Source organism: Streptomyces sp. B15 (assembly GCF_018070605.1).
Taxonomy (GTDB): Bacteria; Actinomycetota; Actinomycetes; order Streptomycetales; family Streptomycetaceae; genus Streptomyces; species Streptomyces smyrnaeus.
This window is the reverse complement of sequence record NZ_JAGPXJ010000010.1, coordinates 1-55,111: the sequence shown is the minus strand read 5'-3', so window position 1 is coordinate 55,111 and position 55,111 is coordinate 1. Positions and strand designations below refer to the sequence as shown.

The 55,111-nt window shown below is 71.5% G+C and carries 54 protein-coding genes and 1 pseudogene (1 of these 55 cut by a window edge); 20 read left to right on the top strand and 35 right to left on the bottom strand.

All coding sequences use genetic code 11. From position 1 onward, the window contains the following. From KBY19_RS07345 to KBY19_RS07330, 4 genes are all read left to right on the top strand, one after another. Positions 1–50, top strand: partial view of a hypothetical protein gene (locus tag KBY19_RS07345; RefSeq protein WP_307842410.1) — the 3' portion only. Its footprint begins 235 nt before the window's first position; the window shows 50 of its 285 coding nt (coding positions 236–285); its start codon lies beyond the left edge, outside the window; the stop codon is at positions 48–50. A gap of 166 nt (positions 51–216) precedes the next feature. Then, the gene (locus tag KBY19_RS07340) at positions 217–966 is read left to right on the top strand and encodes a response regulator transcription factor (RefSeq protein WP_307843460.1); all 750 of its coding nucleotides are present in this window, start codon (positions 217–219) and stop codon (positions 964–966) included. Between the two features lie 23 nt (positions 967–989). Next, a complete protein-coding gene (locus tag KBY19_RS07335; protein WP_210965425.1) occupies positions 990–2,546 on the top strand; it encodes a cell wall metabolism sensor histidine kinase WalK in 1,557 nt (518 codons plus the stop codon). A gap of 26 nt (positions 2,547–2,572) precedes the next feature. Next, positions 2,573–3,838 (top strand): dolichyl-phosphate beta-glucosyltransferase, encoded by a 1,266-nt coding sequence (locus KBY19_RS07330; RefSeq protein WP_247690706.1) that lies wholly within the window; start codon positions 2,573–2,575, stop codon positions 3,836–3,838. A gap of 274 nt (positions 3,839–4,112) precedes the next feature. Here KBY19_RS07330 and KBY19_RS07325 read toward each other — a convergent pair whose 3' ends face one another. Together KBY19_RS07325 and KBY19_RS07320 are read right to left on the bottom strand one after the other, a co-directional pair. Next, positions 4,113–4,604, bottom strand: a complete 492-nt coding sequence (locus KBY19_RS07325; RefSeq protein WP_210965445.1) for a phospholipase — start codon at positions 4,602–4,604, stop codon at positions 4,113–4,115. Positions 4,605–4,711: 107 nt separating this feature from the next. After that, positions 4,712–5,941, bottom strand: coding sequence for an acyltransferase (locus KBY19_RS07320; RefSeq protein ID WP_282106992.1), 1,230 nt, complete (start codon positions 5,939–5,941; stop codon positions 4,712–4,714). A 660-nt stretch (positions 5,942–6,601) separates the two neighbouring features. On the opposite strand from KBY19_RS07320, the gene KBY19_RS07315 reads away from it, so the two are divergent. Then, positions 6,602–7,642, top strand: a complete 1,041-nt coding sequence (locus KBY19_RS07315) for a sulfotransferase domain-containing protein (protein ID WP_210965423.1) — start codon at positions 6,602–6,604, stop codon at positions 7,640–7,642. A 136-nt stretch (positions 7,643–7,778) separates the two neighbouring features. Here the strand turns inward: KBY19_RS07315 and KBY19_RS07310 are convergent, their stop codons facing one another. Then, positions 7,779–8,648, bottom strand: coding sequence for a maleylpyruvate isomerase family mycothiol-dependent enzyme (locus tag KBY19_RS07310; RefSeq protein ID WP_210965422.1), 870 nt, complete (start codon positions 8,646–8,648; stop codon positions 7,779–7,781). 144 nt (positions 8,649–8,792) lie between these two features. Beyond that, complete coding sequence (locus KBY19_RS07305) at positions 8,793–9,443, bottom strand: TetR/AcrR family transcriptional regulator (RefSeq protein ID WP_210965421.1); 651 nt, start codon at positions 9,441–9,443, stop codon at positions 8,793–8,795. A 121-nt stretch (positions 9,444–9,564) separates the two neighbouring features. On the opposite strand from KBY19_RS07305, the gene KBY19_RS07300 reads away from it, so the two are divergent. Beyond that, positions 9,565–10,590 (top strand): hypothetical protein, encoded by a 1,026-nt coding sequence (locus KBY19_RS07300; protein WP_210965420.1) that lies wholly within the window; start codon positions 9,565–9,567, stop codon positions 10,588–10,590. 202 nt (positions 10,591–10,792) lie between these two features. Continuing rightward, complete coding sequence (locus tag KBY19_RS07295) at positions 10,793–11,092, top strand: DUF6506 family protein (RefSeq protein ID WP_099884853.1); 300 nt, start codon at positions 10,793–10,795, stop codon at positions 11,090–11,092. A 100-nt stretch (positions 11,093–11,192) separates the two neighbouring features. Here the strand turns inward: KBY19_RS07295 and KBY19_RS07290 are convergent, their stop codons facing one another. Next, the gene (locus KBY19_RS07290; RefSeq protein ID WP_210965419.1) at positions 11,193–11,612 is read right to left on the bottom strand and encodes a hypothetical protein; all 420 of its coding nucleotides are present in this window, start codon (positions 11,610–11,612) and stop codon (positions 11,193–11,195) included. A 499-nt stretch (positions 11,613–12,111) separates the two neighbouring features. On the opposite strand from KBY19_RS07290, the gene KBY19_RS07285 reads away from it, so the two are divergent. Continuing rightward, positions 12,112–12,438 carry a VOC family protein gene (locus tag KBY19_RS07285; protein WP_099886840.1) on the top strand — a complete coding sequence of 109 codons (327 nt, stop codon included), beginning with the start codon at positions 12,112–12,114 and terminating at the stop codon, positions 12,436–12,438. Positions 12,439–12,855: 417 nt separating this feature from the next. On the opposite strand, the gene KBY19_RS07280 is transcribed toward KBY19_RS07285, so the two are convergent. From KBY19_RS07280 to KBY19_RS07265, 5 genes and pseudogenes are all read right to left on the bottom strand, one after another. Next, entirely contained in the window at positions 12,856–13,263 is a 408-nt protein-coding gene (locus KBY19_RS07280; protein WP_368860986.1) for a nuclear transport factor 2 family protein, read from the bottom strand. Continuing rightward, on the bottom strand, positions 13,145–13,606 hold the full coding sequence (locus KBY19_RS37745) for a hypothetical protein (protein WP_368860985.1): 462 nt from the start codon (positions 13,604–13,606) through the stop codon (positions 13,145–13,147). Before KBY19_RS37745 ends, KBY19_RS07280 begins: the two co-directional genes overlap by 119 nt. A 49-nt stretch (positions 13,607–13,655) precedes the next feature. Continuing rightward, positions 13,656–13,907, bottom strand: a complete 252-nt coding sequence (locus KBY19_RS07275; RefSeq protein ID WP_099884850.1) for a helix-turn-helix transcriptional regulator — start codon at positions 13,905–13,907, stop codon at positions 13,656–13,658. Then, a pseudogene (locus KBY19_RS07270) lies at positions 13,907–14,158 on the bottom strand (DUF2975 domain-containing protein); the annotation flags it as partial. The pseudogene KBY19_RS07270 and the gene KBY19_RS07275, both read right to left, overlap by 1 nt. A gap of 368 nt (positions 14,159–14,526) precedes the next feature. Next, positions 14,527–15,549 carry a GlxA family transcriptional regulator gene (locus KBY19_RS07265; RefSeq protein WP_099884849.1) on the bottom strand — a complete coding sequence of 341 codons (1,023 nt, stop codon included), beginning with the start codon at positions 15,547–15,549 and terminating at the stop codon, positions 14,527–14,529. Positions 15,550–15,705: 156 nt separating this feature from the next. Here KBY19_RS07265 and KBY19_RS07260 point away from each other — a divergent pair, with 156 nt between their 5' ends. From KBY19_RS07260 to KBY19_RS07250, 3 genes are all read left to right on the top strand, one after another. After that, a complete protein-coding gene (locus KBY19_RS07260; RefSeq protein WP_099884848.1) occupies positions 15,706–16,590 on the top strand; it encodes an NAD(P)-dependent oxidoreductase in 885 nt (294 codons plus the stop codon). Continuing rightward, positions 16,587–17,213, top strand: a complete 627-nt coding sequence (locus KBY19_RS07255; protein ID WP_307843459.1) for a maleylpyruvate isomerase N-terminal domain-containing protein — start codon at positions 16,587–16,589, stop codon at positions 17,211–17,213. The genes KBY19_RS07260 and KBY19_RS07255 overlap by 4 nt, the downstream gene beginning before the upstream one ends. A 730-nt stretch (positions 17,214–17,943) precedes the next feature. Continuing rightward, positions 17,944–18,306 (top strand): SH3 domain-containing protein, encoded by a 363-nt coding sequence (locus KBY19_RS07250; protein ID WP_099884847.1) that lies wholly within the window; start codon positions 17,944–17,946, stop codon positions 18,304–18,306. A gap of 153 nt (positions 18,307–18,459) precedes the next feature. On the opposite strand, the gene KBY19_RS07245 is transcribed toward KBY19_RS07250, so the two are convergent. The 3 genes from KBY19_RS07245 to KBY19_RS07235 form a co-directional block, all read right to left on the bottom strand. Next, positions 18,460–18,957, bottom strand: coding sequence for a GNAT family N-acetyltransferase (locus KBY19_RS07245; protein WP_247690712.1), 498 nt, complete (start codon positions 18,955–18,957; stop codon positions 18,460–18,462). A gap of 143 nt (positions 18,958–19,100) precedes the next feature. Next, a complete protein-coding gene (locus KBY19_RS07240) occupies positions 19,101–20,039 on the bottom strand; it encodes a MerR family transcriptional regulator (RefSeq protein ID WP_185018312.1) in 939 nt (312 codons plus the stop codon). A 159-nt stretch (positions 20,040–20,198) separates the two neighbouring features. Next, positions 20,199–21,035 (bottom strand): LysR family transcriptional regulator, encoded by an 837-nt coding sequence (locus KBY19_RS07235; RefSeq protein WP_307842430.1) that lies wholly within the window; start codon positions 21,033–21,035, stop codon positions 20,199–20,201. Between the two features lie 191 nt (positions 21,036–21,226). Between KBY19_RS07235 and KBY19_RS07230 the strand changes: the two genes are divergently transcribed. After that, positions 21,227–22,231 carry an NADP-dependent oxidoreductase gene (locus tag KBY19_RS07230; RefSeq protein ID WP_210965417.1) on the top strand — a complete coding sequence of 335 codons (1,005 nt, stop codon included), beginning with the start codon at positions 21,227–21,229 and terminating at the stop codon, positions 22,229–22,231. A 259-nt stretch (positions 22,232–22,490) separates the two neighbouring features. Here the strand turns inward: KBY19_RS07230 and KBY19_RS07225 are convergent, their stop codons facing one another. Beyond that, positions 22,491–23,858 (bottom strand): class I SAM-dependent RNA methyltransferase, encoded by a 1,368-nt coding sequence (locus KBY19_RS07225; protein WP_210965416.1) that lies wholly within the window; start codon positions 23,856–23,858, stop codon positions 22,491–22,493. Positions 23,859–24,087: 229 nt separating this feature from the next. Continuing rightward, entirely contained in the window at positions 24,088–26,232 is a 2,145-nt protein-coding gene (locus tag KBY19_RS07220) for an APC family permease (protein ID WP_307842415.1), read from the bottom strand. Positions 26,233–26,301: 69 nt separating this feature from the next. Here KBY19_RS07220 and KBY19_RS07215 point away from each other — a divergent pair, with 69 nt between their 5' ends. Beyond that, complete coding sequence (locus KBY19_RS07215; protein ID WP_099884840.1) at positions 26,302–26,961, top strand: TrkA family potassium uptake protein; 660 nt, start codon at positions 26,302–26,304, stop codon at positions 26,959–26,961. Positions 26,962–27,217: 256 nt separating this feature from the next. Further along, positions 27,218–27,880, top strand: coding sequence for a TrkA family potassium uptake protein (locus KBY19_RS07210; protein WP_099884839.1), 663 nt, complete (start codon positions 27,218–27,220; stop codon positions 27,878–27,880). Between the two features lie 67 nt (positions 27,881–27,947). Here the strand turns inward: KBY19_RS07210 and KBY19_RS07205 are convergent, their stop codons facing one another. From KBY19_RS07205 to KBY19_RS07170, 8 genes are all read right to left on the bottom strand, one after another. Then, a complete protein-coding gene (locus KBY19_RS07205) occupies positions 27,948–28,943 on the bottom strand; it encodes a DUF3048 domain-containing protein (protein ID WP_185018309.1) in 996 nt (331 codons plus the stop codon). Between the two features lie 23 nt (positions 28,944–28,966). Beyond that, a complete protein-coding gene (locus KBY19_RS07200) occupies positions 28,967–29,638 on the bottom strand; it encodes a DUF3159 domain-containing protein (RefSeq protein ID WP_307843462.1) in 672 nt (223 codons plus the stop codon). 78 nt (positions 29,639–29,716) lie between these two features. Then, entirely contained in the window at positions 29,717–30,121 is a 405-nt protein-coding gene (locus KBY19_RS07195; RefSeq protein ID WP_099886839.1) for an OB-fold nucleic acid binding domain-containing protein, read from the bottom strand. 83 nt (positions 30,122–30,204) lie between these two features. Next, complete coding sequence (locus KBY19_RS07190) at positions 30,205–30,891, bottom strand: response regulator (RefSeq protein ID WP_099884836.1); 687 nt, start codon at positions 30,889–30,891, stop codon at positions 30,205–30,207. Positions 30,892–30,922: 31 nt separating this feature from the next. Beyond that, on the bottom strand, positions 30,923–33,574 hold the full coding sequence (locus KBY19_RS07185; RefSeq protein ID WP_099884835.1) for a sensor histidine kinase KdpD: 2,652 nt from the start codon (positions 33,572–33,574) through the stop codon (positions 30,923–30,925). 198 nt (positions 33,575–33,772) lie between these two features. Next, a complete protein-coding gene (locus KBY19_RS07180) occupies positions 33,773–34,561 on the bottom strand; it encodes a DUF3710 domain-containing protein (protein ID WP_099884834.1) in 789 nt (262 codons plus the stop codon). Position 34,562: 1 nt separating this feature from the next. Beyond that, entirely contained in the window at positions 34,563–35,135 is a 573-nt protein-coding gene (gene dut / locus KBY19_RS07175) for a dUTP diphosphatase (RefSeq protein WP_185018306.1), read from the bottom strand. Continuing rightward, positions 35,132–35,734 carry a PaaI family thioesterase gene (locus KBY19_RS07170; RefSeq protein ID WP_210965415.1) on the bottom strand — a complete coding sequence of 201 codons (603 nt, stop codon included), beginning with the start codon at positions 35,732–35,734 and terminating at the stop codon, positions 35,132–35,134. Before KBY19_RS07170 ends, dut begins: the two co-directional genes overlap by 4 nt. Before the next feature lie 57 nt (positions 35,735–35,791). Between KBY19_RS07170 and KBY19_RS07165 the strand changes: the two genes are divergently transcribed. Then, complete coding sequence (locus tag KBY19_RS07165) at positions 35,792–36,259, top strand: DUF3093 domain-containing protein (RefSeq protein WP_099884831.1); 468 nt, start codon at positions 35,792–35,794, stop codon at positions 36,257–36,259. On the opposite strand, the gene KBY19_RS07160 is transcribed toward KBY19_RS07165, so the two are convergent. From KBY19_RS07160 to KBY19_RS07145, 4 genes are all read right to left on the bottom strand, one after another. Then, positions 36,256–37,050, bottom strand: coding sequence for a hypothetical protein (locus tag KBY19_RS07160; protein WP_210965414.1), 795 nt, complete (start codon positions 37,048–37,050; stop codon positions 36,256–36,258). The genes KBY19_RS07165 and KBY19_RS07160 overlap by 4 nt on opposite strands. Before the next feature lie 17 nt (positions 37,051–37,067). Next, positions 37,068–37,367, bottom strand: a complete 300-nt coding sequence (locus tag KBY19_RS07155) for a DUF4193 domain-containing protein (RefSeq protein WP_016470291.1) — start codon at positions 37,365–37,367, stop codon at positions 37,068–37,070. A 480-nt stretch (positions 37,368–37,847) separates the two neighbouring features. After that, the gene (locus KBY19_RS07150; RefSeq protein WP_245226179.1) at positions 37,848–39,137 is read right to left on the bottom strand and encodes a cell wall metabolism sensor histidine kinase WalK; all 1,290 of its coding nucleotides are present in this window, start codon (positions 39,135–39,137) and stop codon (positions 37,848–37,850) included. Between the two features lie 5 nt (positions 39,138–39,142). Further along, positions 39,143–39,796, bottom strand: a complete 654-nt coding sequence (locus KBY19_RS07145) for a response regulator transcription factor (protein ID WP_099884829.1) — start codon at positions 39,794–39,796, stop codon at positions 39,143–39,145. A 335-nt stretch (positions 39,797–40,131) separates the two neighbouring features. On the opposite strand from KBY19_RS07145, the gene KBY19_RS07140 reads away from it, so the two are divergent. Continuing rightward, on the top strand, positions 40,132–40,293 hold the full coding sequence (locus KBY19_RS07140; protein WP_019359798.1) for a hypothetical protein: 162 nt from the start codon (positions 40,132–40,134) through the stop codon (positions 40,291–40,293). A gap of 102 nt (positions 40,294–40,395) precedes the next feature. Here the strand turns inward: KBY19_RS07140 and KBY19_RS07135 are convergent, their stop codons facing one another. Beyond that, complete coding sequence (locus KBY19_RS07135; protein ID WP_099884828.1) at positions 40,396–41,229, bottom strand: inositol monophosphatase family protein; 834 nt, start codon at positions 41,227–41,229, stop codon at positions 40,396–40,398. 139 nt (positions 41,230–41,368) lie between these two features. After that, entirely contained in the window at positions 41,369–42,529 is a 1,161-nt protein-coding gene (locus tag KBY19_RS07130) for a ferrochelatase (protein ID WP_210965413.1), read from the bottom strand. A 205-nt stretch (positions 42,530–42,734) separates the two neighbouring features. Between KBY19_RS07130 and KBY19_RS07125 the strand changes: the two genes are divergently transcribed. Next, entirely contained in the window at positions 42,735–44,081 is a 1,347-nt protein-coding gene (locus KBY19_RS07125) for a D-arabinono-1,4-lactone oxidase (protein ID WP_210955795.1), read from the top strand. A 105-nt stretch (positions 44,082–44,186) separates the two neighbouring features. Here the strand turns inward: KBY19_RS07125 and KBY19_RS07120 are convergent, their stop codons facing one another. Next, entirely contained in the window at positions 44,187–45,524 is a 1,338-nt protein-coding gene (locus tag KBY19_RS07120) for a hypothetical protein (protein WP_210965412.1), read from the bottom strand. 460 nt (positions 45,525–45,984) lie between these two features. Here KBY19_RS07120 and sepH point away from each other — a divergent pair, with 460 nt between their 5' ends. Further along, a complete protein-coding gene (gene sepH / locus KBY19_RS07115; RefSeq protein WP_210965411.1) occupies positions 45,985–47,094 on the top strand; it encodes a septation protein SepH in 1,110 nt (369 codons plus the stop codon). 69 nt (positions 47,095–47,163) lie between these two features. On the opposite strand, the gene KBY19_RS07110 is transcribed toward sepH, so the two are convergent. Beyond that, positions 47,164–48,060 (bottom strand): sulfurtransferase, encoded by an 897-nt coding sequence (locus KBY19_RS07110; RefSeq protein WP_185018300.1) that lies wholly within the window; start codon positions 48,058–48,060, stop codon positions 47,164–47,166. A 226-nt stretch (positions 48,061–48,286) separates the two neighbouring features. On the opposite strand from KBY19_RS07110, the gene KBY19_RS07105 reads away from it, so the two are divergent. Further along, positions 48,287–49,081, top strand: coding sequence for a VOC family protein (locus KBY19_RS07105; RefSeq protein ID WP_210955797.1), 795 nt, complete (start codon positions 48,287–48,289; stop codon positions 49,079–49,081). On the opposite strand, the gene KBY19_RS07100 is transcribed toward KBY19_RS07105, so the two are convergent. The 4 genes from KBY19_RS07100 to KBY19_RS07085 form a co-directional block, all read right to left on the bottom strand. Then, complete coding sequence (locus KBY19_RS07100) at positions 49,047–49,763, bottom strand: thymidine kinase (protein WP_099884822.1); 717 nt, start codon at positions 49,761–49,763, stop codon at positions 49,047–49,049. The genes KBY19_RS07105 and KBY19_RS07100 overlap by 35 nt on opposite strands. A 92-nt stretch (positions 49,764–49,855) precedes the next feature. Next, positions 49,856–51,064: an alkaline phosphatase family protein gene (locus tag KBY19_RS07095; RefSeq protein ID WP_210965443.1), complete on the bottom strand. Its 1,209-nt coding sequence runs from the start codon at positions 51,062–51,064 to the stop codon at positions 49,856–49,858. A gap of 47 nt (positions 51,065–51,111) precedes the next feature. Then, positions 51,112–51,714 carry a DUF5998 family protein gene (locus KBY19_RS07090; RefSeq protein ID WP_099884820.1) on the bottom strand — a complete coding sequence of 201 codons (603 nt, stop codon included), beginning with the start codon at positions 51,712–51,714 and terminating at the stop codon, positions 51,112–51,114. A gap of 72 nt (positions 51,715–51,786) precedes the next feature. Next, positions 51,787–54,561, bottom strand: coding sequence for a bifunctional GNAT family N-acetyltransferase/acetate--CoA ligase family protein (locus KBY19_RS07085; protein ID WP_210965410.1), 2,775 nt, complete (start codon positions 54,559–54,561; stop codon positions 51,787–51,789). Between the two features lie 169 nt (positions 54,562–54,730). On the opposite strand from KBY19_RS07085, the gene KBY19_RS07080 reads away from it, so the two are divergent. Continuing rightward, complete coding sequence (locus tag KBY19_RS07080) at positions 54,731–55,012, top strand: HPr family phosphocarrier protein (RefSeq protein ID WP_099884819.1); 282 nt, start codon at positions 54,731–54,733, stop codon at positions 55,010–55,012. Positions 55,013–55,111: the final 99 nt, after the last annotated feature.

The window sequence follows — 55,111 nt, the reverse complement described above, 5'->3', positions numbered from 1 at the left end:
ACGCGCGCAGCAGACAGACCCTCGACCTCAGCGGGGTGAGCACTCTGTGACGCGCCCAGGGAGCCGCGCGGCCGGCGTGCCGACGCGCCAGTGCGGTCTCACGTGCCGGGATGAGCCCGGCCGCGCAGGCGGGACGCCTTCTCAGCCACCTCCCAGCGCTTTCACAGCTGTCTCTCAGGTTCGGCGTGCAGGCTGCCGTGCATGGAGGAGAAGGTGGTGTCCGCTGCGCGTGCCGGGGCGCTGGGGCAGGAGCCGCTGCGGCGGCCCGACGGCAGTCCGGTGCGCATTCTGGTGGTCGACGACGAGCCGTCGCTCACCGAGCTGCTGTCGATGGCCCTGCGGTACGAGGGCTGGCAGGTGCGGGCGGAGGGCGGTGGTGAGGCGGCGGTGCGTGCCGCGCGGGAGTGGCGTCCGGATGCGGTGGTGCTGGATGTGATGCTGCCCGACGTGGACGGGCTCACCGTGCTCGGGCGGCTGCATGCGGTGGCCCCGGGGATTCCGGTGCTGTTCCTGACCGCGCGGGACGCGGTGGAGGACCGGATCGCCGGGCTGACGGCGGGCGGCGACGACTATGTGACCAAGCCGTTCAGTCTGGAGGAGGTCATCGCCCGGCTCCGGGGGCTGCTGCGGCGCGCCGGGGCGACCGCGGCCGGGCAGCCGTCGTCGCTGCTGGTGGTCGGTGATCTGGCCTTGGACGAGGACACCCACGAGGTGACGCGGGGCGGTACGGAGATCCGGCTGACGGCCACCGAGTTCGAGCTGCTGCGCTATCTGATGCGCAACCCGCGGCGGGTGCTGAGCAAGGCGCAGATCCTGGACCGGGTGTGGTCGTACGACTTCGGCGGTCAGGGCAACGTCGTGGAGCTGTACATCTCGTATCTGCGGCGGAAGATCGACGCGGGGCGGGCCCCGATGATCCATACGCGGCGCGGGGCGGGCTATCTGCTCAAGCCGGCCGCGGAGTGAGGAAAGAGCGAGGGCCTGCCGTCATGTCCCGTCTTTTCGGCCGGCTGCGCGGTCGGCTGCGGCTGCGCCGCTCGCTGCGGGCCCGGCTGGTGTTCTCGGCCGTCGCGATGATCGCGGTGGTGGCCGCCGTGATCGGTACGGTGACGACGATCGCCCTGCACACCTATCTGTACCAGCAACTCGACAGCCAGCTGAAGGACGTCACCTTCCGTGCGGCGGGGCCGGGGCCGCCCGGGCATCCACGGCCGGAGGGGTTGGAGAAGCTGCGGTTCCTGGGGGTGGGCGGGCAGCCGGTGGGCACCGTCGGCGCCTTCACCGAAGGGACGGAGGAGGGATCCTTCAGCTCCGCGGCCCGCAGCGTGCAGCAGAAGCCGGCCGACGGGAGGCCCGGAGTCGACATCCAGCCGCTGACCAGTGCCCAGTCGGCTGCGCTGGCCTCGGTACCGCGAGACGGCCGGCCGCACACGGCCGAGCTGCCGCAGGTGGGCAGCTACCGGGTGACGTCCGTGCATGTGGCGGACGGCACGCTGCTGGTGGGTCTGCCGACGGCTTCGGTCGACGACACGATCAGCACGCTCGTCCTGGTCGAGGTGTGTGTGGCCGGTACCGGTCTGCTGGGCGCGGGGATCGCGGGCGCGGCGTCGGTACGGGTCGCGCTGCGGCCGTTGCGGCGGATGGCGCACACCGCCACCCGTGTCTCCGAACTGCCGCTGCACAGCGGCGAGGTACGGCTGCGCGAACGGGTGCCGGTGCGGGACACCGATCCGGGGACGGAGGTCGGCCAGGTCGGGGCGGCGCTGAACCGCATGCTCGGGCACGTCGGCTCCGCGCTGGCGGCCCGGCACGACAGCGAGCAGCGGCTGCGCCGCTTCATCGCGGACGCGAGCCATGAGTTGCGGACGCCGCTGGCGTCGATCCGCGGGTACGCGGAGCTCTCGCGCCGCAAGCAGACGGACTCGGACCTGGACAACGGCTACGCGCTGGAGCGGATCGAGTCCGAGGCCGTCCGCATGAGCGGCTTGGTGGCGGACCTGTTGCTGCTGGCCAGGCTCGACGCCGGACGGCCGCTGGAGCGACGCCCGGTGGACGTCTCGGCGCTGGTCGTCGACGCGGTCAGCGATGCCCGGGTGGCCGGGCCCGCGCACAGGTGGCGTCTGGAGCTGCCCTCGTCGCCGCTGCTGGTGACCGGTGACGAGGGGCGACTGCGCCAGGTGCTGGTCAATCTGCTGGCCAACGCCCGCACCCACACCCCTCCGGGAACCACCGTGTGCGCCGGGCTGGCGCTGCGCGGTGACGGCGACCATGTGGAGGTGCGGGTCGTGGACGACGGCCCCGGTATCCCCGCGGACGTCCAGGAGCGGGTGTTCGAACGCTTCGCGCGGGGCGACGCCTCACGCTCCAGGCACCACGGCAGCACCGGACTCGGACTGGCCATCGTGGCGGCGGTGGTGTCCGCTCACGAGGGCGACGTGCGGGTCGACAGCCGCCCGGGCAGGACGGTGTTCACCGTGTGCCTGCCGGTGGATTGCGCCGGATCCGACACCTCACAGCCGCCTCACAGCCTGGCCACACCGGGCTGACAGGCCGGCCCGGGACGGTCGGCTGCATGAACGTACCAACCCGTCTCGCCGACCCCGGCGACCTCGCCGCGAGCGCGGCCCTGCCGGCCCGTCATCATCTGCCGTCCCAGCTGCGCACCACCACCGTTCTGGACGTGGTGGTGCCCGTCCACAACGAGGAGACGGCCCTGGGACCTTGCGTCCGACAGCTGCACACCTTCTTGACCCGCCACTTCCCCTACGGCTTCCGCATCACCATCGCGGACAACGCCAGCCGGGACCGCACCCAGGAGGTCGCCCGCGAACTCGCGCAGGAGTTCGGCGATGTGATGCTGGTGCGCCTGGAGGAGAAGGGGCGGGGGCGCGCCCTGCGCACCGTATGGGCCGCCTCCGACGCTCCGGTACGCGCCTACATGGACGTCGATCTGTCCACCGACCTCAACGCGCTACTGCCGCTTGTCGCGCCGCTGATCTCGGGGCACTCGGACGTCGCCACCGGCACCCGGCTGGCCTCCGGTTCACGCGTGGTGCGCGGACCGAAGCGGGAGGTCCTCTCGCGCGGCTACAACCTGCTGCTGCGCGGCTCACTGGCCGCCCGGTTCTCGGACGCACAGTGCGGCTTCAAGGCCGTACGCGGCGAAGTGGCCGACCAACTGCTGCCCCTGGTGCAGGACAACGGCTGGTTCTTCGACACCGAACTGCTGGTCCTGGCCGAACGGGCCGGGCTACGCGTCCACGAGGTCCCCGTGGACTGGGTGGACGACCCCGACTCGCGGGTCGACATCCTGCGCACGGTCACCGACGACCTGAAGGGCGTCTGGCGGGTCGGGCGAGCGCTGGCGAGCGGCACGCTGCCCCTGGACCGGCTGCGCCGCCCGTTCGGCGACGACCCGCGCGACCGCCACCTTGCCGGCGTACCCGGCGGTCTGCCGCGCCAGCTCATCGGCTTCTGCCTGGTCGGCGTGTTGAGCACCCTGCTGTACCTGGGGCTCTACTCCCTGCTGCGGCAAGGCATGGGCGCCCAGGCTGCCAACGCGCTCGCCCTGCTGCTGTCCGCGCTGGGCAACACCGCCGCGAACCGACGGCTGACGTTCGGCGTACGCGGCCGCGAGCGCGCCGTGCGGCACCAGGCCCAGGGACTGCTCGTCTTCGCCGTCGGCCTGGCGCTCACCAGTGGCTCGCTCGCCGCCTTGGACACCGCCGCCGCCGACGCTCCGCACAGCGCCGAACTGGCGGTCCTGGTCTGCGCCAACCTCGCCGCGACGGTCCTGCGCTTCGTCCTGTTCCGCGCCTGGGTCTTCACCCGCCGCTGAGTGCCTTCTTCAAGTCCTCCAAGAGGGCGCGCCCCCAAGGGCGCGGGGAACCGCGCGCCCAGCCACAACACACCTGCACACGCTGCACACAGCGCACCGCCCCACCTCGTACGGCGGATTCCCGCCGCAACGGCACCACCGGGCAGACGACCCCGGTGACTGCTCACCACTGCGGCGGGAAGGGGTGTGCGGCACAGCCTGCTCAGGCACGCACATCGTCAGGCCTGCAAGCCGTCATGCCTGACGGCTTGCAAGCCCGCAGGCCCGAAAGCCGTCAGGCGGCCTTGGCGGCGGCAGCCTTGTCCGCGCCCTTGAGGCCGAAGATGTCGACGGCGTGGTAGTACGTCCACGCCGTCGAGTTGCAAGCGGTCTTCGTCGCCCCCGAGTAGCGGCTGCAGACCCGCTTGAGGTCCTCGTAGAACGCGGAGTCGATGCGGGCCTTGTTCGCGGAGAAGGCGCCGACCGCCTTGTAGTTGCGGTAGCCGAAGTCGTGGCGGGCACAGGCGTTCTGGAAGGGGAAGCCGAACGGGTTGTCGGGCGAGGAACTGCAGTAGTCCGTCGACCAGTTGAACCCGTAGGCCGCCCACTGCCCCTGGTTCTGCCGGGCGGCGTACCAGGCGTTGTAGCTCGACGCGCTGGTCTGCGTCCATGAGCTGAGGACCTGCAGTTTGTCGGCGGGAGCGGCCGAAGCCGAGCCGGCCGGAACGAGTACGGCGGGAAGCGCCAGAGCGGCGACGGTGAGGGGGACGGTGTAACGGCGGCGCATTCTCATGAAGACCTCCGAGAGGACGAGCCAGAGATGCCCCAGGCCAGGTGGGGTTCGCCGGGGCACGCCAAGCTTGCCAGCCGCGTGCACGTCCTGAACAGATGCGTTCAACTAGCAATTGAGCGCGCCTCGTTGGCGCCCCGGCGCGGACTTCGACTCCGCATCCCGAACAACAAGCGGGTCACTCTCGTCCGGCGGACCAGCAGTTCGTACGCGGCGAGGGTGAGGGCGAGGGCGATCGCGACGAGGGCGGAGTACTCGACCGGTATCGGCGCCGACCAGCCGGTCACGAGGTAGGCGACGCCCACCACGATCGGCTGGTGCAGAAGGTAGAGCGGCAGCACAGCAGCGGCGAGGTAGCCGTACCCGCGTTCAATTGCTGGTCGCCGTGACCGTCCCGGCCGTTCTGGCCGCCCCGGCTCTTCCCATCGCCGAAGCCGTCGCAGCCGTCGTCGGTCGAGGAGGCCCGGGATGGCGACCACCAGGCACCATCCGGCGGCTCCGAACAGCGCCCGGGAGGCGATGGCCAGCGCGGTCATCTCGGTGAAGGGCTCGTCGGCCAGCGCGAAGCCGGGGCCGGCCGCGGCGAACAGCACGACACCGATCCAGGCCGCGACGCCGGCGTCCCGTCGCGTCGCGGTACGGAAACGGTCGTCGGCGGCGAGCGCGAAGCCGGCGAGGAAGAAGAGCAGATACGACCAGCGGTGCCAGCCGGCGAAGTCCTCCTCCATCCGCGCACCGGCGCAGAGCGCCGCGAAGGCGACGGCCGGCAGAAGTACCAGCCCGCGCCGGCGCACAGCCGCCTCCGCCACCCGGTCACCGATACGGCGCACCGGCTCGCGCGGCAGCAGCCACAGGTGGAGCGGCACCAGCAGGAGGGAGAAGGTCAACAGGAGCACGACGAACCAGAGGTGTCCGGTCTCGAAGTGCTCACCCTGGAGGAGGAACGGGAACTCGGCCATTTCCAGACGAACGTCGTAGAAGCGGGGCAGGAAGGCGAGGTACGACTCATGGTGGTCGGCGTCGGCCGAGCGCAGCCGCAGCCACTGGGGCAGCGGGTTGAGCGCGAGGGTCACGAAGATCAGGGGTACGCCGAGCCGCAGCAGTCGTTCCGTGGTGAACCGCCGCGCGCCGCGCCGTCGCAGCGAGTGCCGGGCACCGAGGCCGGAGATGAGGAACAGCAGCGGCATGGCCCAGACGACACCGAACCCGGCGACGATCAGAATGGCCCCGGTCGTCTCGTCGTTCTTGACGTAGAAGTCGTCATCGGTGGCGTACACCAGCGCGGAGTGGAAGAAGACCAGCCCGATCACGACCAGCATCCGCACGGCGTCCAGTTCCGCTCGCCGCCCCGGTTCTTGCGCCGGGCGTGTCCCCTGCTTGTCCGCAGGCCCCCGTTCCGGCTCCCTCCCCGGCTCGCGCTCCGGCCCCGGTTCGGGTAACGCCGCCTGTCCCTGCTGCCCTGCGTCCGACATCACGCCTGCGCCCTCCCCCGTCCCCGCCCACCGTCCTCGCCCGTCGTCCCCCGCCCGTTGCGCACGGCCTGAGTGGTTCCTGCCTGCCGCACGGTCAGGCGGTCCGGAGGGGCGGGATCGCGGTGCCGTCCACCGCTGGGACGATGCGGTCTCCTGTACCGGGCCGCCGCCCACGACGGCTCGGACGACGCGCCCCGGCTCCCGGTCGGGCCTCCTGCGGGCCGTCGGGACTCGACCGGGCCTCATCGAGCCCGTCGACGAGCAGCGTAGCGAGCCGGTGCACGGCTGCCCAGACGACGAACCCGGCTCTGTCGCCGGGACGGACCGCAGCCGGCGGTCGCCGAGCCTGAGTTGCCGCTTCCACCGCCGGAGCCGGGCGTGCCATGCCGGCCGGCGGCTTGATCGGAGGTGGGGGTGCACGGGATGGGGCATGGGTACGGTCAGCAGCAGAGCGTCCGCGGGCAGCGCGGTGCGGGCGCCCTACCAGGGGCATGAGCCGCTGAATGAGGAGGAGTTGATCCGGTGGTGGAGACAGCGGTCGACGGCCGCCCCATGGTGCGATACCGCTCCCCGGTCCTCGACAGCGCGCGGTGGGAGGGCTTTCCGTTCCGCGGCGACGACATCGTGATCAGTACTCCGCCCAAGTGCGGCACCACATGGACGCAGATGATCTGCGCCCTGCTCATCCATGGCACCACCGACCTCCCACAGCCCTTGAACAGCATGTCGCCCTGGCTGGACGCCCTCTACCGGGACCGCGACGACGTGGTGGCCGCTCTGCGGGCGCAGCCCCACCGCCGATTCATCAAGTCGCACACCCCGCTGGACGGTCTGCCGTACGACGAGCGCGTGACGTACATCTGTGTGGGCCGCGATCCGCGCGACGTGGGCCTGTCGACGCAGCACCACATGGCCAACATGGACCCGGCCGCCGTCGCGCGCGCCCGCGCACGGGCCGTCGGGGAGAAGGCCGACGCGAAGGCGGCCGAAGAGATGGCCGAGATGGCGGCACGGCGGGTGCGGGAGGGCGCCGAGCCGGGCTCATCCGGCTTCCTGCACTGGGTCGAGAACCGCGCCCCGGTGGCCGAGGCACCGGCGAGTCTGCGCTACACGCTGCACCATCTGGGAACGTTCTGGGAAGCCCGGCACCTCGACAACGTGGTGCTGCTGCACTACGACGACCTCAAATCCGACCTGGCGGGAAACATGCTCCGCCTGGCGCAGCAGCTCGGCATCACGGTGGCAGAGGAGAAGCTCCCCGACCTGGTGCGGGCGGCGACCTTCGAGGCCATGCGCGGCCGGGCCGACCAACTCGTCCCCGAGGCCGACATGGACGTCTGGCGCAGCCCCCGCGACTTCTTCCACCGGGGCTCGTCCGGGCAGTGGCAGGAGGTCCTGACCGAACAGGACCTGCGCCGGTACGCGGAGGTCACCGCCCGCTGCGCCGCCCCCGGCCTGGCAGCCTGGCTGCACCCCACCCACCCGCTCCCAGCCGCACCGGAGAACGGAACGGAACTGAACGGAACGGAACGGGCCCGAAGGCCGTACGGAGCGGACTCGTAGGACGGACGGAACCCGGCCGGCATGCTCCGAGGCGCCGAGCCGGGCGGCGCACGGGCCGACGTACGCCGTAATGCGGGCGAACCACCAATCAGCAGATACCGAGCCCCGGCCCCGATCCCCGGTCCTCGGTCCTCGGTCAGTAGACGATCGACACGATCCGGCAGGCGGCTTCCGCCAGTCGACGGTCGCCCTCGATGCGGGCGCGGGCCAGGGCGGTGTCCGGCTGGATACCGCGGGTACACAGTCGCCACGCGGTCTCCGGGTCCAGGCCGACGGTCGCGGCCGGGCGCCCGGTCTCCGGCTCGGCCAGAGACCACCGGTCCGCAGTGGCAGTGGCAGTGGCAGTGGCAGTCCATGTTCCGCCGGCCGGACCTTCGACCCGCACCTGGACCTGGGTGCCGACGCGGGCATCGACCCGGCGCAGGGTGTGGGGCAGGGCCCGCATGAAGGTGTCCAGGACCACGGAAAGGAACCGCGCCTCGGGATCGGTGCCGTGGCCGGTGGCGAGGCGGATCTGCTGGCGGTGGGTCCAGAACTCGGTGAGATCGCGGGCGCTGTCCAGCCACATCGGCGCCGGATCGACGCCGGCCCAGGACACCCCCAGGGAGGGAGCGTCGGGGTCGGCTGTCTCGAAGAAGCGGGCCACCTGGGCGCCGACCAGGTCCAGGGTGTCGACGAGCGCCGCCGGGCTCACCCGGCGGTGGGTGTCGACCCATTCCTGATTGATGCGGTGGATGAACGCCTCCAAGGTCTCCCCGGGCACGAAGCGGGGTCCTTCCTGGTGGCCGTCGCGGTCTCGGGCGAGGCGCCCGTAGAAGTCGCCGAGGAGGTGGGCGGCCAGATCCCGCACCGTCCAGCCCGGCGCCGCCTCCCTGCGCCAGTCGGCGGGCGTCAGACCGCGCAGGGTTGCCGTCAGCGCGGCCTGTTCAGGACCGAAGAGCGGACGGGCGTCGATCGGGGCACCGAGCCAGGAGTGCCCCGGCACGTCACTGAGCTGTGAGTCCATATCGAGATCCTGCCAACCGGACGCCCTGACGCCCACCGGATTCCGTTCCGTCCGTCGGCCCGCCGGCCCGTGAGCTGTTGAGCACGACCCCGTCAGAGGTGGGCGGAGCGCTGACGCGCCGACGCAGATCAAGCGCCTGTGGGGTCACTGCTCGTCGCGCCGTGCTCGCACCTCGACGGCGTCGAGAGCGGGTGTGAGGGGTGCCAGCGCGGCGCGGAGCAGGTCGGGCAGGGAGCCGGCCGGGACGACGAGCCCTCCGCCGGCCGAGGATGTGGCGGCCTGCTGGAACCACCGTTCGAGGGCGACGTGGACGGCGGCGGCGACGCTCGCCGCGAGCACGCGGGCGGTGAACGGGTCGGTGCCGCCGAGGCTGTCGTCGATCGCGTCGGCGAGGGGGTGCTCGATCGCAGCGGTGGCGTCCAGGAACGCGTTTCGCAGCGCCGGACTGGTGGTGATCAGCAGCAGTGCGTCGCGGCCGGCTTCTCCCGGGGCGGTGTACTGCTCCACGATCGCAGCGAGGACGCCGTCCGCGAGGCGGACGTCGGCGGGGCGGGCGGCTACTGCCGCCGCCACCCGGGATTCCCGCTCGGCGGTGACGGCGGCGACGATCGCCTCCTCACGGCTGGAGAAGTAGTTGTTGTAGGTGCGGGGCGAGACGCCGGCGGCCTCCGCGATGTCGTCGACGCGGACGTTGTCCGGCCCGCGCTCCAGGGCCAACCGCAGTGCCGCCTCGCGCAACGCCTCTCGTGTGGCCTGCTTCTTCCGCTCACGCAGACCGGCCCGTCGTGTCGTCACCACACCAGCATCCCGCAACGACTGCGCGCACGCAAATTAGCATGGCCTCCAAATTTGCGTGCACGCATATTTCGCTTTAGCGTCACCCCTTCGACACCCCCCGGCAGGAAGGACCAGCATCATGCGGGCCAAGGGCATCAACTACGACACCGGCTTCGTCCGCGCTGGAACGCTCTCCCGTGAGCGTTTCGACCCGGACGTCGTCAGGCGGGAGCTACGCGTCATCCGTGACGACCTGCACTGCACCGCCGTCCGTGTCATCGGCGGTGATCCGGAACGACTGGAACTGGCCGCGGCCTCCGCCGCCGACCTGGGCCTGGAGGTCTGGTTCTCGCCCTATCCCCTGGAACTGACCCGCAGGGAAATGCTCGACCTGTTCGCCGACTGTGCGGCGCGCGCGGAGCGGCTGCGGCAGCGGGGAGCCGAGGTCGTCTTCGTCACCGGCGCCGAGTTGAGCTTGATGAACAAGGGGTTCCTGCCCGGCGCCGCCCAGGAGGACCGGCTTCGGTTGCTGCTGGACCAGCGGGACCGCCTGCACGAGCGGGTGGGCGAAATCAGCGCACACGTCAACAGCTTCCTCGCCGAGGCCGTGGCGGTCGTCCGCGAGCACTTCGCCGGGAAGATCACTTACGCCTCCATACCGCTCGAACGCATCGACTGGGCGCCTTTCGACTTCGTCAGCGTGGACCTGTACCGGTCGGCGGAGGTCGCCGACCAGTTCTCCAAGGGCGTGCGCACCCTCGTCGCCCAGGGAAAGCCGGTCGCCATCACCGAGTTCGGCACCGCGACCTATCACGGCGCCGGTGACCTGGGCGGTCGCTGCATGGAGATCGCCGAGTACGACAGCCGGACCGGCGCTCCGGTCCGGCTGAACGACACGTTCACCCGGGACGAAGCCGGGCAAGCCAGCTATCTGCGTGAGCTGTTGGAGGTGTTCGACACCCACGGTGTCGACAGCACATTCGCGTTCCTCTTCGCCCTCCACAGCTTCCCCCACCGCCCCGACGGCGACCCCCGCGACGACCTCGACCTCGCCAGCCCCGGCATCGTCAAAGTCCTTGAGCACGGCCGGGGCGACGCCTATCCCGACATGCCCTGGGAGCCCAAGGCCGCGTTCACCGCACTCGCCGACTTCTACAGCGCCTGATCACATGGCACGGCCGGCTCACAGCGACACCGCACCCGCGGCGTACGGCACGCGACGCGCGACTACGGCGTGCGACGTACGACGCGCGACACGCGATGGCGGGTGAGGCGCGGATCACTCGGGGATCGCCCGCAATGCCGGGCGGCGCCGGGCCCGACCCTGCTTGGCTGGTGGCCTCAATGATCACTGGAGGTCCACGCTCATGGCGCTCACACACTGGGGATTCATCTACACGGCTGCCGGCAGTGCCGCGGGCGGCGATGTCAGCGTGACGGACACGGGCACGTGCCGCACTGTCCTCGTGGGGGTGGAGAAGCCCGAAGAGGGCGTTGAAGTCGCACGCCGCCTGGTGGACGAAGGTGTGCAACTGATCGAGCTGTGCGGAGGCTTCGGGCCGGTGTGGGCCGGACGCATCATCGAGGCGATCGATGGCGCGGTCCCCGTAGGCACCGTCGGCTACGGCCCCGAGGCCGTCGACCAGGTGCACGCAATCTTCTCCTGACCGCCCGACTGAACCAGGTCGCCGCGCGGCGTGCGGTTCCGCCCGGGCATCCTCGGCGAGACCGCCGAACGGAGGTGGATGGGGCTCGGCCTGGAAGCGTTCAAGTGGTGCTCAACCGGTCGCCCGGCGTCGGAAGGCGGGGCGGGACGTAGCCGTCGTGGTCCTTGGGATCGCCTGCGCGCCCGTCGCCGAGCAGTTGGTCGGGAAGGAGGACGACGCGGGCCGTCTCGGACAGGTCCGGACCCTGTTCGGCGCCGGGACCGATCCAGGAGTCACCCGTCTCCACCGGTGGGACGCCCACTCCCTCGTACACGTCGACGGTGTCGCACAGCAGCACGACGTCAGCCGAGTCCACCGCACATACCGCGACCTGCACTCTCGTCTCCGGCAGCGGTGCGGTCGCGGTGGTGCTGTAGCTGAAGCGCACGGCACGGCCCCGTTCGGGGACCTGCGGGTGCCGCCCTGTCCCCCAGTCCGTGACTTCGACGGTCAGCGGGTACGTCACATCATCGCGGACCACTGTGACTGCGGTTGCCGCGGGGCCGGGAGCACGCTCGGTCCGACCGCCTTCCCCCGCGGTACAGCCGGCGAGAGCCGCAGCCGCGCAGGCACCCGTCACCGCCCGCACTGCCGCAGCGCGACACCACCCCTTCGAGGCCACCGCTCCACCTTCGGTCCTGCCTGTGCCGTTCCCACTTCCAAGCTCGGGACGTCGGCCATCGCTGTTCCGGTTCCCGACCGAACGTCCCGTAACTGCTGGTCGCGGGTACGGCGATCACCAGTGCCCGGTGTCAGGCGCCCAGCCGGGCTGCTCCCGTCGTACGCCTGCCGGACCGCTTGATTGAGGGCGCGGGCACAGGCGGTCGTCGGTGTGTGGAGGCGGGAGGAGCAGCGGGTGTTTCGAGGCGGGATTTGAGAGCGTGCTGCGATGAGTTCCGTACTCGCTCGCTGTCTGTAGAGGAAGACGCACCGGATCGAGCAGGGAGCAGGTGATCTCCGTGGAGGTCGCGCGAGTTCTGATGGTCGCGCCCGTGAGGGACGTGGAGGCGGCGGTCGCCTGGTACGAACGGCTGCTGGGCCGCCCGGCGGACACCCGGCCGATGCCGTCGCTGGCCGACTGGCACCTCACCGCGGGCGGCTGGCTCCAGGTCTTCCAGGATCCGCAGCGCGCTGGTTCGGCTCTGCTCAACCTGGAGGTGCCGGAGCTGGATCAGGCCTTGGCCGAGCTCGCGGAGCGCGGCCGGACCGCAGGGCCGGTGCAGACCGGCGGCGTACGCACCCGCTTCGCCCAGCTGCAGGATCCCGACGGCAACCTGGTCACCCTGATGGAGAACCCGGTGGCCTGACGCGCATGTGGCGGGCGGTCAGAGTCGAAGTGGCTCTGCCCGCGCGGACGGGTTCTGGCTCGCCTGCTGTGGTGCTTGCACGCCGAGAGATGAGGTGGGGAGGACGGTCCCGGCCGGCCAGGTCGTCCTGCCGGACGGCGTCGAGACAGTCAGGCAGGCGCTCTGACGGCCGAGCACCGCGCCGAGCTCCGGGGCCGGCTCGGCTTTGTGCAGGCGTCGCTCACCGACGCCTGCATGGCTGCGATTCACCGCGACGCTACCGTGCGGCTCCTGCGGGGCGTCGAGGAGGCATTGTGCGGCGCGCAACGGGCCCGCGACTCGCCGCGGATGTCGACACCGAGGCGGAGGCGGCGGCCCTGGTCGCGTTCGTGGACGGACTGTGCCTGCACCACGCGGACTCGTCGTCCGGGTGGCCCTTCACTCCTCTGTCTCGAACGCCTGGGCGACGGCGAGGCTGTCCTCGTAGACATGGTGCCGGGTGACAAGGCCGTCTTCGACGGTGAGATGCAGAGCGAACCGCGCCTGATAGGAACGCCCGGTGGGTCGGGCGGTCTGACGGATCTCTCCGAGCACGACCGCGTCGCTTCCGTCGACAAGGATGCGCTCGACCTCGGTCGCCACCAATTCCGGCACGTGGTACTCGGCAAGCTCGCGGTAGTGGGCGGCCGCGTCGGCCCGGGTGGACCGGTGACGGATCCACGGCGTGTCAGTACGGCCGTGTTCGGCCTCCGGCCAGTCGAGCTTCCAATCGCTCTGGTCGGCATACATCTGGGCGATGCGCTCGGGATCGCCCTCGCCGATTCTGCGCAGCAACTCCTCGACCACAGTGCGCGTGTCGGTAGATGCGGCTCTCGACATGACTGACCTTCCGTCTGGTCCGCGTCCTCCGACGCGGAGAGATCACCGATCCTGCCGGTGCGGGCACGTCAAGGCGATTACCTCTGAGGTAAGACAAGCGGTCCGCCACGCTTCCGATCCGCGCCCTGGAACGATGTGTCGCTCGCTCGAACGGACAGGAACGGCGAGAGTGCGGCGGTTGCGCGAGCGTAGGCGCTGTCCGGGCCCACGAACCCGCGGTCGGGAACGGGTGCACCTGTGCGTCGCCCTGCCCGAAGGTGATGTTGTCGAGACCTTCTGCGATTGCGTCACGGCGGGCGCGTTCCAGCATCGGCGCGGAGAGGTCGACACCCAGGACGTTCCCTTCGAGGAGACAGTGCCTAGTCGGCGACCTGTGCATCTCGGAGGGGCACGCTGTCCGACCCGTCTGCGGCCTCCCAGCGCAGCAGGTCTCCCGGCTGGCAGTCGAGCACTTCGCAGAGCGCGGCGAGCGTCGAGAAGCGCACGGCCTTGGCGCGGCCGTTCTTGAGGACTGCCAGGTTGGCCGGGGTGATTCCGACGCGTTCGGCGAGTTCACCCACGGTCATCTTCCGCTTGGCCAGCATCACGTCGATGTCGACGGCGATCGGCATCAGATCACCTCGTCCAACTCGGCCTGCATGTGCGACGCCTCGATGTCGCGCGCGACGGCCTGGGCGAGCAGCATCCGCAACACGAGGACGATGAGTGCGACCCCGAGCACCGCCAGGCCGGCCCCGCCGATCAGGAGGACGATACCCGGTGCGACGGCCTCGCCCGGTGCGAGGACGGCGCCGAGCGCCCACAGAAGGAGTGCGGCTCCCGTAAAGGCTCCGGTCACCAGGTCCACGTACCGGAAGGACGCGTCGAGCCCCTTCCCGCAGCGCCGTGAACATGCTGGCACCTGGACACCGCTTCGGCGCGGCACCATGGGCTACAAGCAGGTGACGTACCAGCCCGCCGGCAACTTCTGGGCCCTTCGATGGGCGGAGACGGTGCTGCACCTCGGTCTCGCCCTGGCCCTGGCCGCGTTCTGCGCCTGGTGGTTCCGCCGCCGAGCGACCTGCAGGCACCAGTCCGCCAGGGAGTATCCGGGGGGGCAGCCGGGACCCGGCTGCTCCCGGCAGCAGCGCCGAACCCCACCTCGCCCAACGGGCCCCACGCCTGTGCGACGGGGTTCCGGCTCCAGCGCGGCAGGCGCACGGTTTTGCACGGTGGCCTGGCGGCCCTTGTCTAGGTCCCGTGCGGGCGCTCGCCGCCCGTGGCGGGAAAGGTCCGCCGGTAGTCCGTCGGTGAGACGCCGACCTGCTTGAGGAAGTGGTGGCGCAGGTTGTTGGCCGTGCCCAGTCCGCTGCGTTCGGCGACTTTCTCCAGCGGCAGCGAGGTGGACTCCAGCAGGCCCTGCGCCTGGCCGATGCGCTGGTTGAGCAGCCACTGCAGCGGCGTCACCCCGGTCGCCTCGCGCAACCGCCGGTAGAAGGTGCGCGGGCTCAGTGCGGCGCGCCGGGCCAGGTCCTCCACGGTCAGCGGCCGGTGCAGGTTTTCCAGGGCCCAGGCCAGTACGGGTCCCAGACCGCGGGCGTCCGTCGCGGGCACGGAGTGGTCGATGAACTGCGCCTGCCCGCCCGGCCGGTGCGCGGGAACCACCATCCGGCGGGCCAGTTGGTTGGCGACATGTGCGCCCAGGTCGCGACGGACCAGGTGCAGGCACAGGTCAAGTCCGGCGGTCAGTCCGGCGCTGGTGAGCACATCGCCGTCGTCCACGTACAGCACCGAGTCGTCCACCCGCACCTTCGGGTGCCGTTCCGCCAGTTGTGCGGTGTGCATCCAGTGAGCGGTGGCGCGCCGCCCGTCCAGCAGCCCCGCCGCGGCGAGCGCGAAGGCGCCGGTGCACAGCGAGACCATGCGGGAGCCTCCGTCGTAGGCGTGCCGCAGGGCGTCGACCAATTCCCCGGGCACGGGCGCGCCGTCCTCGACACAGGCGTCGGGCACCGACGTCACGATGACGGTGTCCGCGCCCGCCAGGTCCGCCAGCCCGTAGCGACTGCGCAGTTGGAGCCCGGACCCGGCCGGCTCGTCGCCCTGTCGGCCTTCCACCGAGGTGCCGTCCCCGCACATCCGCAGGTCGTACCAGGGTTCGGCCAGATCGGGCTGCGGCTTGCCGAAGACCGTGCACGGGATGCTCACCTCGTACAGATCCCACGAAGGGATCCTGATGTCCTCGGGCACGACCAGGGCGACGGAACCAGCGCTCATGCCGGCAGCGTACGCCGCCGGACTGGCAGGAATTTGGTGAAGGTGGTCACTCCTGTCACTGTTCCGGCCTGTCGCCCGCTGCGAACGTGGTGCCTACGTGATCAACCACCGCCATGCGGAACCACCAGGCGGATCCGGCTTACAGGGAGAAAGCACATGAACCGCGTACGCGAGGCAGTGACCGTTGTCGGACTGGGCTCGATGGGCTCGGCACTGGCCGCCGCGCTCCTGGACCAGGGTCACCCGACCACCGTCTGGAACCGCTCCCCGGGCAGGGCCGACGCACTCGTGGCCAAGGGCGCCACGCTCGCGGCCGACCCCGCCGAGGCCGTCGCGGCGAGCGGGCTGACCATCGTCTGCGTCCTGGACTACGACGTCATGTACGGCGTCCTCGGCCCGGCCACCGCCGCTCTGGAGGGCAAGACCCTGGTCAACCTCACCTCGGGCTCCCCGGAGCAGGCCCAGGAGGCCACCGCGTGGGCCGAACGGCACGGCGCCGCCTACCTCGACGGTGCGGTCATGACCACCCCGCCCGGCGTCGGCAACCCCGAGATGATGTTCCTCTACAGCGGAGAGGCCGCCCTCCTGGAGGCCCACCGCCCAGTCCTCGCCGCCCTCGGCGACCCCGTCCACCTGGGCACCGACCCGGGCCTGGCCTCGTTGTACGACGTCGCCCTGCTCGGCCTGATGTGGTCGACCTTCACCGGCTGGCTGCACGGCACCTCCGTGGTCACGGCACAGGGAACGGACGCCACAGCGTTCACCCGCGTCGCACTCCGCTGGCTCACCGCCGTGGCCGGCTTCATGACCACCTACGCCCCTCAGGTGGACGCCGGGCACTACCCGGGCGACGACGCCACCGTCGACATCCAGATCGCGACCATCGACCACCTCATCCACGCCGCTGCGGCCCGCGGAGTCGACAACGCACTGCCACAGCTCCTGAAGGCCACCATGGTGCGCGCTCGCGCGGCGGGTCACGGCTCCGACAGCTACGCGAGTGTCATCGAGGTACTGAAGAAGCCGGAGAGCACCAAGTGAGCAGCCAGGCAACCGGGCCCGAGTCTCCTGCCCCGCTACATCCCCAACCCCCGTGGGACGAACTGCTCGCCGCCACCGGACAGGAGTGTCTGTCCGCGCTGGAGGAAGCGGCAGAGCGGGACTGGACCGTCCCGGCGGGGGGCCTGGAGTGGAGCTGCCGCGCGGCCCTCGATCACCTCGCGCTCGGCCTGATCGGCTACGCGGGCCTGCTCATCGCCCGACCCACCGACCGCTACATCACCCTGTTCGCCTCGCTCGACGCCCAAGCCCCCGTGGCCCACTGCCTGGAGGGCCTGCACATCGCCACGGTCGTGCTGCGCTCGGCGGTCCGCGAGGCCCCCGCCACAGTGCGGGCCTGGCACCCTTGGGGCCACTCCGACGCATCTGGCTTCGCCGCCATGGGCCTCGCCGAACTGACCGTCCACACCTGCGACATCGGCCGTGGCCTGGGACTGGAGCTGCGTCCGTCGAACGAGGTGAGCGCGGTGATTCTGGACCGTCTCTTCCCCGACGCGCCCGTCGGTCATGCCGCGTCGGACACCCTGCTGTGGTGCACGGGCCGCACCGAGCTGCCGGGCCTGCCCCACCGAACGGCCTGGCAGTGGGACGGCACCGTGCGCTGAACCCTGGCCCAGACACTGTCCGGGAGCGGCCAGGCCCCCGCCGGAGGGCCGTGCTGGGCGCGAGGAGCGCTCGTCGTCTGCTCCCGGACTGAGACGCTCCGCCCGTTCGAACGAGGACTTCGGCACCCGGCCGACGCCCGGTGGGACGGATCAGCCGGGTGTCGCCCTCCTGGGATCGACCCGGGCAACCTCCCGGGCTGTGCGGCCGAAGAGCTCCATTGCCTGGGTGCCACCGTCGGACCGCCACAGCGGTCCGTATCCGAGGTCGGTCTCCACCCACCGGAACGTAGGCGATGTCGGGACGGCCGTGGTACAGGGTGATGTGGGTCCCCTGCCAGCAAGGCTCCCTTGCCGCCGACGACGAGTGTCAGCACTTCCTGGAAGTTGGTGACGAACGGCCCCTGGGCGAACGTACGCGTACTGGAACCCCCGGCAGAACGCGGCCTTCGTGGACAGCGTGTCGACGGGCCGAAGCTGAGGAATCCAAGCTGCACGCCTGGGAGGTGTACCAGCGAGGCGGCCCGCCGGGGGTGGGTCACGATCCCAGCCGTCCCGCTCATCGCGGACCACGGCGGCCCGCTGCCCGCTCTGCGCGTCGCGCCGACACGACGCCGTCGCCGCGCCGGAGGCGGCAAGGCGGCCAGGCAGCCCAAACGGCACGCCGTCCGCAAGGCGGGAGGGCTTCCGGGTGGACCTTGCAGGGGGAGACGGCTGATGCCACTGTCGCTCCATGAGCAGACAGATCGTCGCCGTAACTCCACATGAAATCCCGGAGCGCCCACCTGTTCGTCTCACTGTCGGAGAGTTCGTCGAAGCGGGGGAGCGCGACGGCGAGTGGCCCGAGTTCGTGTTCGTGACCGCATCCCACGGCTCCGGCTGGGTCCCGGCACGGCACCTTTCCGGACCGTCCGGAAAGGTGCGGGTCGAAGAGCCCTACGACACGACGGAGCTCCCCACCGCGAAGGGCGATGTCCTCGACGTCCTGGCGGAGGACCTGCAGAGCGGCTGGCTGTGGTGCCGCAACAGTGCCGGCCGCGAGGGCTGGGTGCCGCTCAAGACGCTGGCGCAGGAGTCCGCGGAACGCGCGCAGTAGCGCTGCCGAGGTATCGCCACCCCTGCCCGTCCGCCCCTGGAAGGGGACGGGCGGGGCGGGGGCAGGGTAATGCTCCTCTGTGGCGCTTGCTGAGGCGAGGGCCGCCGGGCCGGCGACGGTCTTCGAACTGGTCGAGTCCGCCCAGGCCCGGTCTCAGGCGCTCGTGCGCCTGCGTATGTGCAGGTGGCCATCGCGGGGGAAGGAGGGCGGCGCCGCGGGCAGAATGGTGTCGAAGTCGTAGCGGCTCTTCTGCGCAACCCTGCACGATGCCAGGTTGTCCACCTGGTGCAGGAGCTCGAGGCGCTCCAGCCCGTCGGCTTCGAAGGTGTCGAAGGCCCAGCTGGTGAGTGCTTCCAGAGCGCGTGGGGCCACTCCCCGGCCGCGCGCGTGCGCCGCGGTCCAGTAGCCCACCTCGGCAGCCGGTTTGCCCGAGGCGACGCCCTTGAGGACCACGCTGCCCACCAACTGCTCGCACACCGGGCCGGGTCGAGCCTCGAGGACGGCGAAGCCGAACCGCTCGCCCGTCGCCCAGTCCCGCTGCTGGGCCTGCACCCACCGGACTCCGTCAGCTTCGTTGTCCACGGCAGAGCTCGCCCACTGGCGGGTTGCGGGATCACCGCTCCCCTCGGCCAACGCAGCAGCGTCCGCCATGCGCCAGGGGCGAAGAACGAGAGCGGGAGAGGCCGTCGTAGCGGCCGCCTGAAGTACGACGGGGGAACTCATCGACCGATCGTATGCGTAGGCTTTCTCACCGGACGCCGGCCGTGTGGGGCTCGTACCGCCTTGCGGCCCCGTCATTGCCGTGTCCGGACGCGCAGAGCCTCGACGGACCAGTCGAGCACCGGAGCCAGACTCTCCGGGGCCGGCCAGCCGTTGACCACGGCGAGCAGTTGGAGGTACCGCTCCCTGCGGGGGTCGTTCACGCTCTCCAGCCGAGTCGCCAGTCGGCGGCGGAGCCCGATGTCGTCGGGGCGGCCGAGGAGATGCGCGTAGTGCGCCGTGAACGCCGCGACGACCGGATCGGCCCTGGGCGAGTCCGGGTCGATGCCGGCGGTCAGGGCAGGGCCCGCCTGGTCACGGACGACTGCGGCAATGTCGCGGCGCGGGCCCGTCGTCCCGCTTCCGGCCTGCTCGGCTGCCTGTTCCTCGGCCAGCCGCCGCACGAGGGCGCGGAAATCCGGGTCCAGCGACATTTCCGCCAATTCCACCCACGCCTGGACCTGCTCCGGCTCCGGGTTGTCGGGCAACTCGGGGGTCATCGAGCGCATGACCCCCGCGAATGCGGGGGCGGCGTCAAGACCGCCGAAGACGGCGTCGAGGAAATCGCCGATCAGCCGTCGGCGTTCGTCCTCGGAAAGCTGAGCCAACCGGTGCATGAGTTCCGTCTCCTCGGGTGTGGACCCGCGCTCGGCCACCGCCGTCAGTACCGACCGCCGCAGGCACAGGACGCGGATCTGCACGGCCAGTGCTTCGGCGTGCGCCGCGGCGACCTCGGGAAGCGCGAGCTCGCGGTCCACGACCTTGCGGATCGTGGTGAGGTCCAGTCCCAGCTCGCGCAGGGTGCGCACGAGGTCCAGCCGTGCGGCGGCGTCGATGTCGTACAGGCGGTAGCCGGCCGGGCTGCGGTCCGTCGGCGCCACGATTCCGCGATCGGAGTAGAACCGAATGGTTTTGACCGTGAGACCGGTCCGTCGAGCGAGCTCGCCGATCGAGTAGAGCGTGTCGCCGTCCATGCCCCCACCTTCGCGTCTCCCCCTGCTGGAGACTCAAGTCCGCTCCCGGTCCCTTCGCCCGACGGCGGGCAACCACTCCCCGGCCGCAGGTCTCGGACGACAGTCGTCAGGCTTCCGGCGGAGGTGTGGCTGTCGCCCCGTTCATACTCGGCCCGGCCCTCACTGGCGGGACGCCCTGAGCTCGCGGATCAGTGCGCGGACAGCGGCGCTGGAAGCCAGTTCCGGTGTGGTGAGGTAACCCACGGAACGGGTCGGGCGTTCGGGTCCGAGATCGGTGATCTCGATGTTGTCCGGTGCCTCGTTCAGTGAGAGCGCGGGCATGATCGCCATACCGAGACCTCTGCTCACCATCGAGAGCACCGCTCCGTCGTCCTCGGCCAGTACGGTGGCCTTCGGAATCCAGTCCTGCCCGGCCCACCACCGTCGGGTGTAGGAGCCGCAGTTCTCGTGCCAGTCCACCAGCGGCAGGGAGCGCGGGTCGGGGTGACCGGCCGGGTGCACCAGCGCATAGGACTCCTCGATGAGGACGTCGCCGATGAGCCCAGCGGGCACGGAGGTGGCGCCGAGCGTGGCGATGCCCATGTCCGCGCGCCCCTCTGCGACCTCGCCGGCCGTGCCCGCGCCCAGCTCCCGGACCACGTACACCTCCGGTTCGATGCCGGGGTGGCGGGCGGAGAGGCGCTCCAGGGCGGGCGGCAGCAGGTGGAGCGCGGCGCTGCGGAAGGCGGCGATGCGCAGCGGGCCCTCGACCGTGCCCTGCTCGGCGCTGCGGGCCTCCGCGGCCAGAACGTCCAGGAGCCGCAGTACCCGGCGGGCGTGGGCGGCAGCGGCGGCACCGGCAGCGGTCGGCGTCGCGCCCTTACGGCCCCGCTCGAAGAGGACCGTTCCGATCTTGCGTTCCGTCCCGCGGATGGAGTGCGAGACTCCGGACTGGGTGAGTCCGAGGACTTCGGCGGCCGCCGAGAACCCGCGCTCGCGGTCGACGGCCACGAGGATGCGGAGCTCGTGCGGGGCGAGGTCGTCGGCGGCAGCCGCAGTGGCGACAGCTGCAGCGGATGCCGGGGCTACACGGGCTGCGGGCTTCACAGAACGTCCCACCTGCTTCTATGAGGGCCCCTCATGGGTCGGGCCGTTCCATGAGCGCAACTGTCTCCCCGGCCTCCGCATTCCTCCGTACGGTCACCGCCATGACCGAGACCGCGCTCACCGTGCACCAGACCGCCCGCCCTCATGGCTTCCCCTCCCCCGACCACTTCGCCTTCGTCGAATCCGCGATGCCGGAACCCGGCCAGGGAACGGCGCTGGTGGAGAACCTGTACTGGTCGGTGGACCCCTATCACCGCGAAATGATGGACGAGGACTTCGCACTGAACGCTCCCCTGGAGGGCCGCACCATCGGCCGGGTCGTGGAGTCCCGCACCCCGGCGCTCCGCGAAGGCGAGATCGTCTTCCACCGGCAGGGCTGGCGCACCCACGCTGTCGTGACCACCGAAGAGGTGCGTCCTGCCCCGCGCTTCGACGGCATACCGCTCTCCGCGCACCTGGGCATCCTCGGCGGCACCGGCCTGACCGCCTACGTCGGTCTCACCCGCATCGCCGAGCTCCGCGAGGGCCAGGACGTGTTCGTATCGGCCGCGGCCGGCGGCGTGGGCACGGCCACCGGGCGGCTCGCCCGGCTGATGGGCGCGGGACGGCTGATCGGTAGCGCGGGCAGGGCGACGAAGGCCGCCTACCTGACCGAATACGTCGGCTACGACGAGGTCTTCGACTACCGCACGGGCCCGGCGGCCGAGCTGCTCGCCAAGGCGGCACCCGACGGGATCGACCTCTACATGGACAATGTCGGCGGCGAGCATCTCGAAGCGGCGATCTCCTCGCTGCGTGAGTACGGACGGATCGTGCGGATCGGCACGATAGCCCAGTACAACAGCACCGGCACGCCCTACGCCCTACGCAACCTTCCCGACATCGTCGAGAAGAGCCTGCGCATGGAGGGCTTCTTGGTGCGCGATCACCGTGACGTGCAGGAGGAGTTGTACGAGTTCGTCGTACCGCACCTGCAGAGTGGACGCGTCACGCTCGACGAGACCGTGATCGACGGCTTCGGCGGCATCGTGGAAGCGTTCCTGGGGATGCTGCGGGGCGAGAACCAAGGCAAGATCATCGTGCGGGCGACCGGAGCGGACGCCTGACGGGCCGAGGTCACCCGCACGCGGCGCTCCTGTCGGTACCAACTGACGGGAGCACACGACCGGCCGATCGGACCGCGCACGAACAGGGGCCGTAACACGCCGGACCCCGGCCCGGACTGAGCAGCACCGACAGCGACCCGGCACGCCATCGGGACGAGCGTCGAGCGGGCGTCACGACACCTCTCAGAGCGTCTTCCCAGCGTCACGGTCAGCCCCCGACGCCCGCAGCGCAGTAACGCACACTCGTCCGAACCGCAGGTCAGGAGCGCTTCTCCGCCGGCTCCAGGATCGCCACGCACTCCATGTGGTGCGTCATCGGGAAGAGGTCGAAGGCGCGGAGGAAGCGGGGGCGGTAGCCGGCGGAGGCGAAATAGGAGAGGTCACGGGCGAGGGCGGCGGGGTCGCAGGCGACGTAGGCGATGCGGCGGGGTCCCAAGTCGGTGATCTGCTCGACGATGCGCTTGCCGGCGCCGGCGCGGGGTGGGTCGAGGACGACCAGGTCGGCCTCGGTGATGCCGGTGCGCGGCAGCACCTTCTCGACCTTGCCGTGCTCGATACGGACGCGCGGGAAGTCCTGGAGGTTCTTGCGGGCGTCGGCCACCGCGCGCTTACCCGCCTCGATGCCGAGCACCGCGCCCTTCTCGCCGAGGCGGTCGGCGAGCGCGCCGGCGAACAGCCCCACGCCGCAGTACAGATCGAGCGCCATCTCGCCCTTGCGCGGGGTCAGTCCGCGCATCACGGCGTCCACCAGCACCTCGGCGGCGCGGGGGTGGACCTGCCAGAAGCCGCCCTCGCCGACGCGCCAGGTGCGGTCGTCGGCGCGTTCGCGGACGAAGTCGCGGCCGTGTACACGGTGGACGGCGCGGTCCTTCTCGCCGATCCGGAGAACGGAGACCTCCCGGTTCAGCTCCACCAGGGGGAGGCGGCCTCCCGGACGGGGGGTGAGGACGACCTGCCGGTCGGCGGAGCCGGTGGCGGCGATGGCGTCGACGGCGGCGATCTGCGGCCACTCGCGGTCCTCGATGCCCAGCTCGTCGACGCCGGGCGCGGCGATCAGGCAGTGGTCGATGCGCTGGACCTCGTGCGAGCGGTGCTTGAGCAGTCCGGCGTGGCCCTCGGCGTCGATGGTGTAGTGGACGCGAGTACGCCAGGCGGGGACCTCGCCGGGGGCTACCTTGTCGCCGGGCGCGGGCTCGACGGTGCCGTCCCAGGAGACGTCCTCAGGCGTCATCCCGGCGAGCCGCTGCAGCTGCTCGGTGAGCACCTCGGCCTTGAGGCGGCGCTGCGCGCCGGGCTTGACGTGCTGCCAGTCGCAGCCGCCGCAGCGTCCGGGGCCGGAGAAGGGGCACGGCGCTTCGATGCGGTCCTTGGCGGGCTCCAGCACCCGCACCGCGTCGGCGCGCAGGAACCGGGAGTCGGCCCGGCCCTCGCTCACCCGCGCGACGACCCGCTCGCCGGGCAGCGTGTGCCGTACGAAGAGCACCTGGCCGCTCTCGGTGCGGGCGACGCAGTGACCGCCGTGGGCCACCGGACCGACCTCGACCTCGTGCTCCTCCCCCACCAGGGAGGGAGCGAGCTCTTCGGACGCGCCGGCGGACGCATGGGCGGACGCACTGGCTTCGGGCATCAGAGGGTGACTCCAAGAAGAGGGGGATGCTGGGACTGGGCCGAGGTGGGCCGAGCGCGACATGGCCGCAACCGCCGAGTCTACTTCCCGTGCGGGCTGATCCACTTCCCGCACGAGCTGATCCACTTACCGTGCGGTCCGATCCCTCGCATCCTCCGCTCCCGTCCCCGGTCAGGCCCGCGCGGTGCGCGCACCCCCGTGGGGGCGCCCCCGGCGCCGTACGTCCGCTCTACCTTCTGCGCTGTCGGGTCACGCTTCCCGCCGGGCCCGGTCCGTCGCCGGGGCCCTTGCCGCCCTTGGTCTGCTTGCCGCCCTTGGCCTGCTTGCCGCTCTTGCCGTCCTTCTCGGACTTGCGGGGCTGGATGACGGGGCCGCGGCGCACGGAGCCGGGGGCGTTCCACTGTTCGCGCCGCCTGGCGCGCTTCTTCGCCAGCTCGGAGGACTCCAGCTGATAGGGGACCGAGGTCACCATGACGCCGGGGGTGAACAGCAGCCGGCCCTTGAGCCGTAGCGCGCTCTGGTTGTGCAGCAGGTGCTCGTACCAGTGGCCGACCACGTACTCCGGGATGAAGACGCTCACCACGTCGCGGGGCTGCTCCTGGCGGAGGCGCTTCACATAGTCGATGACCGGTCGGGAGATCTCCCGGTAGGGCGAGTCGAGGATGGTGAGCGGGATGTCGATGCCGCTCTCGTCCCACTCCCGGCGCAGCTGTTCCGTCTCGTCCTGGTCCATGTTGACGGTGACGGCCTCGAGGGTGTCGCTCCGCATCAGCTTGGCGTAGCGCAGGGCGCGCAGGGTCGGCTTGTGGATCTTGGATACGAGTACGAAGGAGTGCACCCGTGAGGGGCGCAGCTTCGCCTCGCCGGGGTCCTCGGCCGCCAGTTCCTCGGCGACTCCGTCGTAATGTCGGCGGATGCCGGTCATGACGGCGTAGAAGAGGGCCATGCCCACCAAGGAGACCCAGGCACCGTGGGTGAACTTCGTCACCAGCACCACCACGAGCACCAGCCCGGTGAAGAAGGCTCCGAAGGTGTTGATGGCGCGCGAGCGGTACATGTGACGGCGGCGCGCCCGGTCGGTCTCGGTGGTCAGCAGCCGGTTCCAGTGCCGGACCATGCCCGTCTGGCTGAGCGTGAAGGAGACGAACACGCCCACGATGTAGAGCTGGATCAGACGGGTGGAGTCGGCTCCGTAGACCACCACGAGTATCGCCGCTGCTCCTGCCAGCAGCACGATGCCGTTGGAGAAGGCGAGCCGGTCGCCGCGGGTGTGCAGTTGGCGCGGCAGATAGCGGTCCTGCGCCAGGATCGAGCCGAGCAGCGGGAAGCCGTTGTAGGCGGTGTTGGCCGCCAGGAACAGCACCAGCGCGGTGGCCGCCGCCAGGTAGACGAACGGGAACGTCCCGTCACCGAACACCGCGGCCGCCACCTGCGAGATGACCGGGTTCTGGGTGTAGTCGGCGCCCGCCGGACGGCCGTCGATCAGCAGGTCCGTGGCCGGGTTCTCGGCCATTCGCACATGGGTGGTGAGTGCGAGCGCGATGATGCCGCAGAACATGGTGACCGCCAGCACGCCCATCATCGCCAGCGTGTTGGCCGCGTTCCTCGACTTGGGCTTGCGGAAGGCGGGCACGCCGTTGCTGATCGCCTCGACGCCGGTCAGCGCCGCACAGCCGGAGGAGAAGGCGCGCAGCAGCAGGAAGGCAAGCGCGAAGCCCGCGATGCCGGACTGCTCGGTGTGGATCTCGTAGTCCGCGGTGGGGGCGCGCATCTCGTCGCCCAGGACGGCCCCGCGCACCAGGCCCCAGACGATCAGTCCGAAGACGCCGACGACGAAGCAGTAGGTCGGCACGGCGAACAGCTTGCCGGACTCGCGCACGCCCCGCAGGTTCATCAGCGTCAGCAGCACGATCACCGCGACCGCGCAGAACGTCTTGTGCTCGACGACGAAGGGGATGGCCGATCCGAGGTTCTCCACGCCGGAGGAGATCGAGACGGCCACCGTCAGTACGTAGTCGACCAGCAGTGCGCTGGCGACGGTGAGCCCCGCCCTGCGGCCGAGGTTGGTGGTCGCGACCTCGTAGTCGCCGCCGCCGCTCGGGTAGGCCCGGACGTTCTGCCGGTAGGAGGCCACCACGGTGAACATCAGTACGACGACCGCGACGGCGATCCACGGGCTGAAGCTGTAGGCGGAGACCCCCGCGACCGAGAGGACCAGCAGTACCTCGCCCGGCGCGTACGCGACCGAGGACAGCGGGTCCGAGGCGAAGACGGGGAGGGCGAGACGCTTGGGAAGGAGCGTCTCGGCGAGCCTGTCGCTGCGTAGAGCCCTCCCCAGGAGAAGTCGTTTCGGTACGTCGGTCATCCTGGACACGCAGAGGATCGTATGCGGTCAGTCGTGCGATGCTGAGACGGCCCGCTGTACGGGACGAAGGGACGGGCGTTGCACATTGTGATCATGGGCTGCGGACGAGTAGGAGCGGAACTCGCGCAGACCCTGGAGCGACAGGGCCATACGGTCGCGGTCATCGACCGGGACCCCACCGCATTCCGGCGCCTTGGCTCGGGCTTCGGCGGCCGCCGGGTCACAGGCATCGGCTTCGACCAGGACACCTTGCGCGAGGCCGGCATAGAAGAGGCGGGAGCGTTCGCCGCGGTCAGCAGCGGTGACAACTCGAACATCATCGCGGCCCGGGTGGCACGTGAGATGTTCGGCACAAAGCATGTGGCCGCGCGTATCTACGACCCGCGGCGCGCGGAGGTCTACCAGCGGCTCGGCATCCCCACGGTGGCGACCGTGCGCTGGACCGCGGACCAGATGCTGCGCAGGCTGCTGCCGTCCGGCTCCGAGCCGCTGTGGCGGGACCCGAGCGGCGCCGTACAACTCGCCGAAGTGCACACCTCGGCAGCGTGGGTCGGCGAGCGCGTCAGCAAGCTCCAGGAGGAGGCGGGCGTGCGCATCGCCTTCCTCACCCGGCTGGGCGAGGCCATACTGCCCACGTCCCAGACGGTGCTGCAGGAAGGCGACCTGGTGCATGTGATGATGCGCTGCGACGAGGTCGCGCGGGTGGAGGAAGTTTTCGCTGTGGGGCCGGAGTCGTGACCACGGAAAGCGCGCCCAGCCACGCAGGCGAACAGACGCCCGGCCGCGTGGGCGGAGAAGCGAATGAGAAGGACGCCGTGAGCGACGCACACGCGGCTACCGGGCACCTGACCACCGAACCCGCACCCGGCCGCGTGGGCGGAGAAGCGAATGAGAAGGACGCCGTGAGCGACGCACACGCGGCTGCCGGGCAGCACCTGACCACCGAACCCGCACCCGGCCGCGTGGGCGGAGAAGCGAATGAGAAGGACGCAGCATGAGGGTGGCGATTGCCGGGGCGGGCGCCGTGGGTCGCTCCATCGCGGGCGAACTGCTGGAGAACGGGCACGAGGTGCTGCTCATCGACAAGGCACCGACGGCCATCTCGGTCGAGCGGGTGCCGCAGGCGGAGTGGCTGCTGGCCGACGCGTGTGAGATCACCTCGCTCGACGAGGCGGCGCTGGAGCGCTGCCATGTGGTGATCGCGGCGACGGGGGACGACAAGGTCAATCTGGTTGTCTCCCTGTTGGCCAAGACGGAGTACGGGGTGCCGCGGGTCGTGGCCCGGGTCAACAATCCGAAGAACGAGTGGCTGTTCAACGAGTCGTGGGGCGTGGATGTCGCCGTCTCGACGCCGCGCCTGATGTCGGCGCTGGTGGAGGAGGCCGTCAGCGTCGGTGATCTGGTGCGGCTGCTGCGCTTCTCGCAGGGCGAGGCGAACCTGGTCGAGCTGACGTTGCCGCCGGAGTCCACCCTGGCGGGCACCCGTGTGGGTGATGTGAGCTGGCCCGAGGACACCTCGCTGGTGACGATCATCCGCGGTTCCCGGGTGCTGACGCCGGACCCGGACGACGCTCTGGAGGCCGGAGACGAACTGCTCTTCGTCGCCGCGCCCGCACGGGAGGAACAGCTGGAGGAGCTTCTCTCCACCCGCGGGTGACCGACGGGCGCCCCAGCCGGCTCGGCGCCCACAGCCGGCTCGGCGTCGGCGCTTCCGGCCGGCGCCGTCAGTCCTTCTTCACGAGCACGACCCACACCTGGCCACGTGCGAAGGGCAGTCGGCGCCCCTCGGGGTCGCTGAAGGTGGTGCCGCCGTTCGCCGAGGGGCGCGACCAGTGGGCGTCATAGGCCTTGCCGTCCCGCAGCACCAGCGCGTCGCCGGAGCCGACGGTCTCGGTGTACGGGGTCACGCTGCCGGAGCTGTCGCGGAAACGGGACCGGCGCACGGTCACGTACTGGATCACGACGGTGGCGGGCGCGAGCCGTCCGGCGCTGCGGGAGCGTGCCGGTGCGCCGTCCATGGCCACCGGCCAGCCGCGCCGATCCGGGGACCAGGTGAAGGTGAGGCGTGCCGCGGGGTAGCGCACGGTCTCCCGCTCCGTCCGGCGTCCGCCGCCGGGTGCCGCACCGAAGCGGAAGCCGATGTCCTGGGGCGCCGAGGCGTCGGGTGCCGCACGTTCGGCGCGGCGGGCCTTGAGGTAGAGGTTGTGCGGGGCGCGACGGGCGGGGTCCCGGGTGTAGCCGTCGGTCAGCTCACCGGGCGGCAGCAGGTGCAGCGAGGTGGCTTCCAGGGTCGGCCTGAGTGCGGACTGGATGCCGGAGAAGGCCAGCGCGGGCTCGCCGAACTGGCGCAACAGTTCGATGTCGGACTCGCGGGCGCTGCGGACCGGCCCGACGGTGGCGGGGAGGTGGGAGGCGAAGACGGCCAGTATGCGGCTGAGGCCCGCCTCGACCTGCTCGATGTAGACGATGTCGGCGTGCTCCAGCCCGGTCTGCGGGCGGGCCGGTGCCACGTTGTCGACCTTCACGGCCAGTACATGCTCACCCCGGCGCCGCTCGCCGGTGAAGCGGGATGCGTCCTGCTGCTGGTCACCGCCCGGCCCGCATGCCGCGAGGGCGCCGCCGGTGCCGACGGTGGTGGCCGCCGCCAGCGCGGTGCGCAGCAGCGTCCTGCGGTCGGCCGCTCCGGGTGCGGACCGTCCGGTCCGTGCGGGCTTCTCCATCGCCGCCCCGTCTCGTTCGGCTGTCAGGAATTGGCGGCCTTCGCCGCGGCCTTCTCGGCCTTGGCCGCTTCCTCCTCGGCCTCCATCTCCGCGATGACGTTGATCGGCGGCGGTGCCTTGGCCAGGAAGATCCAGGTGAGGTAGACCGCCAGCAGGAACGGCGGGATCTTGAGAATGACGGTCACCCAACCGAACTGCGTGGTGTCGCCCCAGAAGTAGAGCGGAAAGAGCACGGCGGACTTGCCGAGCAGGATGAAGCCCCACGCGTAACTGGCCTTGGTGTAGGCCTTCTTACGGCCGGGATTGCGCTTGCGCCAGGACAGGTTCTCCTTGAACACCGGTCCGAGCACCAGTCCCAGGAGGGGGACGCCCGCCAGCGAGGTGACGATGTAGGCGAGCGCCAGGCCGAGCGTGTAGAGCATGCCCGGCAGGTAGAAGTCCTTGGCGTTGCCGGTCATCATCGCGAAGAGCACGCCGAAGCCGACGCCGAAGATCCCGCTGAACGCGTGCTTGATGGTGTCCTTGCGCAGCAGCCGGACGACGACCATCGCGCCGGAGATCACCAGTGCGGTGATGGCGGCGGCGTGGATGTCCTTGTTCACCGTGTACATCCCGATGAACACCAGGCCGGGCACAGTCGTCTCGACCAGGCCACGCACACCGCCGAACGCCTCGAACAGTGCCGCTTCGGTCACGGCGTGCGATCCGGTCTCACCGGTCGGCTGCCCGTCCGGCTCCTCCGCTTCGGTCCGCTTGTCGGGAGAGGTCACCCGCTACTCCTGTCCGAGGGGTCGCAGCTCGTATTTGGGATTGAACATCACGGGGCGGCCGTGGTTGGCGGTGATCCGTCCCCAGGCGATCAGCTTGCGGCCCGGCTCGATCCCCGCGATGGAGCGTCGGCCCAGCCAGACGATGTCCAGCGAGGCCGAGCCGTCGAACAGTTCGGCCTCCAGGGTGGGCACTCCCGCGCGTGGCCGCAGAGTCACGGTGCGCAGCGTACCGGTTACCCGCACCATCTCGCGGTCGGTGCATTCGGAGATGCGGGCACAACCGGTGTCCTCGGCCTCCTCACGCAGCTCGGCCGACCGCAGGTCCTCCTCGGAGGAGGAGAGCCGTTCCAGGAACCGTCGGAACCGCCCGCTTCCCGTGCCCCGCTGCTCTCGGGTGGTGCCAGTCATAACCGCCAGGGTACCGCCGGACCGCGGCCCGTCTCCCCCGCCGGTCGCACCCGGTCCGGGCTCGTCGACGGACCGGAAACAGGTCACTTCTCGAAGCGGTACCCCATCCCCGCCTCCGTCACGAAGTGCCGGGGGTGGGAGGGGTCGGACTCCAGCTTGCGGCGGAGCTGGGCCATGTAGACGCGCAGATAGTTGGTCTCGGTACCGTACGAGGGGCCCCAGACCTCCTTCAGCAGCTGCTTCTGGCTCACCAGTCGGCCGGGGTTGCGCACCAGCACCTCCAGCAGGTGCCACTCGGTGGGGGTGAGCCGTACGTCCCCGCCGTTCCGGTGCACCTTCTTGGCCGCCAGGTCCACGGTGAAGGTGTCGGTCTCGATGACGCCGGCGCCGTCCGGGACGCCCGCCGGGGGCTCGGCGCGGCGTACGGCGGCACGCAGCCGGGCCAGCAGCTCGTCCATGCCGAACGGCTTGGTGACGTAGTCGTCAGCGCCCGCGTCCAGCGCCTCCACCTTCTCGTCCGAGGTCTGCCGGGCCGAGAGCACCAGGATCGGGACCCGGGTCCAGCCGCGGATGCCGCGGATGACGTCGACGCCGTCCATGTCGGGCAGGCCCAGGTCCAGGACGATGGCGTCGGGGTGCCGGTCGGCGGCCATGCGCAGCGCGGTGGCGCCGTCGTGCGCCGCGTCCACCTCGTACTTGCGTGCCTTGAGGTTGATCACGAGGGCGCGGACGATCTGCGGTTCGTCGTCGACCACGAGCACCCGGTGCATGCTTGTTTCCTCTCGATTCCGTTGTGGCCGCTCAGCCGCCGGAGCGCTGCGGCTGTGGTTGCGGCTGCGGCTGGTCCGGTGCGCCGGTCCGGCCGGCGGGCCGGGGGCGTGCGGGCCCGCGGCTGTGCGCCGCGCGCAGGGTGAGCACCATGGTCATCCCGCCGCCCGGGGTGTCCTCGGCCTCCAGGGTGCCGCCCATCGCCTCGGCGAAGCCGCGGGCGACGGCGAGCCCGAGCCCGACACCGGCACCGCCGGGAGCGTCGCCGTAGCGCTGGAAGGGCTCGAAGATGCGGTCCTTGTCGCTGTCGGGAACGCCGGGACCGCGGTCGGTGACGCGGACCTCCACCCGGTCGGCCAGCGCACTGGCCCGCACCAGCACCTTCTTGCCGTCGGGGCTGTACTTGACCGCGTTCTCCACCAGGTTGGCCACGGTGCGCTCCAGCAGCCCGGGATCGACGGCGACCAGCGGCAGCGCCTCGGCGACGGCCAGCCGTACGCTGCCCTCCGGCACCCCGCCCAGGGCCTTGGGCACGACCTCTTCCAGGCTGATGTCCTTGATGAGCGGCTTGACGGTGCCGGTCTGCAGGCGGGACATGTCCAGCAGATTGCCGACGAGGTTGTCGAGTCTGTCGGCGCCCTCCTCGATGGCGCCCAGCAGCTCCGCCTCGTCCTCCGCCGACCACTGCACGTCGTCGGAGCGCAGCGAGGAGACGGACGCCTTGATGGCGGCCAGCGGGGTGCGCAGGTCGTGCGAGACGGCCGCCAGCAGCGCGGTGCGGATGCGGTTGCCCTCGGCCAGTTCGCGGGCCTGCTCGGCCTCGCCCAGCAGCCGCTGCCGGTCGAGCACCCCGGCGGCCTGTGCGGCGAAGGCGGCCAGTACCCGGCGGTCCTCGGCGGGCAGCACCCGGCCCGCCAGCACCAGCATCATGTTGTCCCCGACGGGCATGTCCGTGTCGCCGTCCTCCGGGGTGGCCAGCGGCTTGTCCGAGCCGGTGGCGCCCACGCTGCCCGCGCAGGTCCAGACGGCCCGCTCGTCGGCCCGCTCCAGCAGCGCCACGCAGTCCATGGCGAAGGTCTCCCGCACCCGCTCCAGCAGCGCGTCCAGGCTGGGTCCCGTGCCGGGGCCGCCGGTTCCGTGCCGTGCCTCGCCGCGCAGCACGCTGCCCGCCAGGGTGGAGAGGATCTCCGACTCGGCGCGCAGCCTGGCCGCCTGCTGGGTGCGGCGCGCAGCCAGGTCCACCACCGAGGCGACGGCGACGGCGACGCCGAAGAAGACGGCGAGCGAGACGATGTTGCGGCCGTCGCTGATGGTCCAGGTGCGGACGGGGTCGGTGAAGTAGTAGTTCATCAGCCCCGAGCACACGGCGGCCGAGGCCAGCGCGGGCAGCAGCCCGCCCACCAGCCCGGCGGCGACGGTCAGCACCAGGAACAGCAGAACGTCGTTGGTGAAGCCGATACCCGGGTCACCGGCCAGCATCAGGAACGTCAGCAGCGGCGGGGCGGTGAACGCGGTCAGCCAGCCCGCGACGACCCGGGCGGTGCCCAGCCGCGCCGCCCGCGCCCCGGGAAGCCCCCGCCCCTTGGCGACCTCTTCGTGGGTGACGATGTGGACGTCCAGGTCCGGCCCCGAGTCGCGGGCGACGGTGGCACCGACCCCGGGCCCGAACACGTACTGCCAGGTCTTGCGGCGCGAGGAGCCGAGCACGATCTGCGTCGCGTTGACACCACGCGCGAACTCCAGCAGGGCTTGCGGGATGTCGTCGCCGATGACGTGGTGGTAGGTGCCGCCCAGGTCCTCCACGAGGGTGCGCTGGAGGGCCAGTTCCTTGGGTGAGGCCGAGGTGAGGCCGTCGGCGCGGGAGATGTGGACGGCCAGGATCTCGCTGCCCGACCCTTTGGCCGCCATCCGGGACGCACGGCGGATGAGGGTGCGTCCCTCGGGCCCGCCGGTGAGGCCGACGACGATCCGTTCGCGGGCCTGCCAGGTGGAACGTATGCGGTGCTCGGAGCGGTACTGCTGGAGGTATTCGTCGACCCGGTCGGCCGTCCACAGCAGCGCCAGCTCCCGCAGGGCCGTCAGATTGCCGGGCCGGAAGTAGTTGGAGAGCGCCGCGTCCACCTTGTCCGGCGCGTAGATGTTGCCGTGCGCCATCCGGCGGCGCAGCGCCTGCGGTGACATGTCGACCAGTTCGATCTGGTCGGCTCGGCGCACCACCTCGTCCGGCACGGTCTCCCGCTGCCGCACACCCGTGATCGACTCCACCACGTCACCGAGCGACTCCAGATGCTGGATGTTGACGGTGGAGACGACATCGATCCCCGCGGCCAGCAGTTCCTCGATGTCCTGCCAGCGCTTGGCGTTCCGCGACCCGGGCACGTTGGTGTGCGCCAACTCGTCCACCACGGCCACGGCGGGGCGGCGTGCGAGCACCGCGTCCGTGTCCATCTCGGTGAGCACGGCGCCGCGGTAGGTGACCTCGCGGCGCGGCACCTGTTCGAGGCCGTGCAGCAGCACCTCGGTACGCGGCCGGTCGTGGTGCTCGACGAACCCGACGACCACATCGGTGCCCCGCTCGACCCGGCGGTGCGCCTCGGAGAGCACGGCGTAGGTCTTGCCGACACCGGGCGCCGCCCCGAGGAAGACCCGCAGCTGACCACGCCGCGGTTGCGCTCCAGATGACATGACCCCATTGTCCTCGCACTCCGGGCGGACCCGGCTGTGAGCGGGCCGGTCGGCCGTCAGGGTTCCGTATGGATCACGGCGCGCTGCGCGCGGTCAGGGCGCCGCCGCGCGGACCGGCAGACGACGCACGGCGGCCGGCCCCGGTGGGGGCCCGGCCGTGTGTGTCCGCAGCCGAGGGGCGGCGCTCGCCGGTGACGGTCAGCGCACCTCGGTGATCTCCGGTCCGCGCTGCAGCTTGTCGAGGCCGCCCGCGAAGCGGGAGCCCTCTTCGACCGTCTCCTGCTGCACGCCGTCCGGCACCATCTGGGCATCCTCCGGCAGCTTGAGGACGATGGGGTCGCGCGGCGCCATCGGCCCGTCGCCGCGCACCACGACCGTGTCCCGGAAGATCTGCTCCAGCACGCCGGCGGCCTGCGGCTGCACCGCGCCCTGACCCGAGATCACGCCTCGCAGGAACCACCGGGGGCCGTCCACGCCGACGAACCGTACGACCTGCACACCGCCGGTGCCGTCAGGCAGCTGCACCGGCACCTGGGCCCGCAGTTCCCAGCCAAGCGGACCGTCCACCTCGTCGATGACACCGCCCTGCTGGGTGATGCCGGAGGCGATCTCCTCGCGCACCTCGTCCCAGATGCCCTCGCGCTTGGGTGCGGCGAAGCCCTGGAGCTGGATGGCGCTGTCCTGCAGTACGACGGTCGCGGCGACGATCGCGTCACCGGCGACCTCGACCCGCAGCTCCATGCCCTCGACACCGGGGATGAAGAGGCCGCCCAGGTCGACCCTGCCGGAGCTGGGTTCGGTGACCTCTTCGATGTCCCAGGGACCGTCGGGACGGGGCGCCGGGGGCAGCTTGATCCGGGTCTCGCCGTTGTCCGCCCCGTCGGTCTCCACGCTGTCCTGCGGCTCGTCCTGGCCGTCCTGTTCCGTCTCGAACTCGTCCGAGGTGCCCTCAGGCTTTTCGCTCTTCTTGCGACGACGTCCGAACACGTCACTGTCCTCTCAGGTCGGAAGCTCGATCGGCACCGACCGCAACGTAATCCTTCTGCTGTGCGGCTGTCTGCCCGGTGACGCCCGGCTCGTCGGCAGAGGCCGTCTGCCGGGCCGGTCGGCCTGCCGCGTGGCCGCCCGTGGAGCCGAACCCGCCCGTGTCACGTGCCGAGCCGGGCAGCTCCTCAACCTCGCGGAAACGCACCTTCTCCACCTGCTGGACGACGAGTTGGGCGATACGGTCGAACCGCTCGAACCGCACAGCCTCGCGCGGATCCAGATTGGCCACGATCACCTTGATCTCCCCACGGTACCCGGCATCCACCGTTCCCGGCGCATTCACCAGCGAGACGCCGCAGCGGGCCGCGAGACCTGAACGCGGGTGGACGAACGCGGCGTAGCCGTCCGGGAGGGCGAGGGAGATACCGGTCGGCAGTACGGCCCGCTCCCCCGGCGCCAGTTCCGCGCTGCGGGTGGTCACCAGATCGCAGCCCGCGTCGCCGGGGTGCTGATAGGAGGGCACCGGGACCTCGGGGTCCGTGCGCCGCAGCAGGATCTCGACGGAATCGCTCATGGGTTCACCTCGAAGGCACGTGCGCGCCTGACCTGATCGGGGTCGTCCATGGCGGCCTGGATCTCCTGCCGGCGGCCGTTCTCGATGAAGTGCTCGACCTTCACCTCTATGAAAACGGCGTCGGCGCGCACGGCGACCGGCCCGTCGGGGCCGCCGATCCTGCCGGTGGCGGTGGCGTAGATCTTGCGCCCGTGCACGGCGGTGGCCCTGGCCTCCAGGTGCAGCAGCGTGTCCACGGGGACGGGCTGCAGGAAGTCGGTCTCCAGCCGTCCCGTCACGGCGATCACGTGCATCAGCCAGCTCAGCGAGCCCAGCGTCTCGTCGAGCGCGCTGGTCAGCACCCCGCCGTGGGCGAGCCCGGGAGCGCCCTGGTGGGCGGTTCTCACGGTGAACTCGGCGGTGACGCTGACGCCTTCCCCGGCCCGAGCCACCAGGTGCAGGCCGTGCGGCTGTCCCCCGCCGCAGCCGAAGCACATGTCGTAGTGGGCACCGAGCGGCTCACCGGGCGCGGGGGCCTCGGAATGGCGTACCGGATCGGTGGCGTCGGGCGGCGGCACCAACGGGGATTTCGGGGACGCGGGGGGATTGGCTGCACTCACGGGTGCAGACCCTACCGTCGTGCGAGGGGCGAGGGGACGCCGTGCCAAGCTGGACACATGGTTCCCGCGGTCCCGCCCTACGACGAACGCCTTACTGCGCCCCGCTCATGGTGGCTGATCGCCGCCGGTATCGGGGTGGCCTGCGCGCTGGTGCTGTTCCCCTTCGGTCCGCTGCCGCTGCTGTGCGGTCTGGTGGGCGGCGCGGCGGTGGCGGCCGTGTGCGTGAGCACCTACGGCAGCGTCCGGGTGCGCGTGGTGGCCGGTTCGCTGGTGGCGGGTGACGCCCGGATCCCGGTGACGGCGCTGGGCGAGGCGGAGCCGCTCGACGCCGAGGCGGCGCGCGCCTGGCGCACGTACAAGGCGGACACCCGCGCGCACATGGTGCTGCGCGGCTACATCCCGACAGCGGTGCGGGTCGAGGTCACCGACCCGGAGGATCCGACGCCGTACGTGTACGTCTCCACCCGGCACCCTCAGCAGCTGGCGGCGGCGCTGCACGCGGCCCGGGAGTCGACCCCGTCCTAGCCGTCCTTGCCGCCCCGCCCCTTGTCCTGTCCTTGGGCGGTGCCGCGCAGGTCGGCGCGGACGCGCTCGGCGAGCCGCGCGGTGTCCCGGTGGTTGGCGAAGGCGCCGATGGCGGCGCCGATCAGGAACGGGGTGAGGTTCGGCAGATTGCGCAGTGTGCGCTTCATGATCTGCTGCCGGAGCCGGTTGCGGAGCTCCCCACCCATCGCCGTACTGAGGGTGACGGGCCGGGTGAGCTCTATGCCCCGCTCGGAGGCCCAGGCCTCCAGATAGGCGGTGGCCCGCTCGCGGGCGTTGCCGGGCGCGCGGCGGCCGTAGACCTCGTGCAGCTCGGCGATCAGCTTGAGCTCGACGCCGGCGACACCGACGATCTCGGCGGCCAACTCGGCCGGCATGGCGGGCGGCACCGGCAGCATGGCCGCGGCGCCGACGCCGGCGCCCACGGTCGCGGAGCCTCTGGTGGCTCCGGCGACCAACTTGTCCGCCAGCTCCTCGGTGCCCAGCCCTGGGAACTGGGTGCGAAGGGTCTCCAGATCCCGCACCGGCACACGCGGCGCGGTCTCGATGATGCGCTCGGCGACAGTGCGCAGGAAGGTCTGGGCGCGGCGCCCCCGTGCGCGCCACACGCCCTTGCCACGCCGGTCGCTCCCGGAGCCGTACTGGTCGCTCCCGGGCAGCGTGGACGGCGCTGTGCCGCCTTCGTGCGGCACCAGGCCGCCCTCGTACGGCACGAGCGAGGCCGACCGGTCATGAGGGCCCCGCTCGTCGTCACGTGCGCCTTCGACCGCCACGAGCAGTCGGTCCGCTCTCAGGCCGCGCAGTCGCGGCAGATCGGCTGACCGTTCTTCTCCGCGGCGAGCTGCGAGCGGTGGTGCACCAGGAAGCAGCTCATGCAGGTGAACTCGTCCGCCTGGCGGGGCAGCACCCGCACGGACAGCTCTTCGTTGGAGAGGTCGGCGCCGGGCAGTTCGAGGCCTTCGGCCTGCTCGAACTCGTCCACGTCGACATTGGACGCGGACTTGTCGTTCCGCCGGGCCTTCAGCTCCTCGATGCTGTCTTCATTGACGTCGTCGTCGGTCTTGCGTGGAGTGTCGTAATCCGTAGCCATGTCGCTCTCCCCCTCTGGGTGTCTGTGGTGTCTCCAGCGCACGTAACGCGTGAGAGGCCGGACTTGTGCCCGGCCCGAGGCGGAGATTTTGCCTCACATCAAGGTCTGTTACTCAATCGACACCCAACGGCACCCCTGAAGAGGTGATCATGTCGGTTGTCGAGGAGGACCATAAACGGTCCCCGGTAGCGCTCCGCACACGCCATCCCGGGTACTGCCCACGATCTCCACCTGCGGAAACCTGGATTTTCCGGGATTTCTTCCCGCCTGGCGACCACACTGTGCGCCCAACTGAAAATTCGCGTGTGTGATCGATCACAGTCCGGTCGTAAGCGGCGAGAAGGCCGTAAATTCCGCATATAGCGAACGGCGCTCCGGTTACGTATAGCTATTTCCGGTCACTTTTCGTCACCTCCACGCCTCTCGCCCTTGCCGCGGAACTCTCCGGCCTCCGCGGCCTCTCCCGACTTCCGCCTTCTCTCACAGCGGCAGCGTCACCCGCATCACCAGGCCGCCGTCCTCGCGCGGTACGGCCGAGACCGCACCGCCGTGCGCCCGCGCCACCGAGCGCACGATCGACAACCCGAGCCCGACACCCTTGTCACTGCCCGTCCGCTCCGTGCGAAGACGCCGGAACGGCTCGAAGAGGTTGTCCACCTCGTAGGCCGGTACGACGGGCCCGGTGTTCTCGACGACCAGCACCGCCTGCCCTGGCTGGGCCTCGGTACTCACCGAGACCCATCCGCCCTCCCGCACGTTGTAGCGCACGGCATTCTGCACCAGATTCAGGGCGACGCGCTCCAGGAGTACCCCATTGCCCTGCACATATGTGGGCTGACGTACTCCGCGCAACGCGACTCCCTTGTTGTCGGCCTCGCCGCGCGCCTGCTCGACGGCCTGCGAGGCCACCTCCGCCAGGTCCACGGGCTTGCGGTCCACCAGCTCGTTCTCGCTCCGCGCCAGCAGCAGCAGACCCTCCACCAGCTGCTCACTGCGCTCATTGGTGGCCAGCAGCGTCTTGGCCAGCTGTTGCAGCTCGGGCGAAGCGTCCGGATCGGCCAGCTGCACCTCCAGCAGGGTGCGGTTGATCGCCAGCGGGGTGCGCAGCTCGTGCGAGGCGTTGCCCACGAACCGCTGCTGTGCGGTGAAGGCGCGCTCCAGGCGGTCCAGCATGTCGTCGAAGGTGTCGGACAGCTCCTTGAGCTCGTCGTCCGGGCCCTCCAGCTCGATCCGCTTGTGCAGATCCGAACCGGCCACCTGGCGCGCAGTGCGGGTGATGCGGCCGAGCGGCGAGAGCACCCGGCCCGCCATCACATAGCCGAAGGCGAACGCCGCCACCGCCAGTCCCAGCAGCGCCAGCAGCGAGCGGCGCAGCAGCCCGTCCAGCGCCATCCTGCGCTGGGCCTCCGCACAGGCCGACAGGCGCTGCATGAACACATCGCTGGGCAGCGTCCCGGTCAGCCCGGGGCAGCGGTCCGAGGTGGGCTGGGCGTTGCCGTTGAGGATGCGGAACGGCAACTGGCTGGCGTCGTCCAAGGCCTGTGCTGCCAGCAGGTAGATGATCGTCAGCAGCAGCATGCCAGCGATCAGGAACATGCCGCCGTACAGCAGCGTGAGCCTTATCCGGATGGTGGGCCGCAGCCAGGGTGAGGAGCGGGGCGTCTCGCGGGGGTCCCAGCTCGGCTTGGGGGGCACGTGACCGTCGCGCGCGCCGTCGCCGGCGCCGTTCGCACCGGGGCCGGCCCCGGTGGGGGAGGTGGAGGAGGCCATCGGCGTCAGATCCGGTACCCCGCGCCGGGCACGGTCACGATCACCGGCGGCTCACCGAGCTTGCGGCGCAGCGTCATCACCGTCACCCGCACCACGTTGGTGAACGGGTCGGTGTTCTCGTCCCACGCCTTCTCCAGCAGCTGCTCGGCGGAGACCACGGTCCCCTCCCCGCGCATCAGCACCTCCAGGACGGCGAACTCCTTGGGGGCCAGCTGGATCTCCCGGCCGTCCCGGAAGACCTCGCGGCGGCCCGGGTCCAGCCGGATTCCGGCCCGCTCCAGCACGGGCGGCAGGGCCGTGGTCGTACGCCGTCCCAGCGCGCGCACCCGGGCCGTCAGCTCCGAGAAGGCGAAGGGCTTGGGCAGGTAGTCGTCGGCGCCCAGCTCCAGGCCCTCCACCCGGTCGCTGACGTCCCCTGAGGCTGTGAGCATCAGCACCCGGGTGGGCAGCCCGAGCTCGACGATCCGGCGGCAGACGTCGTCACCGTGGACGATCGGCAGATCGCGGTCGAGCACGACGACGTCGTAGTCGTTGATGTCGATGCGCTCCTGCGCCGCCGCGCCGTCGTAGACCACATCGACGGCCATGGCCTCCCTGCGGAGGCCCGTCGCCACGGCATCGGCGAGCAGTTGCTCGTCCTCGACGACGAGTACGCGCACAGCGCTGTCCTTCCTCGGATACGAATGGGGATCCCCGGACATACCGGGGGATCGTGCCGTCCATCGTGCCTCGGACCCCGGTAAATCGACGGTAAGAGCCGAGGTGAGAGGGTGGGCACCGACTACGGCACGGGACCCTGGCACTTTTTCAGGGCGTTTGAGGTTTCTCTGAGGTTCCCGTTGGGGAGGACCTGAGAACCACCCGCGATCACGCCCTGTGCGCAGCGTGCCACGATGCACCGCTGAAGCAGCCCCGGGGACCACGCCGTGATCGGGGAAGCACCACAAACCCTCGGCACACCCCGTGCCACCGACCCGCGACGAGGGGGCACACCATGGACGCATTCACCGCAGGCATCCTGCAGCGTATACGGACCACCGAGTCCGACCTGCACCGCGCACGTGAATCGGGCGACGACTTCCTCGTGGACGTCGAGCAGTCGGAACTGGAAGACCTCCGCCGCCTCGCTGCCGAACACGGCGTACAGGTCGCCTGACGGCGCGCTGATCCGACACCGATGGTGCGGCCCCCGAACGGGGGCCGCACCTTTTTTCGTCCCCAGTCGTCGCGCCCCCAGTCGTTTCGTCCCCCGGTCGTCCTAGTCGTGCCAGGCGCCGAGCCGCTCCAGCAGCGGCTGCAGCGCCTCGAAGACGCCCGGGGAGGCGCACAGGGTCAGCTCGCCGTCCGCGGGCCGGCCGGGGCGTCCCCCCGTGAGCGCACCGGCCTCACGGGCGATGAGCTCCCCCGCGGCCAGGTCCCAGGGGTTGAGGCCGCGCTCGTAGAAACCGTCGAGCCGTCCGGTGGCGACATCGCACAGGTCGATGGCGGCCGAACCGCCACGGCGGATGTCACGTACTCGCGGGATCAGTTCCTGTGCGACGGCGGCCTGCGCCACCCGCCGCTCGGTGATGTAGCCGAACCCGGTGCCGATCAGTGCCTGGTCGAGCGGCGGCGACGGGCGGCACCTCAGCCGGCGGCCGTCCAGAAAGGCGCCCTGTCCGACGACCGCGTGCCAGGTCTCCCCGCGTACGGGGGCCGCCACGACGCCCACGACGCGCTCGCCGTGGTACTCGGCGGCGATGGAGACGGCCCAGTCGGGACGTCCGTACAGGTAGTTGACGGTGCCGTCGACCGGGTCGATCACCCAGCGGACACCGGAGGTGCCGTCGCTGGAGGCGCCTTCTTCGCCGAGGAAGCCGTCGTGCGGCCGGTGCTCGGCCAGATAGCCGGTGATCAGCTTCTCGGAGGCCAGATCCATCTCGGTGACCACGTCGATGGGGCTGGTCTTGGTCGCGGCGACGCCCAGGTCGGCGGGGCGGCCGTCCCGCAGCAGGGTGCCCGCGCGGACAGCGGCCTCCTGTGCGAGGGCGAGCAGTTCGGCCTTGAGCGCGTCGTCGGCGCGCTCGGGTGCGGACTGCGGGGTGTCAGTCACTTTGTCGCTGCTCCAGTCGTACGTATGTCGCAGGCGGCCGGACGGTCGGAGGCCCGCAGGGCACGACGGCCGGTCACCCGCATGAGTGAATGGACGGACGGGTGGACAGGCGCGGGGCGGCCGACGAGCGCGCTCGGCCTCACAGAGCCGGTGCGTCGGCGCCGGCCGCCGCCGGCTTCGGTGTCCGCGCCGGACAGCAGCCGACCGGGCACACGTCGTGGCTCGCGCCCAGTGCGCCCAGCGCGCACCGGGCCGGCGCCGCGCCCCGCTCGGCGGCGGCTCTCTCCAGCACCAGTTCCCGTACGGCCGCGGCGAACCGCGGGTCGGCACCAACCGTGGGCGAGCGGCGTGCGGGCAGGTTCAGTTCGGAGGCCTTGGCCATGGCCTCGGTGTCCAGGTCGTAGCGGACCTCCATGTGGTCCGAGACGAAGCCGATCGGCACCATCACCACGCCGGGCACGCTCTTGCCGTGCAGCTCCTCCAGGTGGTCGCAGATGTCCGGCTCCAGCCAGGGCACCGAGGGCGGGCCGCTGCGCGACTGGTAGACGAGGCTCCAGGGGTGCTGCGTACCGGTGCGTTCCCGGACCGCGTCGCTGATCAGCGCGGCGACATCGCGGTGCTGTGCCACATACGCACCGCCGTCGCCGTGCGCCTCGACGGGGCCGGAGATGTCGGCTGCGGCGGTGGGGATGGAGTGGGTGGTGAAGACGAGATGGGCACCGGCACGTACCTCGGCGGCCAGGTCGTCCAGGCAGGCGAGTACCCCGTCGACGACGGGCTCGATGAAGCCGGGGTGGTTGAAGTAGTGCCGCAGCTTGTCCACCCGCGGCACCGGCAGCCCCTCCTCCCGCAGTACCGCCAGCGACTCGGCGAGGTTCTCGCGGTACTGGCGGCAGCCCGAGTAGGACGCGTACGCGCTCGTGGCCAGCACGAGAACCCGCTGGCGTCCGTCGCGGACCAGCTCCCGCAGGGTGTCGGTGAGGTAGGGCGTCCAGTTGCGGTTCCCCCAGTAGACGGGCAGGTCGAGGCCGTGTGCGGCGAAGTCCTCCCGGAGCGCCGTCAGCAGCGCCCGGTTCTGCTCGTTGATGGGGCTGACCCCGCCGAAGAGGTAGTAGTGCTGACCCACCTCCTCCAGACGTTCCGTGGGGATGCCTCGTCCCCGGGTGACGTTCTGCAGGAACGGGACGACGTCGTCCATCCCCTCGGGGCCCCCGAAGGAGAGCAGCAGGAGCGCGTCGTAGGGGGCCGGGGAGGAGTCCGGCTCGAGGCCGGAGGGTTCGGTGGGCAGCGCATCGGACATGTCTCCGATCCTGCCATCCGGCCCGCGGGAGAAGTGGCCGCCCTCGGCGTCAACACGGCCGGGTCGCCGTCGGGACCCGTGAGTATGATCCCTCTCCAACTGGTGGGGGCCCGCTGGAGCGGGGGCGCCGGCGGTCGTGGTGCGTTCCTCGGCCACCGCCGGCCGAGCTCTCGGCCGGCGCCGCGGCGAGAGGGGACGGTCACAGATGAGCGTGCGGTCGGGCATACGGGCGGCGAAGGACAGTCGGGCGGCGACGTGGCGCAACTGGGCGGGCAATGTGACGGCCGCGCCGCAGCGGACGAGCTCGCCCTCCACCACGCAGGCCCTCGCCGAGGTGGTGCGCCGGGCGGCAGCGGACGGGCTGCGGGTGAAGGCCGCTGGCACCGGTCACTCGTTCACCGCCGCCGCCCTCACGGACGGGGTGCTGATACGGCCCGAACGGCTGACCGGAATACGTGCCGTGGACCGGGCCGCGGGCACGGTCACCGTCGCCGCGGGCACACCGCTGAAGGACCTGAACGCCGCGCTGGCGGCGCGGGGTCTGTCGCTGACGAACATGGGCGACATCATGGAGCAGACCGTCTCCGGCGCCGTCAGCACCGGCACACACGGCACGGGCCGCGACTCGGCCTCGGTGGCCGCGCAGCTCAAGGGCCTGGAACTGGTGCTCGCCGACGGCTCCGTGCTGCGCTGCTCGGCGGAGGGAACCGAGGAGGAGCAGGCCGTCTTCGCCGCCGCCCGGGTGGGGCTCGGGGCGCTGGGCGTCGTCACCGAGCTCACCTTCGGGGTGGAGCCGGAGTTCCTGCTGACGGCTCGCGAGGAGCCGATGCCGTTCGACCGGGTCACCGAAGAGTTCGATCAACTGGTGGTCGAGAACGAACATTTCGAGTTCTATTGGTTTCCGCACACCAACAGCTGCAACACCAAGCGCAACAACCGCAGCGCGGGTCCCGCGGCCCCGCTCCCCCGGGTGCGGGGCTGGGTCGACGACGAACTGCTGTCCAACGGCGTCTTCCAGGCGGCCTGCGCGCTGGGCAAGGCCGTGCCCGCCACCGTGCCCGGCGTCGCCCGTGTCTCCAGCCGCGCCCTGTCGGCACGCGCCTACACCGACATCCCTTACAAGGTCTTCACCAGCCCGCGCAGGGTGCGCTTCGTGGAGATGGAGTACGCGCTACCGCGCACGGCGCTGGTCGAGGCGCTGCGGGAACTGAAGGCGCTGATGGAGAGGTCCCACTTCCGGGTGAGCTTCCCCGTCGAGGTGCGCACGGCGCCCGCGGACGACATACCGCTGTCGACGGCGAGCGGGCGTGAGACGGCTTACGTGGCGGTGCACATGTACCGGGGCACGCCCCATGAGGGGTATTTCAGCGCCGTGGAGCGGATCATGACCGCGCACGCCGGGCGTCCGCACTGGGGGAAGCTGCACAGCAGGGACGCGGAGTACCTCGCGGGGGTGTATCCGCGGTTCGCGGAGTTCACGGCGCTGCGCGACCGCCTGGACCCGAACCGGGTCTTCGGCAACGACTATCTGCGGCGGGTGCTGGGCGACTGACCCGGGCAGCGGACAAAGCGGCAGTCAGGGCCGTGCCGTGCGCCCGTTCGGATGCGCGGCACGGCCCTGTCGTACGCAGCAGGCGGTGAGCTGCCCCGCCGGGGGCTACCCCTGCGAGGAGGCTCCGGGCTGCTGGCCCTGCGGGAGCTGAGCACCGCTGCCCGCGCCACCGGTCTCCCCGGAGCCGGCTGCGCCGCCCCCGTCCTGCCGGCTGCCCTCGCCGCTGGAGTCGTCGGTGCTGCTGTCACCGCTGTCGGAGTTTCCGGAACCTTCCGTTCCGTCCGACTGGGAGCGGGACGGGTCGGGGGTGGGGCTCGTCTCCTCGCCCGTCTCGCCCGTACCGGTCCGCCCCTCCTCACCGCTGCTGTTGTCACTCGGATCGGTGGAGTGCCCGGACTCCTGCGGGTCGGGGGTCGGGCTCTCACCGTTCCCCGTTCCGTCCGGGTCCGTGCTCGCGGGAGGCGCGTCAGGGGAGTCCCCGGTCGACGAGCCGTGGCTCGGCCGGAAGACATCGCTGATGGACGTGCCCTTCCCCCCGGAGACGCTGTGCCCGGAGATCGCCTCGTACAGCGTGACACCGCCGATCGCGATCACGAACACCACGACGGCGGGCAGCAGCGTGCGCCGCCACCCCCGCCACTTGGTGCCATGGGTGGTGGCCCCGGTGAACTCGCCGTGGCCCGGCAGTTCCTCGGCGCCCACCGGGCCGGCGGGCCGCTTGACGGTCCCCAGCACCTGGGTCGCTTCGTCACGGCGGAGCGCCCGTGTCGCGTCGTCACGGCGGAGCATTCGTGTCGCGTCCTCGCTGCGCAGCGCCTGGGTGGCATCGGTGCCCCCGGGTGCCCGGGTCGCGGCGTCGGGCCGCAGCGCCCTGGTGATGTCGTCGCGGCTCAGCGCACGGGCCTCGTCGTCACCGACTGCAGCGCCACCTGCCGCAGCACCACCGGTTGTAGCGCCACCGACCGCGCCCGCCGCCTTCGTGGTGCCCCCGGAGTCGCCTGCCGTGCCGCTGCCCGGCCCCCGGCCCCACGAGGTGGTGGGGAGCAGTTGCGTGGCAGCGGCCCGGGGGTCGTGCAGCGCGTCCGCGTTGTGGACGGCCTGGCTGGTGTGGTGGCCCTCGTCGTCCTTCCAGCCGGCGGCAGGGTCCCGCACCGGGGCCTGCCGCGCCTTGGGCGGCACGGTGACTTCCTTGAGCTGCTCACCGGTCCTGCTGAAGAAGTGCTGGAAGATCGGACCGCCGCTGGTGGCGACGAGGCTCATGACACCGGCACCCAGGAAGGTGCCGTAGACCCCGAGTTGCCCCGCGGCGAACGCGGCTACCACCGCTGCGACCGCGCTGCCCAGTACCTGGGCCACGCTCAGATCGAGCTTTTTGGCACGCTTGCTCTCTCCCTGTTTGTCGGTGTCAGCACTGGATATGGATTCCTTGTCGCTCTTGTCCATCTACCGCCCTTGATCGCACACTCCAACCACTGTGCACGAATAGGGGACTTTCGAGCGAAGGCGAAGGTTCCATTTCGGGTGGTTCTGTGACGCTTCCCACCCCCGTATCCAGGCCAAATGGACTCTTGGGGCGTCAACTCCCTTACTCCGGAGCAACTTCGGTGGCGCGGCGGTCCACCCGGGTGGCCCTAATGGAGTAGTGTGACGAGCCCTGGTCTCGGTTCTGACCCGGCGCTGGCTGCACACGGTGACCACCTCGGTCACTGTGCGTTGTGAGGAGGTAACCGTGCCATAGCGGCGGTTCTGGGCAGTTCCATACGATTCGAACAACGATCTGGACACAGCCTCGGACCCCGAGGAAGTCGGCAAGGTTGTGGCAGGCTGCACCCGGGCAGGCCACACTCGTCTAGCGGGAGCAGCGACGCACGTGACGTCGGCAGGCACCACCCGGGAGGTCCCCATGCCCGAACTGCGTGTCGTGGCCGTCAGCAACGACGGCACACGACTGGTGCTCAAAGCTGCCGACAGCACGGAGTACACGCTTCCGATCGATGAGCGGCTGCGCGCCGCCGTCCGGAACGACCGGGCGCGGCTGGGTCAGATCGAGATCGAGGTGGAGAGCCACCTGCGGCCTCGGGACATCCAGGCCCGTATACGAGCCGGTGCCTCCGCTGAGGAGGTCGCGTCCCTCGCGGGCATCCCCGTCGACCGGGTACGCCGCTTCGAGGGCCCCGTGCTCGCCGAGCGCGCTTTCATGGCCGAGCGCGCCCGCAAGACTCCCGTGCGCCGCCCCGGTGAGAACGTCGGGCCGCAGCTCGGCGAGGCCGTCGCCGAACGGCTGCTGCTGCGCGGCGCCGACAAGGACTCGGTCCACTGGGACTCCTGGCGGCGCGATGACGGCACCTGGGAGGTCCTGCTCGCCTACCGCGTCGCCGCCCAGCCCCACTCGGCGACCTGGACCTACGACCCGCCGCGCCGACTGGTGCAGGCGGTGGACGACGAGGCCAGGGCGCTCATCGGCGAGACCGACGACACCCCGGAGCCCAGCTTCCCGTTCGTACCCCGGATCGCCCGGCTGCCCCGGGAGCACACGGACCGCGAGCGCTCCGGCCGCCACGAGCTGGAGCCCGCCGGACTGTCGCCCGCACCCGGTGACGAGGACGACCAGCCGCTGTCCGGCGCGGAGGACGGCGGCGGTACCCCGGACTCGCTGACCAGCCTGCTGGAGGCGGTGCCCAGCTTCCGGGGCGACCTGGTCGTACCCGAGTCGAAGCCCACCGTGCCCGGCGACGAGGACGGCGAGGTCGCCGCAGCCGAGGCTGCGGAGACCGCCGAGGACGAGCGGGAGCACGAGGAGGAGCAGGAGGCCGTGGAGCCGCCCGCTCCCGCCGCGAGCGCCGGCTCCGCCTACGCGGACGTGCTGATGCCGCGCTCGGTGGGCGCCCACCGGGACCGCCTCAAGGGCAACACCGACCGCCAGGCCGAGGCGGACGGGGTCCGCCCGGGCCGTCGGGCCGCCGTACCCAGCTGGGACGAGATCGTCTTCGGTACCCGCCGCAAGAAGGAGTAGCCGTAAAGGGTGCGCCCCCTCGCACTCCTTCGGCCGACGGTCCGGGGAGCGCAAGGGGGCGCGACGGCCTCAGCCCCGTTCGGGACCGGTGGCCACCGGGCGCCGGCCGTCGGACGTCCACTCGCTCCAGGAGCCCACATAGAGGGCCGCGTCGATACCCGCGAGGTGCAGCGCCAGCACCTCCTGGGCGGCCGAGACGCCGGAGCCGCAGTAGACGCCGACCTCGGTGTCGGGCCCCGCGCCCAGCGCCTCGAACCGCTCCGCGAGGGCCTTCGGGGAGCGGAACGTACCCGCGTCGGTGAGGTTCTCCGTGGTGGGAGCCGAGACGGCACCCGGGATATGGCCGGCGACGGGGTCGATCGGCTCGACCTCGCCGCGGTAGCGCTCCGCGGCGCGCGCGTCCAGCAGCACCCCGCGCCGGGCCAGCGCCGCGGCCTCGTCGGCGTCGAGGGTGGGCATGCCGCCCGGGGCCGGAACGAAGTCGCCGGGTGCCGGGGCCGGGGTCTCGGTGCTGACCGGCAGCGGTCCCCCGCTCTCGGGGGCGCGGTAGCTGCCCCAGGCATCCAGGCCGCCGTCCAGGACCCGCACATCGGGGTGGCCCGCCCAGCGCAGCAGCCACCAGCAGCGGGCCGCCGCCCAGCCGCCGCCGAGGCCACCGGCGTCGTAGACCACCACAGGCCGGTCGGCGGTGACGCCCGCACGGCGCATGGCGGCACCGAACACGTCCAGCGGGGGCAGCGGGTGGCGGCCGCCTCCGGACCCCGGGGGCACCTCCTGGCCCGCGACCGCGGGAGGGGCCGCGAGCTCGCTCTCCAGGTCGATGTAGACGGCGCCGGGCAGGTGCCCCTTCTGGTACTCGGGCAGGCCCGGAGGGTCACCGGGCCGGTAGCGCACGTCGAGCAGCACGGGCGCGGCTGAGGCTGCGAGGTCGCTCGCGAGCTCCGCTACGGAGATGATGGCTGTCATGGCGCCCATCTTCGCGCAGCCTTCCGTCCGCGAAAGCCGGGGTCCGGCGACAGCACACGGATCGGGGATTCTCGCCCGGAAGCGGAAAAAAGCGGCGCGGCCGGGGAGCGCGGCACGACAGGTGGTGACAGCATCTGCACTGGCGAGCAGTCACGGAGCCCCGACAAGGACGCCGGGGCACTTCCACCCGCACGACCGCATCGATGATGGTCAAGGAGCGAAGCAGATGACCGAGGCAGCGACTCGGCTACGGCACACGCCTGGCGCGCCCGCATGGGCGAGCTTGATGGTGCACGGGCTGGATGTCGGCAAGGAGTTCTACCAGGGCCTGTTCGGCTGGGAGTTCCGTGCCGGGCCCCAGCAGCTGGGCCCGTATGTGCGGGCGGTCGCGGGCGGGCACGAGGTCGCGGGGCTGGGGAAGAAGGCGGCCGGCCGACAGCTGCCGATCGCGTGGCTGCCGTATCTGGCGACCGCCGACGCCGACGAGACGGCGTCCGCGGTCCGTTCGTACGGCGGCACGGTCGCGGTGGGTCCGCTGGACGCGGAGTCGGCGGGGCGGATGGCCATCGTCGCCGACCCGCACGGTGCCCCCTTCGGGCTGTGGCAGGACGTGCACCCGTCGGGCCTGGGGACGGCGCCGCGGGGGACGTTGGGGGCGCCGGTCTGGTTCGAGCTGGTCACCCGGGAGACGGGTCCGGTGGTCAAGTTCTATCAGGCCGTGTTCGGTTACGAGGTCGAGAGCATCGAGGCACCCGGGTTCGACTATCTGACGCTGTGCACGGACGGTGCGCCGGTGGCCGGTATCCACGGGGTCGGGGACACCCTGCCGCGCGACAGGGGCCCGCACTGGCGTACGTACTTCGCGGTGGAGGACCCGGACAGGATGGCGCGCCGCGCCGTGGAGCTGGGCGGCCATGTGGTGCGCGGCCCGGACGACTCTCCGTACGGGCGTCTGGCGACGATCGCGGACCTCGAGGGCGCGCACTTCAGTGTGATCCGGCCCGTCGCAGCGGATCGCTGAGTCCGCGTCCCGGCGGCACCTTCGGCGCCGCGGTGGGTTCGTCCACCGGGAGCACGTCGGGTGAGAGCGCTCCCGCGCCCGCCGAGGCCGCCGTGAGCCGGCGGCGGTGGTGGCGCCTGCACAGCACTTCGTAGCCGAACTCGCCGCTGGGTTCGCCCACGTCCCCCACCACCACCTGCGCACCCTCGACCACCATCCGGCCGCCGACGGTCCGCGCGTTGTGGGTGGCGCGCGCCCCGCACCAGCACAGCGCCTCCACCTGAAGGGTCTCCAGCCGGTCGGCCAGCTCCATCAACCGCTGGGAGCCGGGGAAGAGCCGGGTGCGGAAGTCGGTGGCGATGCCGAACGCGTAGACGTCGATGCCCAGGTCGTCGACGACACGGGCGAGCTGCTCCACCTGCTCGGGGGCCAGGAACTGCGCCTCGTCCACGATCACGTAGTCGGTGCGCCCGCCCGCGGTCAGATGGCGGACCAGGTGCTGCTGGAAGTTGAGATCCTCGGCCACCTCGACGGCCTCGGCGACCAGGCCGAGCCGGGAGGAGAGCTTGCCGGTACCCGCGCGGTCGTCCCGGGTGAAGATCATGCCCTGGAGGCCGCGCGCCGAGCGGTTGTGCTCGATCTGGAGCGCCAGCGTGCTCTTTCCGCAGTCCATCGTTCCGGAGAAGAACACCAGCTCTGGCATGGGTGGTTCGGCCTTTCTCGGTGCGGTTCCTCGGGCGGGGGCAGGCGTACGGGCGCGGGAGGGGGCGCACAGGCGCCGGGCGGACCGGTGCGTCAGGTCCGCACCTCCAGCAGCGGGACGAGCTGTTCGGCCGCGGTCGCCGAGCCGTGCATCCCGATCAGCTCGGACTCCTTGGGCTCGCGCCGGGTCGCCACGACGGCGATGTCGTCGCGCATCGCGGCGATCACATCGCCGAGCCTGCCGCGAACCCGCGGCTCGACGCCCGGTCCGAACCAGCCCAGGTCGATGGCCTCTTCGCGGGTGGCCACCCACGCCTGCTCGGCCAGCACCTCGCGCCAGACGGCATGCACATCGCCCGCCGCGCCGGGGACGGCGTAGACATGCCGCATCCGGCCCTCTCCGCCGAGCTGGGCGACGCCCGCGCTCAGCTCCCAGTCCTCGTCGAAGTCGATCCGGGCCTCGGGGGCTTCGGGGATGTCGACCATGCCGTGGTCGGCGGTGATGTAGAGCGCGGAGCGCGGCGGCAGCTGCTCGGCCAGCCGCTGGGCGAGCCGGTCGACGTACATCAGCTGGCCGCGCCAGGCCTCGGAGTCCATGCCGTAGCGGTGGCCGTTGCCGTCCAGTTCCGCGTAGTACGTGTAGACGAGCGCGCGGTCTGAGGCGGCCAGGCGTTCGGCCGCCAGATCCATCCGGTCCTCGGCCGAGAGCCGGCCGAGGAAGGTGCCGCCGGACAGTGCGATCTTGGTGAGCGGAGTGTGCTCGAAGTGCGGTGCCGTCACCTGGCAGGCGGCCACCCCGGCGGCCTCGGCCTGCTGGAAGACGGTGGGGTAGGGCTGCCACACGTGCGGCTCGGTCCACGGCTGCCAGCGGAGCTGGTTCATCAGCCGTCCGGTGGCCGGGTCCAGCGCGGTGTACCCGGGCAGTCCGTGCTCGCCGGGGACGCGACCGGTGCCGACGGAGGCCAGCGAGGTGGCCGTGGTGGAGGGGAAGCCGGAGGTGATCGGTTCGCCCGTGCCCGCGACAGAGCTGGGCAGCAGCGAGGTGAGGAACGGCGCCTCGGCGGGGTGCGCCTTGAGCGCTTCCCAGCCCATGCCGTCCACCAGGAAGACGCAGACCCGGTCGGCGGGCGGGAGCCGAAGCCCAGCCGTCATGCCGGGGACGCCGAGCCCGGCGGCGACGGAGGGCAGCAGATCGGCCAGCGATCCGGAGCCGTAGCGCGGAACGGGTGCGGTGCCAGGGTCGAGCGGGGCGTCCGGCGGGACGCCGCCGTGCGGTGCCGGACGGGCCGTCGCCGCCGCCATGGGGGCGGTCGACGCTGTCCTGAGCGGTTGCTGGATGTTCTCAGAGGTCACTGCGGGGGTCCGACCCGGGTGGCGCCGGCGGTGGCCTCGGACAGGGCCTGGGCGAATGCCAGGGTCTGACGGACGGTGTCCGGGCCGTCGCCCGCCTCGCTGACCCGCAGCGAGAGGTCGTCGGCGGTGGCCGAGCCGGTGTAGCCGTGGTCGGCCTCGCAGTTGGGGTCGCCGCAGGTGGCGGGCTCCATGTCGAGACGGGAGACGGCGCCCCAGCCGATGGTGAGGACGACCTCGCGGGGCAGGGTGCCCGGGGTGTAGGACTCGGGGTTGGCCACCACCCGGGAGAGCACGACGGAGGAGATCCGCTCCAGCTTCACGGACTCGGTGGAGGTGGTGGCGTAAGGGGAGGGCGAGGTGCCGTCCGCCGCTTGCTCATCGGTGTGGCTGACGAGGAAGCGGGTGCGGGTGAGTACAAGGACCGTGACGTGGCGACGGACCTCGTTGGAGTCGAATGTCGTCTCCTGATGCACGAGGTACGAGGCCACTGGCTCCCCACCCACCGCTGCCTCGACAGCCTCGGCTACGAGGGCCGGGTAGTAGCCGCTGCGCTCGATCGCCTCACGCAGCCCCTGCGTCGTCGTACCGGTCTTCGCCATAACTGCCATCCTAAGGGCCTTAGGGCGACGCAGCCCCGGCCCGCTCCCCCCTGTACGTCCGCTGTCGCACGCTCAGTAGGCCGGGAGCCTGCGGGCTCCCAGGTCGGGGCGGTTCCCGGGGTCGGCGACGCGGACGGCGGCGCCCAACACGGTCACGCCCCGGGGGGCCACCACGACCGGATCGAGCTCCACGGCGACCACCTGCGGATGATCGTCCATCAGCAGCGAGACCCGCAGCAGCACCTCCTCCAGCGTAGCGGTGTCCGAGGGCTCGGCCCCCCGCCAGCCGAACAGCAGCGGTGCCGAGCGGATGGCGCGGACCAGCCCTGCGGCCTCCTTGTCGGTGACGGGCACCAGCCGGTGTGCCGTATCCCCCAGCAGCTCGGAGGGCGGGCCCGCCAGACCGAAGGAGAGGACGGCGCCGATGGCCGGATCGAGCGTGCCCCGGATGACGGTGCCCACACCGCGCGGCGCCATCGCCTGCACGACCGGGCGCAGCTCCTCGGGCGCGCCGAGCGCTGCGGTCAGCTCCCCGTAGGCACGGCGCAGCCCCGCCTCGCCCGCGATGTCCAGCCGCACCCCGCCCAGGTCCGCGCGGTGCCGCAGATGGGGGGCCGTGGTCTTGAGCGCGACGGGGAAGCCCAGGGTGCGGGCCGCCGCGACAGCGGCGTCGGCGTCCGGCGCGGGGAGCACGGGCTGGACGGCGATGCCGTAGCTGTGCAGCAGGCCGGCGGCCTCCCCGTCGCTGAGGGCCCGGCCGCGCCCGGGCGCGGCCGGGGTCACATCGGCCAGCAGCCGGGCGGCGGCGGGCTCGTCGACGTCGAGGTCGGGCACCTTGCCCGGCTCGCCGGCCTCCGCCCGCCACCGGGAGTAGCGCACGGCCTCGGCGAGGGCGCGGGAAGCGCGCTCGGGCGTCGGGTAGGAGGGCAGGCCCCGCCTGGCCAGCGCCTTTTGCAGCCCCTCCATCGCCAGGTGGACGACCGCCACCGGTTTGCGCCGGGCGCCCTCGGTGGCGGCGACGTCCTCGACGGCTTCCCGCAGGGCGTCGGCGAGCGCTTCGATGTGGTGGTCGGGCGGACTCCCCGGACCGGCCGCACCGGCGCGGTCCGCGGACTCGGTGGGGACGGTGCCGCCCGAGGGCTCGGTGGGGACGGTGGGGATGACCGTGACCAGCACGGCGTCGGTGGCCGCGTCATCGAGCGCCGCACGCAGTGCCCGGCCGAAGTCGCCGGGCTGCGCCGAGCTGGGCAGCGCCACGACGGGGCGGGGGCGCAGCCCGTCGGTGAGGCAGGCGTCATAGGTCAGCAGGCTCATCGCGTCGGTGTTGCCGAGGATGCCGACATGCGGACCTGCCGGTGGCGGTTGCTCGGCGAGGAGCACCCCGGTGTCCAGCAGTTCGGTGAAGGTGTCGACCATCAGGACGCCCGCCTGGCGCAACAGCGCGTAGACGGTGGCGTCCGGGGTGCGGGCTGCCGGGGCGGCGTGGCCCGGTGGGGGTGCGCTGCCGCGCTGCCTGGCCCCCTTGACGACGACGACCGGCTTGCGGGCCGCGGTACGCCGGGCGAGCCGGGTGAACTTGCGCGGGTTGCCGATGGACTCCAGGTACATCAGTACGACATCGGTGGCCGTGTCCTCGTCCCAGTGCTGGAGGAGGTCGTTGCCGGAGACATCGGCGCGGTTGCCCGCCGAGACGAAGGAGGAGGGGCCGACGCCGCGCCGGTCGAGCCCGTCGAGCAGCGCGATGCCGATGGCGCCGGACTGGGTGAAGACGCCGATCCTGCCGCGCGCGGGCATCCGCAGCGAGGGAGTCGCGTTCAGTCGTACGTCCTCGCCCGTGTTGATCAGACCGAGGGCTCCGGGGCCGATCAGCCGCATGCCGTAGGAGCGGGCGAGCCGGACCAGCTCGCGCTGCTCGCCCCGGCCGACCCCCTCGGAGAGGACGACCAGCCCCTGCACGGCCGCCTCGCCGCAGTCGCCGACGACGGTACGCAGTTGGTCGGCGGGGACGGCGAGGACGGCCAGGTCGACGTGCTCGGGAATCTCCCGCACCGAGCGGTGGCCGGGCACTCCGGCCAGGGTCGGGGAGGCCGCCGGGTCCAGCGCCGCGTTGACGGCGTGCAGCCGCCCGGCGAAGCCGCCGGTGCGCAGGCTGCCCAGCACGGCGCGGCCCGTGCCGCCGGGTGTGCGGCTGACGCCGACGACGGCGACGGAGCCGGGAGCCAGCAGGCGGGCGACGGAGCGGGCCTCGGCGCGCTGCTCGCGGGCCCGCATGACGGCCAGGGAGCGTTCGGTGGGTTCCAGGTCGAGGGTGAGGTGGACCGAGCCGTCCTCGAAGCTGCGCTTCTGGGAGTATCCGGCATCCGTGAACACCTTGATCATCTTGGTGTTGGCCGGCAGCACCTCGGCGGCGAAGCGCCGGATGCCGCGCTCCCTTGCCACGGCACCGATGTGTTCGAGGAGCGCGGAGGCCACTCCCCTGCCCTGCTGGTCGTCACGGACCAGGAAGGCGACCTCGGCCTCGTCGGCGGGCGCGCCGGCGGGGCGGCCGAGGTGGTCGATGCGGTCGTAGCGGACGGTCGCGATGAACTCTCCGCCGATGGTCGCCGCGAGACCGACCCGGTCGACGTAGTCATGGTGGGTGAAGCGGCGCACGTCGCGGTCGGACAGCCGGGGGTAGGGCGCGAAGAAGCGGTAGTACTTCGACTCGTCGGACACCTGCTCGTAGAAGCTGACCAGCCGCTCGGCGTCCTCGGGAGTGATCGGCCTGACCCGGGCCGTACCTCCGTCGCGCAGCACGATGTCGGCTTCCCAGTGGGCCGGATAGGCGCGCTCCTCGGGGCTCGGCATGGGGCCAGCGTACGGCGGAGGCAGGGCGCGTGCTGCCGGGTCCGGGATGCGTCGTATCGTCGCTGGCATGAGCGCCGCCGCTTCCTGGCCAGCACCCGCCGGCTCGTGGGGCACCTCGGCAATCGTGCAAAACTGGTCTAGACAAGCTTAGCGATCGAAGGGCAACACCATGGTTGAGCGCCGCGTCACCGTCGGCTGGGCCGAGGGGCTGCACGCCCGCCCCGCCTCCATCTTCGTCCGTGCCGCCTCGGCTGCCGGGGTCCCGGTCACCGTCCGCAAGGGTGAGGGCAACGCCGTCAACGCGGCTTCCATGCTCGGCGTGCTCGGCCTGGGTGCGGAGGGCGGCGAGGAGATCGTCCTCGCCTCCGAGGCGGACGGCGCCGAGGAGGCCCTCGACCGGCTGGCGAAGCTGGTCTCGGAAGGGCTGGAGGAGCTCCCGGAGACCGTCTGACGAACGCTGCGGCTTCGGCCTTCGCCTTGGCGGCCTCCGCCTTGGCGTCGGCCTCGGCCTTGGCCTGCTCGGCCCGCAGCGCCTGCGTGTAGGCCTGCT

Excerpts from the sequence above, each read along its gene's own strand:
- KBY19_RS07150 (WP_245226179.1), bottom strand. The coding sequence starts at position 39,137 with ATGGCCTCCTCCACCTCCCCCACCGGGGCCGGCCCCGGTGCGAACGGC.
- KBY19_RS07250 (WP_099884847.1), top strand. The coding sequence starts at position 17,944 with ATGAGCAGACAGATCGTCGCCGTAACTCCACATGAAATCCCGGAGCGC.
- KBY19_RS07195 (WP_099886839.1), bottom strand. The coding sequence starts at position 30,121 with ATGACTGGCACCACCCGAGAGCAGCGGGGCACGGGAAGCGGGCGGTTC.
- KBY19_RS07110 (WP_185018300.1), bottom strand. The coding sequence starts at position 48,060 with ATGACAGCCATCATCTCCGTAGCGGAGCTCGCGAGCGACCTCGCAGCC.
- KBY19_RS07125 (WP_210955795.1), top strand. The coding sequence starts at position 42,735 with ATGAGCGTGCGGTCGGGCATACGGGCGGCGAAGGACAGTCGGGCGGCG.
- KBY19_RS07140 (WP_019359798.1), top strand. The coding sequence starts at position 40,132 with ATGGACGCATTCACCGCAGGCATCCTGCAGCGTATACGGACCACCGAG.
- KBY19_RS07085 (WP_210965410.1), bottom strand. The coding sequence starts at position 54,561 with ATGCCGAGCCCCGAGGAGCGCGCCTATCCGGCCCACTGGGAAGCCGAC.
- KBY19_RS07080 (WP_099884819.1), top strand. The coding sequence starts at position 54,731 with ATGGTTGAGCGCCGCGTCACCGTCGGCTGGGCCGAGGGGCTGCACGCC.
- KBY19_RS07210 (WP_099884839.1), top strand. The coding sequence starts at position 27,218 with ATGAGGGTGGCGATTGCCGGGGCGGGCGCCGTGGGTCGCTCCATCGCG.
- KBY19_RS07260 (WP_099884848.1), top strand. The coding sequence starts at position 15,706 with ATGAACCGCGTACGCGAGGCAGTGACCGTTGTCGGACTGGGCTCGATG.
- KBY19_RS07120 (WP_210965412.1), bottom strand. The coding sequence starts at position 45,524 with ATGGACAAGAGCGACAAGGAATCCATATCCAGTGCTGACACCGACAAA.
- KBY19_RS07265 (WP_099884849.1), bottom strand. The coding sequence starts at position 15,549 with ATGAGCGCTGGTTCCGTCGCCCTGGTCGTGCCCGAGGACATCAGGATC.
- KBY19_RS07190 (WP_099884836.1), bottom strand. The coding sequence starts at position 30,891 with ATGCACCGGGTGCTCGTGGTCGACGACGAACCGCAGATCGTCCGCGCC.
- KBY19_RS07090 (WP_099884820.1), bottom strand. The coding sequence starts at position 51,714 with ATGGCGAAGACCGGTACGACGACGCAGGGGCTGCGTGAGGCGATCGAG.
- KBY19_RS07310 (WP_210965422.1), bottom strand. The coding sequence starts at position 8,648 with ATGGACTCACAGCTCAGTGACGTGCCGGGGCACTCCTGGCTCGGTGCC.
- KBY19_RS07245 (WP_247690712.1), bottom strand. The coding sequence starts at position 18,957 with ATGGCGGACGCTGCTGCGTTGGCCGAGGGGAGCGGTGATCCCGCAACC.
- KBY19_RS07165 (WP_099884831.1), top strand. The coding sequence starts at position 35,792 with ATGGTTCCCGCGGTCCCGCCCTACGACGAACGCCTTACTGCGCCCCGC.
- KBY19_RS07275 (WP_099884850.1), bottom strand. The coding sequence starts at position 13,907 with ATGCCGATCGCCGTCGACATCGACGTGATGCTGGCCAAGCGGAAGATG.
- dut (WP_185018306.1), bottom strand. The coding sequence starts at position 35,135 with ATGAGCGATTCCGTCGAGATCCTGCTGCGGCGCACGGACCCCGAGGTC.
- KBY19_RS07325 (WP_210965445.1), bottom strand. The coding sequence starts at position 4,604 with ATGCGCCGCCGTTACACCGTCCCCCTCACCGTCGCCGCTCTGGCGCTT.
- KBY19_RS07330 (WP_247690706.1), top strand. The coding sequence starts at position 2,573 with ATGAACGTACCAACCCGTCTCGCCGACCCCGGCGACCTCGCCGCGAGC.
- KBY19_RS07155 (WP_016470291.1), bottom strand. The coding sequence starts at position 37,367 with ATGGCTACGGATTACGACACTCCACGCAAGACCGACGACGACGTCAAT.
- sepH (WP_210965411.1), top strand. The coding sequence starts at position 45,985 with ATGCCCGAACTGCGTGTCGTGGCCGTCAGCAACGACGGCACACGACTG.
- KBY19_RS37745 (WP_368860985.1), bottom strand. The coding sequence starts at position 13,606 with ATGCTGGAACGCGCCCGCCGTGACGCAATCGCAGAAGGTCTCGACAAC.
- KBY19_RS07185 (WP_099884835.1), bottom strand. The coding sequence starts at position 33,574 with ATGTCATCTGGAGCGCAACCGCGGCGTGGTCAGCTGCGGGTCTTCCTC.
- KBY19_RS07095 (WP_210965443.1), bottom strand. The coding sequence starts at position 51,064 with ATGGCGGCGGCGACGGCCCGTCCGGCACCGCACGGCGGCGTCCCGCCG.
- KBY19_RS07225 (WP_210965416.1), bottom strand. The coding sequence starts at position 23,858 with ATGCCCGAAGCCAGTGCGTCCGCCCATGCGTCCGCCGGCGCGTCCGAA.
- KBY19_RS07105 (WP_210955797.1), top strand. The coding sequence starts at position 48,287 with ATGACCGAGGCAGCGACTCGGCTACGGCACACGCCTGGCGCGCCCGCA.
- KBY19_RS07240 (WP_185018312.1), bottom strand. The coding sequence starts at position 20,039 with ATGGACGGCGACACGCTCTACTCGATCGGCGAGCTCGCTCGACGGACC.
- KBY19_RS07335 (WP_210965425.1), top strand. The coding sequence starts at position 990 with ATGTCCCGTCTTTTCGGCCGGCTGCGCGGTCGGCTGCGGCTGCGCCGC.
- KBY19_RS07285 (WP_099886840.1), top strand. The coding sequence starts at position 12,112 with ATGGTCGCGCCCGTGAGGGACGTGGAGGCGGCGGTCGCCTGGTACGAA.
- KBY19_RS07130 (WP_210965413.1), bottom strand. The coding sequence starts at position 42,529 with ATGTCCGATGCGCTGCCCACCGAACCCTCCGGCCTCGAGCCGGACTCC.
- KBY19_RS07205 (WP_185018309.1), bottom strand. The coding sequence starts at position 28,943 with ATGGAGAAGCCCGCACGGACCGGACGGTCCGCACCCGGAGCGGCCGAC.
- KBY19_RS07300 (WP_210965420.1), top strand. The coding sequence starts at position 9,565 with ATGCGGGCCAAGGGCATCAACTACGACACCGGCTTCGTCCGCGCTGGA.
- KBY19_RS07295 (WP_099884853.1), top strand. The coding sequence starts at position 10,793 with ATGGCGCTCACACACTGGGGATTCATCTACACGGCTGCCGGCAGTGCC.
- KBY19_RS07230 (WP_210965417.1), top strand. The coding sequence starts at position 21,227 with ATGACCGAGACCGCGCTCACCGTGCACCAGACCGCCCGCCCTCATGGC.
- KBY19_RS07100 (WP_099884822.1), bottom strand. The coding sequence starts at position 49,763 with ATGCCAGAGCTGGTGTTCTTCTCCGGAACGATGGACTGCGGAAAGAGC.